Here is a 57671-nt window from a genome sequence, read left to right as displayed (position 1 = left end):
GCCAGTCTCATCGTTCTGTACTTTTTGTCGGATGACTTAGCAAAGTTTGTTGTCTGATTGGCAAATGATTTTCCCTCTGCATAAAGATTGGCTATCTCTTGTTTGGATAGTCTGTCTTCGTTCATAGAGCAAAGAAAACCTTCATTGCTTTTATCAGTTTTTGGATGCACACCATAAACTGTTTTGTTTTTATCAGCAGGTTCTATGAATTCATATTTACCATCCTTAATGATCATCGACTGAAAATCATCGGGTGCTAAACTGAATCTCAGATATTTGCCGGGATCATCTACCCCGACTCCTACATAAGATCCTAACTGATACTGATCTGCCAGTTCTTTTACGACCACAGGGAAGCTGTAAACTGCAAATTTTTCAATTTTCCCATCTAAAGTTGGCAAAGAAATCGTGACGGGTTTTGCATTTTTTCCCGTTTCCTGAGCTTTCGCCAATTGAGACTTTAGCAGAGAAATGTCCAAAGAGTAATAGTTCTTAATATCAGAACTAGCTCTGGCTTTTTCCCCTCGAAATGTCGTGGGACTCCATTGTGCACTGGTAATCGCAAACAAAAAGAGGAAAAAGAAAGAAGTAAAATTTTTCTTCATAACTTTCTCAATATATTAATTATACAAATCTAAACAAATTTAATTATTAAATTAAAAATATTTCTATTTTTTTTATACAGACTTTTCAACAATTCAATTCAAAGCATTGGGAATAAGTAAACAAATAAATAATATATGAGAAATTAAAAAACTTCAGTTATTATAGCTGCTGTAATAAATGTTTACAAATATAACCCCTGCAAAATATATATTTAAGTAAAAAAAACAAAAAATCCTCAGGTAAAAAACCTGAGGATTTCTATCATTGAAATTTAATTAAATTACTTCTTAATGAATTTAGAATTGAAAGATTCTTCTCCTTTTTCTTCAACAGTAATTACATAACCTCCTTTAATTAATTCAGAAACATTAATCTGCCCATTATTGATATTTCCTTGTTTTACCAATTGTCCAGTTGCTCCATAAATTTTATAAGTCGCTTTATCTGAAACCTTTGTAATATTTAAAATATCTGATGTAGGATTTGGATAAATCTGAATATTATTTTTAGGGTTTGCTACATCACTGGTTGATAAAACCTGCGACTTTAAAAATCTGCTTTGTGTAGAACTGAAGTGCGATCCTGAAAGCAAAGTTACCCCACCCTGAGTTTTGATATTATAATATCCTCCGTAAGGATAAAGTCCGTCCCCATAAGAATCGTTAATTGTAAATGTATAGCATTCATTTGGATTTAATGTCCAGTTTTCACTAATCAGCGCCGGAAGATTTGCACCGGAATCTGTATATCCAACTGCGGGACTGCTGTAAATAACCGTTCCCGAACTATTAGTCAGCGTCCATGAAGTTTCACTTCCGTAATTGTCCAGTTGAAGATTAAACACGACATTAGTATCCATTCTTGCAGGAGCTCCAAGATAGTTTACTGTTACATTACTGTTGGATGTTCTTTGGTCTACTGCTCCATTTACAGAGGTTACATTAATGTTTAGCTGTCCTCCCAAAGCTGTAGAACTCATAGGAAGTGTAATGATTGCATATTTATCCTGAGCTAAACTTCCGCTCCAGTTAAATGTCTGAACATTTCCGTTCAGGGTAAAGGTTATTACCGCAGAAGTCATTGTACTAGTTCCTCTGTTGTATAAGGAAATTTTTGGAGCCTGAGTAACACTGGAACAATCTACTGTATTACATTCCCTTTCAAGTTTTACTTCCGCATCATTTGCAAATAATGGAATAGCTATATCTTTGGTAGAGGTTTTCAACTCCACTCTCCTTGGAGAATTATTCATAACCGCAGTTATCCTGTCTTTCTGATTGACTGTAAATACGTTCATACAGGTATCTGTTGTATAATCCATATAATTCTGAATCATATCGTTTCCAGCCGCAGAAGGGCAAGAATCTACTGTTACACAATTGTAATTGGGAGCACTTGCAGCGGGTGTATCCGGACAATAGTCTTTATTGCTGTCTGTAGCATTCACAACACAAGAAGCATTATCTCCCCATATGTGTCTCAATCCCAAAAAGTGTCCCACTTCATGCGTCATTGTTCTTCCTTTATCATAAGGAGCTCCAAGCAGGAAAGAGTTATTCACATTATAATCACTGCTTCCAAATGTGGCATAATTAGCAACCACCCCATCGGTATAAGCCTCACCTCCAATAGTGCTTAAACCTCCTAAATTAGAGTTTGATGGAAACTGCGCATATCCTAATAATGTAGAACTTGTGAAACTTACACTCCACATATTCATATATTGGGTAGGATCCCAAATTGTTTCAGGTTTTACAAATGAATTGATTTCCGCCTGAGACCATGTAGCCTGACACAAATTTACACGATCAATCCCATTGGTAGGATTTCCATTGGGATCTACTTTGGCTAAAGCGAACTGAATCATGGTATCTGCTCCAACAGCATTGGTATTGAATCCCGGAGTTCCAGCCAATCTTCTGAAATCATTATTCATTACTGTTATCTGAGACATTACCTGTTCATCAACGATATTTGGCGCTACTCCTAAATTCTGGCCACTATGAATAACGTGTACCACAACAGGAATGGTTATAATATTTCCGTTTTGGGATTTATTTGCTTTAGCTTTCTCCACTAAGGGAGCCAACCAGGATTCAAACTGTTCTACAGTCATTCTTCCGGGAAATGTTTTTTGTAAAAACTCTTCATACTCTGTTGTTGAACACCTATCAAATCCGAAAGACTTTGCCAGTTCGGAAGATGATTTTTCAACATTGAAATCAGCTTTTCTTTTGGTAAAATTCTGAGCTGCTATATCTGCAGCAAAAAAAGAAGATAATAAAAGTACAGCTTTAAAAGTAGTAGATTTTCGCATATAAATTATTTAATACTCACAAATATAGCTATTTTGAATAAAAATAAATAAAAACAAAAGTTAAATTAATAACATTCAATAACAAATATTAAAAACCGTTACTAGATTACAAAAAAAAAGCTCTGAAATTATTTCAGAGCTTTTAAGCGATTATAATATCTGTTTATTTTTTTATAAACTTAATATTTTCAGATATACTACCGTCTTTTACAGTAATGATGTAGGTTCCTTTCACTAATTCAGAAACTCTCACCTGATTGTTATCAATATTTCCAGCTTTCACTAGTTGTCCAACTGCGTTGTAGATTTCAAATTTAGCTTTACCTGAAACTTTTGTAATATTCAGAACATCATTGGCTGGGTTTGGATAAACTGCAAATGAATCTTTATTCTTCACTTCGTTTGTTGCTAAAACCACTGTTGTAAAAGCTTTTGATGCATAATCAGCTATGTCTGTTTCTCCATGATAAATAGTCTGTCCTGTTGAAGTAGAAAGATCAACATAGCCTCCGTAATCTATTCCGTCACCATATGCATCTGATATTGTAAATACATAACAACCTGCAGGTAATGTCCAGTTTTGTGATATTAATGTAGGGAGTGGAGTGGTAGAAGTTGGATTCTGAACATCTGGATATGGTCCACCTGCCTTAACAATCTGACCTGCACTATTCTTGAGTGTCCACATTGTTTCAGATCCAAAATAATCTAGCTGTAATTTAAAATTAACATTTGTTGCACCTGGAATATATTGTGCAGCTATCGGCTGATTATAAGTACCAGTAACTGTATTGTTCGTACTTCTTTGATCTGACGTTCCATTAACAGAAACAATTGAAGCTGTTACCCCAGAACCTGTAGGAACTGAACTCAGTACAGGTATAGAAATAACACTATATTTATCCTGAGCTAAATTACCTGTCCAGTTATACGTTTGGGTAGCAGATCCATTAACTGAATAATTTATTGTTGCAGATGTAAGATTGGATGTACCTCTGTTATATAAGGAAAAACGAACAACTCCTCCTCCACAACTTTCCAAACTACAACCTCCATCAATCTTAAGTTCCGCATCATTAGGAAACAAAGCAATAGGCTGATCAGCAGTTGAAGATTTAAGCTGCATTCTTCTTGGTGAAACATCCATAACTGTACGAATTCTCGTTTTTTGATCATTTGTAAAGATGTTCATACAAGTATCCGTGGTATAATCCATATAATTTTCAATCATATCATTACCCGGTGAAGACGGGCAGGAGTCAACAGTTACACAATTATAATTTGGACCACTTGCTGCAGGTGTATCAGGACAATAGTCTTTATTACTGTCTGTTGCATTTACTGTACAAGAAGTATTATCTCCCCAAATATGTCTAAGTCCTAAAAAGTGACCAACTTCATGAGTCATTGTTCTACCTTTATCATAAGGAGCAGAAAGCAGGAAATTATTATTTGTATTATAGTCACTGCTACCGAAAGTTGCAAAGTTTGCAACTACTCCATCTGTTGTTGCTAATCCACCGTTTGCAGAAAGACCTCCAAGTCCGGAAGAGCTTGGAAACTGAGCGTAACCTAATAATGAAGCATCAGCAAAGTTAACGCTCCACATATTCATATATTTATTAGGATCCCAAATAGTCTGCGGCTTTACATATCCTTCTATAGCATCTCTTGTCCAGTTGTCCTGGCAAAGGTTTACCCTGTCTATTCCATTAGTTGGGTTTCCATTAGGATCAACCTTAGCTAAAGCGAACTGAATCTGTACATCTGCTCCTACGGCATTTGTGTTATAGCCCGGTGTATTGAATATTTTTCTGTAATCATTATTCATAACCGCGATTTGAGACATTACCTGCTCATCAACGATGTTCGGAAAAGTCCCAAGATTCTGTCCACTGTGAATTACATGGACAACAACAGGAATCGTAATTATATTTCCGTTTTGTGACTTGTTGGTTTTCGCTTTTTCTACTAAAGGAGCCAGCCATGCTTCAAATTGACTTTCCGTCATTCTTCCGGGATATTTTGCCTGAAGATAATTTTCATATTCCACTGTGGAACATCTATCAAAGCCATGTGATTTTGCAAGTTCTTCACTAGATTTTTTTGAAAACTTTGCCTGTTTGCTAATTATTTTACCACTATTTACTTGCTGAGCCTTCAAAGAACTCAACCCAATTAATGGGAGTAAAAGAAAAATTTTTAAAGAAGTAGATCTTTGCATTTAATAATTTTTATAATTTTACAAATATATTGAAATTATTCAAATTACTAGATTTAGTGCATAAAAAACAATTAAATCTTACATTAAAATAATCAAATGAAACTACAAATAATATTATTGGTATTGTTCAGTTTAATCAACTGCAAATGTATTTCTCAAAAAAAAGAGAATAACAAAAACAGAGTAACTTCAAAAAATATAACCAAAATCGAAAAGATAGAATTAAGAGAACAGACGAGAGGAACAAATAGATTAATTACCTTTACAAAAGATGTAGTAACCACATATCTTAACGGAAACACTTCAACATCACAAATTACCACAACGGATTGGGAAAATATTTCCAAACAAGTAAATCTTTTGGATCTTACGAAAATATCCACATATGAATCTTCAACAACCAGAAGGTTTTCAGACGGAGCTTTGGCTTCTTCCATTACTGTTACCGCAAATGGAAATACTTACAATTCAGCAGGATTTGATGCAGGAATCCCCCCAAAAGAATTGGAGGGACTTTATATTCTGTTAAAAGGAAAATCTAAATCTGTTATCAAAATGCCGAAAACCCGCTAAAACTTGTATGACAGATTCCAAGCGAAGCCCATTCCGAATTTAGAAGAGCTTCTTCCGAATCCCGGAACGATCATAGGCTGGATTTCATCTTGTTTTGTGGTGTATACCAAATATCTCGGCTGAAGATTGACATCAATGTAGAAATTAGTTTCAAAAAGCTGTACTCTTCCTCCCAATGTTCCTTCCAGCCAATAGGATGACTGTGTAGAAGAAGGAAAGGATATTGCAGAACTGCTTCCGCCGTAACCACGAACGGGAACCGCCATATATTCCTGTTTATAAAAGGAACCCGCTATTTTTCCACCCGCATAAAATCCATTGAATTCATTTTCAAGATCTTTTGCCAACATATAGAATGCCCCGATTTTTACGAAAGGGCCATTTGCTTTTCCGTCATAACCGTTTTTTTGGTAAATATTAGATTCAAAACCGGCTTCTGCTATGGCATGAAGATTATCTTTCAGCTTTGAAGATACAAATCCCTGATACAGCTTTCTGTCTGAAAAGAAAGAAACTCCCGTATTCAGAACATCAAAACCGATCATGAAATTGGGTTCATATTTCCATTTTTCCTTTGCAGTTTCCTTATCTTTCTTCTCCTGAGCAAAGCCCAAAAGACTGATTGCACTAAAAAAGAAGGAAAAGATTAGTCTTGTCTTCATTCTCTATAAAATTTTGTCCGGCCTGGATTTCCTTTACCGGAGTCGTTGTGTTTGGATCTAATACTGAATTTAAATTTTCGTAGGTAAGCTTTATTCCGCAACCCGGAGAAACATATGCAGATTTCGTAGTGTAGTTTACTCTTACTTTAGATTCCGCACCTTTATTAGTAATTCTGAAATAAATATCTGTATATGCAGAATTGTCTACTCTTAAAGGAATAACTCTTGATGTAATTTCAGCCTGTCCTCCCAGCTGTACTTTTCCGGAGCCATAATCTACAGCTACATACAGAGAATCCAGTGTTTTTTCCTTATCGGTTGCCTGTGTTTTGAAAGAAACTCTCATTCTCGGAGTTCCTTCCCCGCTTTCACAGATATCGTTATCGCCGCCACATGAAAAAAGCAGACTGATAAAAGAAATGGCGATTAAAAATTTAAAATATTTCATCTGAACATTTTGTTTTACTTTACCGGACAAATCCGGCATTTCATCTTAAGATTTGATTCCTTCAAAAGTAATTAAATTATTTCTTAATCAGCAAAGCAATATTTTCTACGTGATGTGTCTGCGGGAACATATCCACCGGTAAAATCTTTACCACATCATATTGTTCTTTCATTAAGGCTAAATCTCTTGCCTGTGTAGCAGAATTACAGCTTACGTAAACCACTTTTTCAGGAGACAGTTTTAAAATCTGCTCAACCACTTTTTGGTGCATTCCGTCTCTTGGAGGATCTGTGATCAGGACATCTGCTTTCGGATGATTCGCCAGAAAGTCGTCATTGAAAATATCTTTCATATCTCCGCAATAGAACGTTGTATTCGTAAGACCGTTCAGTTCTGCATGTTCAATGGCTGCATCTATGGCTTCCTGTACAGATTCTATTCCGATGACGTGCTTTGCATTTCTTGCGACATACTGAGCGATTGTTCCTGTACCTGTATAAAGATCATACACAACTTCATCTCCTTTTAAATCTGCGAATTCAAGCGTTTTTCTGTATAACTCCAAAGCCTGTTTATAGTTGGTCTGAAAGAATGATTTAGGACCGATTTTAAACTTTAAACCATCCATTTCTTCCATTAAATAGCCTTCCCCGAAATACACATTGATATCCAGATCGTAAATAGAATCGTTGGCTTTCGGATTGATTGCATACACTAAAGTTTTGATCTGAGGGAATTTTTCAAGCAGGAAGCTGAAAATTTTTTCTCTGCTCTCTTTTTCTTCTCTGAAAAGTTGGAAAAGAACCATCCATTCGCCTTTTGAGTTTTGTCTCATCATTAAAGTTCTTAAAAAGCCTTCGTGATTGCGAACATCAAAGAAGTCTAAACCTTCATTTACAGCATACTGTTTCACTGCCAATCGAATCGCGTTTGAAGGATCTTCCTGAAGGAAACATTCTTTAAGATCAAGAATTTTACTCCACATCCCCGGAATGTGAAACCCTAAAGCATCTCTGCTGCCGAAATTTTCTTCGGAACTGATCTCATATTGGGTTAGCCAACGGGAATTTGAGAAAGAAAACTCCATTTTATTTCGGTAAAAATACTGCTCTTCCGAACCTAAAATCGGAACGGTCTCAAAATTTTCAATTCCTCCGATTCGTTTAATATTATTGTACACTTCTTCCTGTTTGAAAGCGAGCTGCTTTTCATAGCTCATGTTCTGCCATTTGCAGCCTCCGCAAACTCCGAAGTGAACACATTTCGGTTCTACTCTGTAAGGCGATTTTTCCAGAACTTCCAAAGCTTCACCTTCGTAGTATTTGGACTTTGCTTTTTTCACTCTTACATTCACCACATCTCCCGGAATTGCTCCAGAAACCATTACGGTTTTCCCTTCTTCCGTTCTTCCTATTGCCACTCCTTTAGCTCCTGCATTTAAGAGTTTTATATTTTCAAGAATTAAATTTTTCTTATTCTTTCTGCTCATTGTACAATTTTCTATTTTCCTAATGAAACTTTTACGTTTCAGTCTGCAAAAATACAATAAAAAAAACCTTATCCGAAGATAAGGTTTATATCTGTACTCAATTTAAATTATTTCGTCTGAGCCGGCTGAGGATTTGCCTGTTGCTGAGGAGCCTGTTGTCCTGCTGCCTGCTGCTGAGCGGCTACCACTGCAGGATCCATTCCTAATCCCGGTTGTAACTGAACGTTAGGATTTACCTTTGGAGCGGAAAGACCTGTTTGCTTGTCTAAAACCGTCACCAATTCCGGATCTCCTAAGTTGAAGAACGGCTTGCTTGCAATTTTACCGTCTTTATCTACCACGATAAAGCAAGGTAATTTAAATCCGTAAACTCCGTATTTTTTAGCAATATCAGAATTTAATCCGTTTTCACCGTAAACATTAGTTCCGGTAATTCCTTTCAGTAAAGAGCTGCTTGTTTTCACAAACTGGTCTTTTGTATCATCTACATTTACAAAAACAAAATTCATTTTAGATTTGTAAAAATTCACTACTTCTTTCAATACAGGAATGGTAGCTTCTCCGATGTAAGGGTTCCAAGAAGCATAAAAAGATAACAAATATGGTTTTCCTTTATTTTCAGAAAGATTGTAAGATTTTCCGTCTGCTTTCACCAAAGAAGCTTCAGGAGCCTGTTCTCCAATTTTGAATCCGTTGATGGCAAACTGAATTTTCTTTAGATCTTCTTTAATGGTAGCATCTTTAATATCTTCGTCGATAATTTTTTTGATTTTCTCAACTGTTTTTTCAGGTGAACCCGGATGAATATCCGACTGCGCCATTACGAATGCCAATAAATAGTCTTTAGCCGTCTGTGAAAGATCTTTTTGATTTTTCTTTAAATATTCTGTGAATAATTCTGTAGTGGTAACATCCGTTTTCCCTGCAGTTTTTGCCTGAGCATATTTCTGAAAATCAGGGCTCATTTTGGTTAAAAGATATTCTCTGTATAAAGGATGTTCTTTTACCAATACATCTTTGTTCTCTTCCAGTTTATTAGTGAAATCTGTAAAAGCTTTCGTTACTTTAAATGAAGGATTGCCCATTTGCTTATGTCCCATTTCATACTGGTTAAGAATGGTAAGCAAAGTTGTTGAAAGATCATTTTTCTTCCAGGTAACCACTTCATTATCCGGACTAAACTTCTTAACATTTTCATCGATGTTTTTATTAACATCTGCCTGAACTTTTTCTATTCCTTTAAGGAAGGTTTTTTCATCTTTCGTCATCAGCTCATTCATATTAACTGTCTGAGCATACGTTGCAAGATATTTCTGGGTAGCCATGAAGAAATCGTTGTTGTTCTTCGCATCTCCCGTGATCACATATTCAGTCGGGAAAGTCATTGCATTACCTGAAATTTCAAGTTTCTGACCGCCTTTAAGGTAGATTAAATTTCTTTTTCCTCCGTAAGAAAGCAGATACATTCCGCTTTTCGGAGCATCGAAATTCCCTGTGAAAGTTCCGTCTTTATTTACCCCGATATTCATTAATGGTAAAGTTGCTACTCCCGAAGCTTCTATTAATTCGATTCTCTCCAATGGAGAACCTCCCGTGATTTTTCCTTTTACTTCTACTTTTTTAGAGCAAGACATCGCAAAAACCGCGATGATAAACAATAAAAGATATTTTTTCATTTTGAATTTTATAATTACGCAAAAATAGTTTTTTCATTAAACTAAAAGCAATTAAATATTACTTTTATGAAAGATTTAACTAAAAAAAATCGCCATCCGGTGAGGAGACGATTTTTTATGTTATCTCGATAGATTTTATCCTCTGTCAGCAAAAGCTGTGATAAATTCTCTGTTCATTCGGGCAATGTTTTCAAGAGAAATTCCTTTCGGACATTCTACTTCACAAGCTCCTGTGTTTGAACAGTTTCCGAATCCTTCTTCGTCCATGGCTTTTACCATGTTCAGTACTCTTCTCTTTGCTTCTACTCTACCTTGCGGTAAAAGTGCGTACTGAGAAACTTTAGCTCCTACGAAAAGCATTGCAGATCCGTTTTTACAGGTAGCCACACAAGCTCCGCATCCGATACAGGCAGCAGCATCCATTGCTTTGTCTGCATCTTCTTTAGGAACCAGAATTGCATTGGCGTCCAAAGTATTTCCTGAAGTGTTCACCGAAATGAAACCACCTGCAGCCATTACTCTGTCGAATGCGCTTCTGTCTACCATTAAGTCTTTAATAACAGGGAAAGCCGCACTTCTCCAAGGTTCGATAACGATGGTCTCACCATCTTTAAACATTCTCATGTGAAGCTGACAGGTTGTAATTCCTGTATCCGGACCGTGTGCTCTACCGTTGATGTAAAGGGAACACATTCCGCAGATTCCTTCACGACAGTCGTGATCGAAAGCTACCGGCTCTTTTCCTTCGTTAATTAAACTCTCGTTAAGGATGTCCAACATCTCCAGAAATGAAGAATCTGTAGAAACATCCGATATTTTATAAGTCTCAAACTGACCTTTAGATTTATTATTTTTTTGTCTCCAAATTTTCAGCGTAAGATGTAAGCCTTTTTTTGCACTCATAATTGTATATTTAAAAGATTGGAGATTATTTGTAACTTCTTGTTTTAACTTCGATGTTGTCGTAGATCAGTTCTTCTTTATGCAACACTTCCGCGTTGATATCGCTTCCCTGATATTCCCAAGCTCCTACATATTTGTAATTTTCGTCATCTCTTTCTGCCTCTCCGTCCGGAGTTGAGTGGTCTTCACGGAAATGTCCTCCACAAGATTCGTTTCTGTGTAATGCATCGATAGCCATTAACTGTCCAAGCTCTAAGAAATCGGCAACTCTGAACGCTTTTTCAAGTTCTGTATTCATTCCGTCGTTATCTCCCGGAACTTTTACATCTTTCCAGAAATTGTTTCTTACTTCTTCAATTTCTCTGATGGCTTCTCTTAATCCTTCAGGTGTTCTTCCCATTCCTACTTTATTCCACATAATGTTTCCTAACTGCTTGTGGAAATAATCTACCGAATGCGTTCCTTCATTATTTAAGAAGAAATCAATTTTTTCTTTAATTCCTTTTTCAGCCTCTGTAAAAGCAGAAGAATCTGTAGGAATAGCTCCTGTTCTGATATCTGCTGAAAGATAATCTGCAATGGTGTAAGGAAGTACGAAGTATCCGTCTGCAAGTCCCTGCATCAAAGCAGAAGCTCCCAATCTGTTGGCTCCGTGATCTGAGAAGTTTGCTTCCCCGATAACGAAACATCCCGGAATAGTAGACTGTAAGTTGTAATCTACCCAAACTCCACCCATGGTGTAGTGAACCGCAGGATAAATCTTCATCGGAGTTTTGTAAGGATCGTCTGCTGTAATTTTTTCGTACATTACGAAAAGGTTACCGTATTTCTCCTCAACCCACTTTTTACCCAAATCATAAATCTGCTGATCCGTAGGATTGCTGATGTGTTTCTCAATAGCGGCTTCTCTACCTTTTTTCATGATCTCTGTAGAGAAATCAAGATAAACACCTTCCTGAGTATCGTTATTTTCGATTCCGTATCCGGCATCACATCTTTCTTTAGCAGCTCTTGAAGCAACGTCTCTAGGAACCAGGTTACCGAATGCAGGATATCTTCTTTCCAAATAATAATCTCTGTCTTCTTCTTTAATGTTTTCAGGTCTTAATTTTCCTGCTCTGATCGCTTGTGCATCTTCAATCTTTTTAGGAACCCAGATTCTTCCGGAGTTTCTTAAAGATTCAGACATCAAAGTAAGTTTAGACTGCTGTGTTCCGTGAACCGGAATACACGTCGGGTGAATCTGTACATAACAAGGATTTGCGAAATACGCTCCTTTTTTGTGAATCTTCCATGCTGCAGAAACATTGGAACCCATTGCGTTTGTAGAAAGGAAATATACGTTTCCGTATCCTCCTGAAGCAATAACCACTGCGTGTGCAGAGTGTCTTTCGATTTCACCTGTCACAAGATTTCTTGCGATGATTCCTCTTGCTTTTCCGTCTACGATCACAAGATCCATCATTTCATGACGGTTGTACATTTTAATTCTGCCTTTACCGATCTGACGGCTCATTGCAGAATAAGCACCTAATAATAACTGTTGACCTGTCTGTCCTTTTGCGTAGAAGGTTCTTTTTACCTGAACCCCACCAAATGAACGGTTATCTAACTGACCTCCGTACTCACGTCCGAAAGGAACTCCCTGAGCAACGCACTGGTCGATAATATTTGCGGAAACTTCAGCTAATCTGTAAACGTTTGCCTCTCTTGCTCTGTAGTCTCCCCCTTTAATGGTATCATAGAACAATCTGTACGTAGAGTCACCGTCTCCCTGATAGTTTTTAGCTGCGTTGATACCTCCCTGAGCTGCAATAGAGTGCGCTCTTCTCGGAGAATCCTGATAACAGAATGCTTTTACGTTATATCCCTGCTCAGCTAAAGTAGCTGCCGCAGAACCACCTGCCAAACCTGTACCTACAACAATAATATCAATCTTGTCTCTGTTGTTTGGTGCAACAAGGTTCATATGGTCTTTATGATTTTTCCATTTATCCTTAAGAGGACCCGCTGGAATTTTTGAATCTAATTTACTCATATTAGTATATTGATATTATTGAGTTACAAAGTGAAAAATTGCGATAATGATAAAACCTGCAGGAATAAGGATAGAATACCATTTTCCGAAAGCCTTAATTACCGGCGTATATTTTGGATGTCTTGCCCCGATTGACTGGAATGAAGACTGGAAACCGTGAGCCAGGTGCAACCCTAACAAAACGAAAGAAATTACATACAAAGCCACTCTCCAGATATCTGCGAACTTCTCGTGAAGTTCCGGCCAGAAACGTTCAGAATCCGGAGTAATTTGCTCAACATACTTGTAGTTGATCTCATGCCACCAGAAATCATAGAAGTGAAGCGCCAGGAAAGCCAACACTACAGATCCGGAAATAATCATATTTCTGGACATCCATGAAGAATTTGCAGAAGCATTGTTTGCTGCATACTTCACAGGACGTGCTTTGTTATTCTTAATTTCAAGAACAAATCCCATGATGAAATGGAAAAAGACTGCAAAACCAAGAATAGGCTGCATTAAGAACTGCACAAAAGGATTATAGCCCATGAAATCTGATGCGGTATTGAATGCATCACGGTTTAGGACTGATAACAAATTGGTCGTCAAATGCAGTATAAGAAAAATCAGCAAAAACAGAGCTGATAATGCCATAGCATATTTTCTACCTATCGTAGAACTCGTTAAACCTGCCATATAAGTTTAAATTTGATTTTCCACAAAATTAAGAAATGTTAACAACATCAAAAAGTGAGAAATCTCAGAAAAACCCAGTTTGTAATCTTTCTAAATAAGAGTTAAAATATTATAAATAAAGGAAAAACAGAAAACATAATGATTAATTAAAACTATAAATTTTGCCATTATAAACTACTCTTGTTACATCTTTCGGGAAGGTTTTGATCTGATAATTACTTATCCTTCTTGAAGAACAATATGGATTAATTATAAACTGAATCATTTTTCTATGATCTGAATTTTCCTCAATCCAGAAACAGGCATTGTTTCCTTTTTTTACAGACAAAACTTGGGTTTTAGAAAAATCATGAAACAGAATTTCGTCACGCTGATTTTCATAGAAATTACAACCTGTTCTTAAAGCGTAAAAAATAAAAACTGTCATCATTACTATTGTAACATTTTTCAATTTCGGTTTCAGAATAAAAAATCTCAGAAAATAAATGATCAGAAATAATGCAAAAACCTCGATTAGATTCATGGGAATATTTTCGATGAATAAATGACTGAAATCTGCAAACCAATGAATGATTGTAAGTAAAATCTTAATAATAAAATCATACGCAACATTCATCAAATGAAAATCAAGATGAAAAGCAATTAAAGTGGTCATTAAAAATGAAAAAATAATAATTGCTTCAGAAAACGGAACAATAAAAAAGTTCGCAGCAATTGAAATAAACGAAAACTGATGAAAATAGTACAGAACCAAAGGTAGCGTTGCCAATTGGGCAGAAACAGAAATCGAAATTGTATTAAAGATCAGTTTTTTAAACCGGTTATCCTGTATCGGAAAATAATTTAAAACCGGTTGATTCAGCCAGTAAATTCCGAGAACCGCACAAAAGCTCAACTGAAAACCGATATCAAAAAGCTGTTGAGTATCAAATATTAAAATGATAAAAGCAGAAAGGGAAAGTGAATGCAGCAGATCGGTTTTCCTTTGCAGCAAATTGTAAATAAAATAAATACTCAGCATTAAACCTGAACGTACGACAGAACTTCCAAATCCGATAAAAATTATAAACAACCAGATAAAAATCAAGCTTGAAATAACCACATATTTTCTAAAACTTAAAGGTAAAATTTTAATCAGTAAAAAATAGAACAATCCGAAGATGACGACAATATGTGTTCCCGAAATCGCAAGAAAATGTACCAGTCCGGAACGGTTAAAATCCTGAACCGTCTGCGCATCCATTTCCGTTCGGTCAGCAAGAATAATTCCTTTTAAAAATTCTTTCGACTTTGAAGACATTCCGGCCTCGTCTATTCTTTGTAAAACTTCCAGTCTTTTCTGGGAAAACTTCTCTGTAAAGCTTAGATCTTTCCTTTCTGCTTCCTTAATTTCATTATTGATATAACACTGGTATTCAATATTTTTCCTTAAGAGATATTTCGAATAATCAAACTGAAAATCATATTGTGGCGGCTTCGGCTTTGAAATGTAAGCCTGAGCTTGATAATAATGTTTAAAATCAAGTTCCTTTTCGCTTTTCGGGATGTAAACAACAGCATTGAAAGTTTGGTTTCTGGCTTGTATCACACCTTCATACTTCCGATTTTTCTCACTGGAATTCAGTTTTTTAGCTATTTTAAAAATAATCGTTTCATTTTTAGAAACCGAAATATTTTCGGAGGCAAAAGAACTGAAAAAATGCAGGATAATTCCGACCCCGAAAAACATAAAGCCGAGTAAATAAGGTTTCGCTTTATGGAGATAGTAATTTTTAAGAAAAGTAATGGCTAAAATGAAAGCACAAATGATGATAATGATGTAAACAAAATTTTCATCCAGAGAAAAAAAATCCTGAACAAAAATCCCCAAAATAAATGAGATGGCAAGAATTAAAATCGGCTGTTTATTCAATTTCAAAATTTGTGCATCTCAAAAATATTTAATTGAATATCAATCGGCAAATCAAAATTTTAAAATCTTAAATTTTGACTTAAATTCATGATATAAAAGAAAAATCGCAGAAAAATTTTCTACGATTTTTTATAGTTTATTTGATTTTTTAAACCTTTAAAATGACATCCGCCGCATTTTCACTGGCTCCTTTTCCGCCTAGTTTTTCTCTCAACAATTCGTAATCTCTTAAAAGCTGAGATCTTTTTTCGCCTTCAAGAACTTTCTTTAATTCTTCAACAAGATTTTTGGTATTAAGATCGTTCTGGATCAGCTCTTTAACAACTTCACGATCCATAATCAAATTTACCAACGAAATATATTTTATGTTTTTAACGAGCCTTTTCGCAATCGCATAAGAAATTTTGCTTCCCCGGTAGCAAACTACTTCAGGAACATTCAGTAAAGCAGTTTCTAAGGTAGCTGTTCCCGATGTTACCAAAGCTGCTTTCGAACACCTCAGCAAATCATACGTTTTATTGGAAACAAAATGTACATTTTCGTCTACATAATTCTGATAAAATTCTTTCGGCAAACTCGGCGCTCCTGCAATAACGAACTGATATTCTTTAAAGTAAGGTCTTACAGAAAGCATCATTTCCAGCATTTTTTCCACTTCCTGTTTTCTGGAACCCGGCAAAAGCGCAATAATTTCTTTCTCGTTTAAGTTATTTTCCTTTTTAAATTCTTCAACGTCAATATTTTGCAGCGTTGAAATCGCATCCAACAACGGATGACCTACAAAATGCGAATGTACCCCATGTTTTGTGTAGAAATCTTCCTCAAACGGAAGGATCACCATCATTTCATCCACATATTTTTTAATGATCTCTACTCTACCCTCTTTCCATGCCCAAAGCTGCGGAGAAATATAGTAAACGACTTTAATGCCTAATTCTTTGGCAAATTTTGCAATCCTTAAATTGAATCCGGGATAATCTACCAGAATTAAAACATCCGGTCTGTTGTTTTTAATATCTTCTTTGCAGAATTTAATATTATTCAGAATGGTCCGCAGATTCATGGCTACTTCCAGAAATCCCATGAAAGCAAGATCGCGGTAATGTTTCACCAAAGTTCCGCCCTGTTGCGCCATTAAATCGCCACCCCAAAATCTGAATTCGGCAGTGGAATCTTTCTGCTTCAAAGCTTTCATTAAATTGCTTCCGTGCAAATCTCCGGAAGCCTCTCCTGCGATAATGTAATATTTCATTTCTATAATCAGAATAGAGAACAAATAAGACGTTGTACGATCTTAATTTGTAAATTTGTTCAAAGATAATGATAAAAAATGTCAGAAGAATTTGAAATACGGAATAAACTTGCGGAAAGCGGTTTAATCAATTTTGATCTTACGGATCTTGTTCCGAAGGGAGCCAGAAAGGGAATTGATCTTAAAGATTTTCTTTTCATGGAAATGGTCTTAAAGGAAAAAGATTTCCGCGAAAAAGTGGCAGCCATTGATGTTGAAGAATATCGTGATGCTTATGTGTACGTTTACAATTCTGCGGATGCGATTGTTCCGCTTTGGGCATATTTCCTGATTACGGCAAGACTTACCGGAGTAACTAAAAAAATAGTTTTCGGAAACCGTGAGGATCTGGAAGTTATTTTAATGCACAACGCCATTCAAAGCCATGATTTTGATGAAATGCGCGGAAAAAGAGTCTTGGTAAAAGGCTGCTCAGACAAAGAGATTCCTGAAAACGCGTACATCGAACTGGTTGAACAGCTTCAGCCGATCGTGAAATCGCTGATGTTTGGTGAAGCATGTTCCAATGTTCCGATCTTAAAAAATTAATTATTGATAATCAATAACTTATAGGTAATTTCAAAAATAAATCTCAAATTTTGATTAAAAAAAATCTTTGGGGAATATTTTTTGATAACTTTGGTTGACTTAACAATAAAATAAACACAAACTATGAGTTTAATCGACCTACTTACAGGGAACACCGGCAACCAGGTTGCTGAACAGGCTGAAAACAAATTCGGGATCAGCAAAACGCAGGTAATTGCTTTACTGGCAGTTGCGGCACCGCTTATCATTTCTTACCTTAGAAACAAATCTCAGGACGCGAATGAAGCTGAAGCTTTAAATAACGCTTTGGATAAAGATCACGACGGAAGTATTCTGGACGACGTTTCTCAGGCAGATGCGAGACAGGCTGAAGGAGGTTCTATATTAAGCCATATTTTTGGTGGAGATAAATCGAATGTAGAAAATCAGCTTTCACAAAATACAGGAATTTCCATTGATAAAGTGGGACCTATTTTAGCGATGCTGGCTCCGGTAATTATGGGCTACATCGGAAAAGAAAAGCAACAGAACAATGTAGGAGCAGGAGGTTTAGGCGATCTTTTGGGAGGAATTCTTGGGAATGCATCCAATCAGGCTCAGCAACAGCAGTCTAATCCGTTGAATGATATTTTAGGAAGCGTTTTGGGCGGCGGAAATTCTCAGTCCGGAAATCCTTTGAATGACATTCTGGGGAGCGTTCTTGGAGGAGGCAATCAGCAGAAGCAGCAAGGCGGAGGCGGATTGGGAGATATCCTTGGCGGATTTTTCGGAAAATAATTTAATTTTGTTATCATAAAAAAGACCGGAGAAAAAATAATCTCCGGTCTTTTTATTTTAATTTTTAGTTTTTTCTTCTGAAGCAGCAACTGTTTTCGAAGCTTTTCTTGGTCTTCTTTTTCCATAGCTTCCATTGTTGATCTTACCTCTTCTAGATTTTTTGTCTCCTTTTCCCATAGAAATAAATTTTAGTTGATTGACTACGAAATTAAAAAATACCCTGTAAAAATCAAAGATTGGAGCTGTTAAAATTTTTATAATTCTGTAGCGGGAGGTTGAAAGACAGAGGCTGGAAGTTTATTACTGAAGCGTAAATCGACCTTTGTTAAAAAAAACTAGCATCCATACTTTTTATACCTTTACCATTTTCCATTTTCCTTTTTTAAACAGTATAAAAGCAACGATGGTGATTAAAGTTTCGGTTACGGGAATAGATATAAAGACACCTTTCGGTCCCATTCCGAAATACTTGGACAAAAAATACGCTAAAGGAATCTGGAACAGCCAGAATCCGCACAAATTCACCCAAGTCGGAGTCCAGGTATCTCCAGCTCCGTTAAAAGCATTAATCATCACCATTCCTATTCCGTAGAAAATAAATCCTACCGCCATAATATGCAAAGCATTGGTAGCAATAGTTTTAATTTCAGGTTCGTTGGTGAAAAATCCGACTAAAAAATCTCCCATAAAAAAGAAAATAATACTTACGGTTACCATAAAAATCACATTATACTTTACAGTTTTCATAACGGACTGTTCTGCTCTCAACATTTCGTTGGCTCCCATATTTTGTCCGACTAACGTTGATGCGGCGTTGCTTAATCCCCAAGCCGGAAGCAAAAAGAACATCATTAAACGCAGAGCCGTCTGATATCCTGCAGAAGCATTTTCACCGCCGGTTGTTGCGACCAGTTGAGCCAGAAAAATCCAACTGCAGGAAGCAATTACAAACTGAAAAATTCCGGGAGTTGCAATTTTTATCACGGATTTAATGATTTCAAAGTCGGGTTTAAAATATTTTGACTGAATTTTGATCTGCGTATCTGCAATCAAAAGATGATACAATTGATAGATCACTCCAATACTTCTTCCGATGGTAGTAGCCAAAGCCGCTCCCGTTAATCCCATTGCCGGAACCGGACCAAAACCTTTGATTAAAAGCGGACATAAAATTATATTGGCAATATTAGCGATCCAGAGAGATTTCATTGCAATAGCAGCATTTCCCGCTCCCCGAAAAATTCCGTTGATTAAGAATAAAAGCATAATGATGACACTGCTTCCCATCATAATTCTCGTGAATTCTTTTCCGTACGCTGCTGCTTCGGGCTTTGAACCCATCAGAATTAAAATTTCCTCAGCGTAAATTACTCCCAACAGACTCAATAGAAAAGTGATGACAAAGGAAACCAATACAACCTGCGCTGCGCTTCTGGAAGCCTGTTCGGGATTTTTCTCCCCCACTCTTCTTGCTACCACTGCTGTTGCCGCCATACTCATCCCGATTGCGATGGAATACATCACTGAGAGTACAGATTCTGTTAATCCCACTGTCTGTATTGCAAATCCGCTTTCTTTAAGATGTCCTACGAAATAGAGATCCACCAATGCAAATACAGATTCCATTGCCATTTCCAGCATCATAGGAATAGCGAGAAGAAGAACCGCAGTTCTTATCGTTGCTTTGGTATAGTCGACGTCTTCACCGCTTAGCGCTTTTTTAAGAAAATTGAAATATTCTGACATGGATTCGGTTTTATATTCCGCAAAAATATAGATTCGAAAATGATTATAACTTGGCTTATGAAAAGTTTTCTGAAAAAGATTCTGAACAGATCAGTCGAAGCGCATTTATCAACTCAGAAAAATAAAAAATAAAAATTTCAATAATTTTTTATCGTAAAACAATAAATAATTATATATTTGCAATAATAAAATACTATGAAAAATTATTCATCCACGATTTTGAGCATTCTCACTACTCTTTTATGGCTTTATTTAATCATCTCCTATATAACCATATTTCTTCTTGCTATTTTACTGATTACAAAAATAGTCGGTATTGATGTTGGTGTTTTAAGCAAAATAAAAATAGATAGTAAAAGATTACACATCCAGGATATTCAGTCTTTAAAAAAAGAAGTTTCCATAGTGATCCTTTTTATGACAATCATATTAGGAATATTACAAACTATACTTTTTTCAAATGTTTTAAAACTGGCGAATAAAATTCAGATGAAGAGTCCGTTTTCATTAGAAATTTACAAGATTATTTCAAAAATTGCTAATTACACCTTAGCTTTAGGATGTTTTTCTGTTATAAGTGATACAATTACAGAAGCTTTGCTAAATAAAGTTACTTTTAATTTTAGCATTGACAATCAAAATTTTCAGCTATTTTTGGTATCCGCAATTATATACATCGTTTCTCAGGTTTATAAGCAAGCTGTTTATCTTAAAACTGAAAATGATTTAACAATTTAATTTATGCCAATAATCATCAACGTAGACGTCATGTTGGCGAAAAGAAAAATGCAGTCTCAGGAACTTGCCGAAAAAATTGGCATTACTCAGGCTAATCTTTCCATTCTTAAGACCGGAAAAGCCAAAGCGGTAAAGCTTTCAACACTGGAAGCGATCTGCAAAGCACTCGATTGCCAACCCGGAGACATCCTTGAATATGTAAAAGATTAATATTCTTTAAGATTTTAAAACTAAAAAATTCGTTAAAAATATTCCCAAACCTCACAAACTTCCTTAAAACCAATATTCACAAACAATAATATCAGATCTGTCTTTTTAGATTTGACAAAAAAAATTTAATCACTATGAAAAAATATTTCATCGTCCCATTTCTTCTATGGGGAATGACTTCTTTTGCCCAGCAAAAAATTGAAAATCTCGATTTTGAAACCTCGGAAAACAATTCTCCTGCCTTATGGAAATTAATGGGAAATAATTCTGCAAAAGTATTTTCAGATTTTAATGAAAAACAGCAGGGAAAGGCATCTGCCGTGATAGAATCTGAAGGAACAGAAGGCTTCAGAGCAATCATGTATACACTTCCCAATAATTATGCAGGAAGAAAAATTACGCTTTCCGGATATCTCAAAACAGAAAATGTAACGGATGGATTTGCAGGATTATGGATGAGAATTGATCCTGAAGTTGCTTTTAACAATATGCAAAACGTTGGTCTGAAAGGTACAAACGACTGGAAAAAATATGAGGTTACCCTCAATATGTCTCCGGAAAACACACAACAGATCGTTATCGGAGCATTGCTTTCAGGAAAAGGAAAAATCTGGGTAGACGACTTAAAAGTTTCCATTGACGGAAAGGACATTGAAAATGCTAAAATTTTCGAGAAAAAATTAACTAAGGTTGAGCTTGATAAAGAATTTGATAAAGGTTCTACAATTTCCAATATCAACCTCGGTCAGAATAATATTGAAAACCTTAAAAAACTGGGATTAATCTGGGGTTATCTGAAATATTATCATCCAAATGTTGCCGAAGGAAACTACAACTGGGATTACGAACTTTTCAGAATTTATAAAAAAACTGAAAATGCTTCTGCTGAACAGAGAGATCAGATTTTAACAGACTGGATCAAAGGTTTAGGGAAATTTCAGACAGCAAAAAATTCTGAGCCTAAAAATGTGAAGATCAAGCCGGATCTCGACTGGATCACCAGTTCCGGCTTCTCGAAAGAACTTACAGAGCTGCTTTTACAACTGAAAGATGCTAAAAGGCCAAAAGTCAATTATTACGTCGATTTCTTTCCGAATGTAGAAAATCCTGATTTCAGGCATGAAAATCCTTACAGAGAGATGAAGTATCCTGATGAAGGTTTCAGACTGCTTTCTCTTTACAGATACTGGAACATGATTCAGTATTATTTTCCTTACAAAAACCTCATCGAAGAAGACTGGAAAGGCGTGCTCAAAGAATTTATCCCAAAATTCATCAACGCAAAAGACGAAACGGAATACAATCTCGCTTCTTTAGAACTGATCGGAAGAATTCACGACACTCATGCCAACATTTGGGGAAACAGCAAATCGCTTGAAAAATATTTTGGCGAAAAGTATTCTCCGGTAAAATTAACTTTTGCAGAAAACAAACCTGTGGTTGAAGGCTTTTATGACGAAAATTTAGGAACACAGACCGGATTGAAAAAAGGAGATGTTATCACGGAAATTAATGGTGAAAATATGGACAACATCATTAAAAATATGCTGAAATATCTTCCTGCTTCCAATTACCCTACTCAACTTCGGGACATTTCGAGAAAATTGTTGCGAAGCAATGCAGAAACCATCAATCTTACCATTTTAAGAGACGGAAAAACGGAAGAAAAAACTATAAAAACCTATGCTTATTCAGATATTAAAATAAAAAAAGAGCCAAAAGAGTTTTTTAAAATGCTCGATGGCAACATTGCTTATGTTTATATGGGAAGTGTAAATGCCGATCTTCTTCCTGAAGTTTTTGAAAAAATTAAAAACACGAAAGGTTTGGTTATCGATTTCAGAAGCTATCCTTCAGATTTTGTGGTTTTTAAAATGGGAAAACTGCTAAAACCTGAATCCTCGGATTTCGTAAAATTCACGAATACAAGCAACAGTCAGCCGGGACTTTTCACTTTTACACCAAGCTTAAAAACTCAGGGAACGGGAAAAAAATCTTATCAGGGTAAAATTGCCATTTTAATTAATGAAACCACGCAAAGCAGTGCGGAATATCACACCATGGCTTTCAGAACCGCACCGAATGCAAAAGTTTTCGGTTCTACAACGGCGGGAGCTGATGGAAATGTTTCTGATATAAAACTCCCGGGAAATATTTCGACCATGATCAGCGGAATCGGCATCTATTATCCCGACGGAAAAGAAACCCAGAGAATAGGAATTGTTCCCGATGTTGAAGTAAAACCTACAATAGACGGAATTAAAAACAATAAGGACGAAGTTTTGGAAAAAGCAACAAAATGGATTAATAATTAGCAACATTGATCGAAAAATTTTATTTAGCTTTGTATATTCTTTAGATAAATCAAGTTTTATGAAAAAAATAATTACAGCAACTTTGCTATTCGGACTTTCTGTTTTTGCCAACGGATTATTTGCACAGGAGTTATCAGCAGAACAATTGAATACGTTCCGTACCGATAATCTGGAAAGTTTTCAGAAAGCTTTCGGTCAGGAAGATTTTTCAAAATGTTATACAGTAAATGGTACAAAAACAGATTTACTTTCTTTGAGTGTAAAAGAAAACAAAAAAAATGTGTTCAATTATCTGGTGAGTAAAACTGACGTAAATAAATCATGCAGCGATGTTACTCCATTGATGAACGCAGCAGCTTCCGGAAATATGGATGCAGCAAAAATGCTGATGAAATTCGGGGCTAAAAAAGAGGCAAAAGACAGCAAAGGCAAAACAGCAAAAGACTACGCTGTTAAAAATAAACAGTCTGCAATGGCAATGGTTCTTTAATTTTTTTAGAGATAAATAATTTAAAACTTCCTTCGGGAAGTTTTTTTGTTTTTAAAACCTGCAAAAATCTTATCTTTGCCAACGGAAAATTCAAGGTTCGGATCTGAGCCTTATACATTGAACTTTAAACAAATAATTATGTTTCGATCGCACACAAACGGAGAATTATCTCTTAAAAATCTTAATGAAGAAGTTACACTTTCAGGATGGGTACAGACTATCCGTGATAAAGGATTTATGATTTGGATAGATCTTCGGGATCGTTACGGAATTACGCAGCTTGTTTTCGATCAGGACCGTTCTACAGCAGAACTGATGGAAAATGCTAAAAAACTGGGACGTGAATTTGTGATTCAGGTTACCGGAAAAGTTATCGAAAGAGTAAGCAAAAACCCCAATATTCCGACAGGAGAAATTGAAATTTTAGTAGAAAAACTAACGGTTCTTAATGAATCTCAGCTTCCGCCTTTCACCATTGAAGACGAAACGGACGGTGGTGAAGAATTGAGAATGAAATACCGTTACCTTGATATCAGAAGAAATCCTGTAAAAGATAAATTGATTTTCCGTCATAAAATGGCGCAGAAAGTGAGAAACTATCTTTCAGACAACGGATTTATCGAAGTTGAAACTCCGGTTTTAATTAAATCCACTCCGGAAGGAGCGAGAGATTTCGTGGTTCCGAGCAGAATGAATCCGGGACAATTTTATGCTTTGCCACAGTCTCCGCAGACTTTCAAACAATTATTGATGGTTGGCGGAATGGATAAGTATTTCCAGATCGTAAAATGTTTCCGTGATGAGGATTTAAGAGCCGACAGACAGCCTGAATTTACGCAGATCGACTGCGAAATGGCTTTCGTAGAGCAGGAAGATGTGATGAATGTTTTCGAAGGAATGACGAAAACTTTATTGAAAGATATTACCGGTCAGGAATTCGGAGATTTCCCAAGAATGACTTTCGCCGATGCGATGCAGAAATACGGAAACGACAAACCGGACATCCGTTTCGGAATGGAATTCGTGGAACTGAATGAATTAGTAAAAGGAAAAGATTTCAAAATATTTGACGACGCAGAATTGGTTGTCGGAATCAATGTTGAAGGTTGTGCAGATTATACAAGAAAACAGATCGACGAACTTGTGGATTGGGTAAAAAGACCACAAATCGGAGCTTCGGGAATGGTTTGGGTGAAATTCCAGAATGACGGGGTAAAAACGTCTTCGGTAAATAAATTTTACAGCGAGGAAGATTTAGCAAAAATTATTGAGAAATTCGGAGCTAAAGAAGGCGATTTAATGTTGATTCTTTCCGGAAACGAAAATAAAGTAAGAACGCAGCTTTCAGCTTTAAGAATGGAACTTGGAAACCGTTTAGGATTAAGAAAAGGAAACGAATTCGCGCCACTTTGGGTAGTTGATTTCCCTCTTTTGGAATTTGATGAAGAAAGCGGACGTTATCACGCGATGCACCACCCTTTCACGTCTCCAAAACCGGAAGATATTCATTTGCTGGAAACAGATCCGGGAAAAGCCAGAGCAAACGCTTACGATATGGTGTTGAACGGAAATGAAATCGGCGGAGGTTCCATCAGAATTTTTGACAGAGATTTGCAGTCTAAAATGTTCGATCTTTTAGGATTCTCCAAAGAAGAAGCGGAAGCGCAGTTTGGCTTCTTAATGAACGCTTTCAAATACGGAGCGCCGCCTCACGGTGGATTAGCTTTCGGTTTTGACCGTCTGGTAGCAATTCTGGACGGAAACGAAGTGATCAGAGATTATATCGCTTTCCCTAAAAATAACTCAGGACGTGATGTGATGATCGATGCGCCTTCTTCGATTGCTGAGGAACAGCTCGATGAACTGGAACTGAAATTAAATTTAAAAGCATAAATTAGAAGCGGGGATTTTTTCTCCGCTTTTTTTATGAAAACACTAATTTCTCTAATAGCCACTTTAGGATATATTTCTGCAATAGCCTGTGCAGTTTTTTTCATACTCATATTTATAAAGAAAATACTTTATTACCCTCCGAACGTAAAAGAAAAAGTTTATGAAGAAATAATGAAGCTCTCTTACATTTCAGGATTATTGCTTGTATTTAGCTCAACCTGCTTCTATGTAGCTAAAGAAATTGTAGAATATGATTTTAAAAGTACGTTGAGAAAACACACTATTGTTTCAGCAGAAATTGAAAACATATTTTTCAGTAAAGAGGATATGAGAGGTATTTTTGATCATTTCGAAAATGATGAAGGACGTTACAGGTGCGAAAGCTTTAGCGGAATTATTAATCTGGATAACAACGAATCGATTTCTGTTGAAATTATAAAGCATTGCTATGAAAAGAACAGATTTATTATTGTTTCTAAACAATACAGCGTAGAATCTACCATTGGAGACATCAACACGGATAAGTTTGATTATTTAAAAAGCGACAGCATAAATACTGAATAATTCATAAAAATCTATATTTACAGAAAAAATAAAAACTATATCAGAAACATGAACGAAGAAATTTTCACTTACAACACACCTTCCTCCGAAAAAATTTTAAGACAGATTAATGAATATGAATTTAATAGGCAATGGAAAAATAATCTTAAAAAAAATAATAAAAATCTTTTTTGGGGAATATTATTTACCATACTCGGAGTTATTACCATAATTTTCGAAAACTACACTTTTGCAGGATTCTTTTTAGGCTTTTCAGTCGCTGTAATTTCAACATATTTCAATTATATGACCCAATATAAAAAGTATAAAAAGGCTTTTTATGAAAAATTAGATCGTGAAATCTCAAATCTTGAAGGAAACTCCAAAGATATCTTCTTGGAATTTAGCCCATATCACTTTAGTTTTAAAAATTATAAATCTGAATATAAATTTATCTGGAGTGAGATTACCTATTGTATTTTAGACGATCGATATCTTTACATTACAGCTAACTCGTTTATGAATTTTATTTTGGATAAAGCCAATGTTGATAAAGAAAATCTTGATAAAACACTATTATATCTCGAGATGAAAGCAAAGTTTAAAAAAATTTAAAATACCACATCTCCCGTAAATTCATCTTACAGCACAACCCTTATACAACTTACAGACAACAAAAATCAATATAAAAAGGAACAATTTAAATCCTTCAACATTACTGCTGATCAATAAAAATAAAAAGGTCTGAATTTCTTCTGACCTCTATTTGTTTTTCCTCAGTTCATTTATGAGGGATGATTATTATGTTGATGTAATGGGTGTATTTTTATCAGCGATAAGAAAGCTTTTGCAAAAACTGAAAATCTTTTTATAGAGAATAAAAAGATTTGTCAGTCTTTGTGAAGAAATGAATTTTTAATTGATAAAAGAAAATTTATTTACAAACATATTACCGATAAGCGGTAATGGAGTTTCTTTTTCATTTGCTGCATTTATTATTCCCAAAATCATTAAAATAAAGAATAAATAGCCAATGTATCCTAAAAAGTGCAATGACGGAACAATAGCAGCGACTATCGTCAGCGCAATATTAAATAACGTGGAAACAATTGCCAATCCCAAACTCTGGCTGAGATGAAAATTAACCAGCTTGTCTTTTTGCGATTTGTCTCTTAAAAAAAATGCGATAAGCCATCCGATAAGCGTGATATACGAAATAATTGCTAAAACTTTGTTGTTCATGTTTTGAGTTTTTAAATTTCTGAATAAAATTATTTTCAACACGGCAAAGATATTATCGGCAAATCAGCAACAGCAATTTTGAGTGTCTATAAAGTGTCTATGAGGAAATTAAAAACGTCTACAAAGCGTCTACAATAAAATTAACACGCTTATTTTAAACCAATTACAACTAAGAAAGCTGCTGTATAAACTGATCCAGATCTTCGTCTTTCCCCAGATTAAGTTTCTGCTTTATTCTGTAACGCGCCATTCTTATACTTTTGGGCTCAACATTCATCTGGGATGCAATTTCTTTAGTGGAAAGTTTCATCAAAATAAAAGCACAATATTTTAAATCCAGTTGAGTAAGATTCTGGTTGGCTTTATCCAATAATTTATTGAAAAATTCAGGATAAATGGTATTGAAATTAGATCTGAACTTTTCAAAATCATCATCTACCAAAATCCCTTCGTCTATCGCTTTAAAAATCTGATGATCTATGACAGAAGGCGCGGCAGACTTTTTTTCCATCAGTTTTTCTTTAAGATTATTCAAAATTTCATTTTTCTTTTCAAGATGAAGCACACTGCCGATCAATTCTTTACGAACCTGATTTCTCTCAATCTCTAATTGCTTATTTTTCTCCGAAATAAGATGCATTTTCAGCTTATTATTCTTCTGATACTGAAACCAGATGATCAGCATTAATATAATCACAACAATCATGATCAGGATGTAGATTCTCTGGTTGAAATTTTTAGAAGTCAGAGTTTCTATTTTTTCTTCCTTCTCTTTCATTTCATATTTTATAATGCTGTTTTGTATCGCTTTGTGTATATTTTCATCGTTTGCTTTCTTACTTGCAGCCTGAAAAAGCTGGTCGATCCTGTAGAATTCTTCCCAATCTTTTTGCGTCGCTGCGATTTTCTTCAGATCATCATAAAATAAAAGCTCCGTAACAACATCCGGATAAGGCATTTCCTGTGCTTCCTTCAATCCCCTATAAAAAAAAGCTTTAGCCTCATCTATTCTATTCTCTTCCAGAAGAATATCTCCTTTTGCGCCGTAATAATTCCTGTATATGGACAGATAGTTATACTTTTTAGCAAGCTTTAACGCTTTATTGAGATAAACATCGCCTTCCGGATTTTTATTATAAAAAAGCAAATTATATCCGTAATTAAAATATAATGATGCTAAAGCAAATTTCTGAGTGGTTTCATTTTCATTCTGTATCAGATCTGCCGTTTCCTTTAGATATTTTAAAAGCTGATCCGAGTTGTATTTTGAAGCCCGGTTAATATTAAAATCATTCTTCATATAATTGGCAAATCCGCATCTGGCATTAATAATTGCTCCCACATCTTTGCTTCGATCCGCCAGTTCAAGAGATTCATTCAAAATTTTCACATCCTTATAATTGGAAATATAGAAAACAGAGACTCCTGCATCACTTGCCATTGCAAAATTTTCATTCAGCTTAAAAAGTCTGAAACTCTTTAAAAAATAATTTATTGACTTGTCATTAATCTCCAGGATCATGTACAGCTTACCTGTTGCAAAATTGTAATAGGCTTCTCCTGAAGAACTCCCATTTGTATTAGAAAATTTTTCAGCTTCGGTAATATACTTTTTCGCAGATTCGTAATCTTTTCTGGTAATATAGGTTAATGCCAGTAAAGAATTCAGAAGCAGTTGGTTCTCATTAGATTTCGCAGATTTTTTTTAATACAGATAACTCTTTTACTGCTTTGTTTAAATCTTCGTCTCTGTTGTTAAAAATATCAATAGCTTTTTCGTTCTGTGCTAAAAGCAACGTCTGAAATAAGAATAAAAAAAATACTGTGATAATTTTAAATTTCATAGAATTTTACCGATATATCTTGCTGTAATTAAATAAATGTTACGGTAAAGGTAATATTATACTTCCGGATTCTTACGGAGTATTTCTTACATAACCTGTTCCTAAAAAAACATAAATAACTCAATTGTAATTATTTAAAATATCACACGACAGTTACACGGCACAATCATTGTACTTTTTACCGAAAATAAAGTACAATGAAAGCAATCTGGAACGGCGCCATTGGCTTTGGATTAGTCAATATCCCTGTCAAAATCTACTCTGCCACCGAAACCACCAAACTGGATTTGGATATGCTTGATAAGTCTGATTTTTCGAATATCAGATTTAAAAGAGTGAACGAAAATACAGGCAAGGAAGTGAAATGGGAAAATATTGTAAAAGGATATCTTATGGACGACAAATACATTATTCTGGATGAAGAAGATTATGAAGCTGCAAGTCCTGAAAAATCCAAAATCCTTTCCATCGATCAGTTTGTAAAAGAAAGTGAAGTAGATTCTGTTTATTTTGAAAATCCGTACTATCTCGAACCTCAGAAAAATGGGGAAAATGCTTATCGCCTTTTGCTGAAAGCTCTGGCAAAAACAGAAATGGTTGGAGTAGGAACATTTGTTCTGCGCGAAAGTGAAGCCATAGGAATGATTCGCCCTTATAACAATGAAGTCTTGGTTTTAAATCGATTGAGATTCGCACAGGAAATCAGAGATTACGGAGATCTTAAAATTCCGGCGGCGAAAGCTCCGAAACCTGCTGAATTAAAAATGGCAGTAAACCTCATCGAACAGCTTTCACAGGAATTTGATCCTGAAATGTACAAAGACACCTATTCTGAAGCTTTAATGAAGATCATCAAACAGAAAGCGAAAGGTAAGAACACCAAAACGAAAAAAGCCGAACCTGCAAAAGAAGGAAAAGTAATTGATCTGATGGCGCAGCTAAAAGCCAGTTTACAGAATACCAAATCCAAAAACGCATCATAATGGCTCTAAAAGATTACAACGAAAAGCGGAAATTCGACGAAACCAGCGAACCGAAAGGAAAAACAAAAAAGAGCAAAGATCAGCTTATTTTTGTGATTCAGCGACACGCTGCATCACGACTGCATTATGATTTCCGTCTTGAAATGGATGGCGTTCTGAAAAGCTGGGCAGTTCCGAAAGGTCCTTCAATGGATCCCAAAGACAAACGTCTTGCCATGATGGTGGAAGATCATCCTTACGATTATAAAGATTTTGAAGGAAATATTCCGGAAGGAAATTACGGAGCCGGACAGGTGGAAATCTGGGACAGCGGAACGTATGAACCTCTTGATAACAATTCCAAACTTTCTGACGAAAAAGAGTTATTGAACGAATTGAAAGCAGGATCATTAAAATTTATCCTTCACGGAAAAAAGCTGAAAGGTGAATTTGCTTTGGTTAAAATGAAAAATACGGAAGAAAATTCATGGCTCTTAATCAAACATAAAGATGACTTCGCCGAAAGTGATTATGATGCAGAAGAAAACACCGCAAAAAATTCTCAGGTCACAAAATTTTTAGAGGAAAAAAAAAGCCTCAAAAGCAGCAAAAAAAAGTCATAACCTCAGAAATAAAGCCCAAATTCAAACGGTACAATTCTTTAGTTGACGAAAAAAAGCTTGAAAACTTTATCAAACCCATGCTGGCAAAACCTCACGATGAGGCTTTTGATAATGAAGACTGGCTATTTGAAATCAAATGGGACGGTTATCGTGCCATTGCCGATTTAAGCACAGATAAACCACAATTCTACTCCCGAAATGGGATCTCTTTCTTTTCAAAATTTGAAAAAATATCGCGGGATTTTGAAAATCAGATTCATCATATGATTCTTGACGGTGAAATTGTTGCTTACGATGAAAACGGAAAACCTAATTTCCAATGGCTTCAGCAGATCGGGGACAATCCGGATCTGGCTCTAACCTATCAGGTTTTTGATATTTTATGGCTGAATGGTCACTCTACCGAAGAACTTCCGTTGATTCAGCGGAAAGAACTGTTAAAAGAGGCTCTCATCGAAACCGACGTCATCAAATACTGTGATCACGTTCTGGAAAAAGGAACCGCATTTTTCAGTCAGATGAAAAAGATGAAACTTGAGGGGATGATTGCTAAAAAAGCCAACAGCATTTATGTAGAAAATCACCGGAGTTCCGACTGGCTGAAAATTAAGTTCACCAATACTGAAGAAGCCATTATTTGCGGTTTTACAGAACCTCGCGGTTCAAGAGAAGGTTTCGGAGCTTTGATTTTAGGAAAATATATTGACGGAAAGCTTACCTACAGCGGACATACAGGAACAGGATTTAACCGTGAACTGATTCAGGAAATTCTTCAGAAATTAGAAAAAATTACGGTCTCAAAATCACCTTTCGAGATCAAACCCAAAACCAATATGCCGGTAACATGGACAAAACCTGAACTGGTGTGCGAAATAAAATATTCCGAAATTACCAAAGACGGAATTTTCAGACATCCTGTTTTTATCGCGCTCAGAGAAGACAAAAACCCTGAAGACGTTGAAAATACTTCCGAAGAAACAGAAACTATTTCCCAACCCAAAATGACTAAAATGACAACTTTAAAAAAGATAAAATCTTCTGAAAACGAGCAAGAAATTACCCTGAACCGACACAAAGTAAAACTAACCAATCAGCACAAAATATATTTTCCGAAAGATGAAATTACAAAAAGCGATGTCATCGAATATTATCAGTCGGTTGCAGACTATATTTTACCTCATCTTAAAAACCGTCCGCTTTCGCTAAACCGCTTTCCGAACGGAATTGAAGAGCAGAATTTTTATCAGAAAGACGCAGGTGACAGTATTCCGGACTGGGTTAAAACAACGAAGGTTTACTCGGAATCGAATGATAAAGACATCGATTATATTTATTGTAACGACAAAGCTACTTTGGCTTATTTAAACAATTTGGGCTGTATTGATATGAATCCGTGGAATTCTTCACTTCCCGATCTTGATCATCCTGACTTTTTGGTTTTAGACCTCGATCCTTCGAAAAAGAATACGTTTGATGAGGTTATTGAAACAGCTTTGCAGGTGAATGAAGTTTTAGAATCTGTAAAAATCGACGGTTACTGCAAAACTTCCGGAAGCACGGGAATTCACATCTATATTCCGATGGGCGGAAAATACGAATTTGATCAGGTGAAAGATTTTGCGCACCTTTTAATGAAACAAGTCAATGAAAAATTGCCAAAACTCACGACACTGGAAAGAAGCTTACAAAAGCGTGACAACAAGAAAATCTACCTCGATTATCTTCAAAACAGAACCGGGCAGACTTTAGCAAGTGCTTACAGTTTGCGTCCAAAAGAAGGAGCTTCCGTTTCGATGCCTCTGGAATGGAAAGAGCTAAAAAAAGGGTTAAAACCTACAGATTTTAATATTCATAATGCGTTGGAAAGAATTAAAGAAAAGGGAGATTTGTTTAAACCTGTTCTGGGAAAGGGAATTGATATGATGAAGGCGCTGGAATTGTTGGGAGATGCTGAATGAAATTAATGCTTTAAATTTTCAATCATTTTTAAGCAAAAATCGATGCTGTTTTCATCTCTTAAATGATTGATGAGTAGGTATAAATTGTTAATAATATCATCAACAGATAAAATTAAATCATCATTAAAAAATTTTCTCTGCAATAAATATACTTCCAAATTAATATAAATATATCTCAGATATTCAACATTATTAATTTTTGAAAAACACTCGCAGAAAACGTAGGATGAATCATATTTTCCTTTTAATATAAATTGTGTAAAATCTAAAAAATCTGCAAAAAAATATAATTGATGATCTTCCCATTTAAAAACTTCTTCTATAAAATCATCCTGCTGTTTTGCTGTAAAATGATCTAAAATATTTTTAAGGTACGGAAAATGATCATATTCAAAATTTTCCGAACTGTCATAAGAGCTTATATTGTCAATATAAGTTTTAATTTCTAAAAACTGATCATTCATAGTATGAGTTAAGGAAGTTTCGCCACCAGACTTTCAGGCAGCATTTTCAAAATCAGATAAATGATTTTCCATTTGAAATTCGGAACAATAGTGAAAGAATTTTCTGCGTTTACGATATGTTTTGCTACATAATCAGGTTCCATCATTAAAGATTCATTCAACTGTAAGCCTTCATTGATTTTTGTACGAATGTAGCCAATCACCAAAGCATTGACTTTTATATTTCTTGAAGCCAGTTCCTGCCTTAAACCAGCCAAATACGTGGTAAAAGCAGCTTTTGTACTACCGTAAACAAAATTGCTTTTTCTCCCGCGAACTCCCGAAAGCGAAGATAACCCGATAATTCTTTCCAGATTTTTATTGTTCTTATCCGTTGCAATAATATTCAGAATAGAAACAGCTCCCATATAATTGACCAGCATCATTTGCTGAGCTCCTTTAAAATCGGTTAAAGCGGTTTCATTATCCACTAAAAAACCTGCGGCGTACACCACAATATGAGGTTTTACAGGAAGCTCATCATAAAATTTCTGATGAGAATCAAAATCAACAGCATCGAAAGGTAAAATCTTCACTTTGGAATTCAGATTATGTTCTGAAACAAATTGTTCTAAGGAATTTGTATTTCGGGAAGCGGCAATTACGGAAAATCCTTTTTCGATGTATTGTTTCGCTGCCTGTTTTGCAACATCGGAATTCGCGCCTAAAATGAGAACGGTTTTGTTTGTGTTTTGATTCATGGAGCAAAGATAACTTAAACCATAAATAATACAAAGATTTTCACTAATGGCACAGAGATTTACTGCCATTTTGTCATTTCGACAGAAGAGAAATCTATTTTTAACCGTTAAGATGTAGTTGAGAAGTTAAGATTATTAAGGCAGGAACTTTGCTTTTGATTTTCAGATTTTTTTTAAACACGAATTGCACGAATGTTTTTCACGAATAAACACAATTGCTAAATGCTCTTCTGTCATTTCGACGAAGGAGAAATCTTTTTTAAACCGTTAAGATTGAGTTTAGGAGTTAAGATTATTAAGGTGGATTCTTCTCTCCGTTTCGCTGCGGTCAGAATGACCATCCTACGTTAAAAATAATTGCAGCTTAGATTCATACGAATGATAACCTTTCCGGATATTAAAATTGAAAAATATTCATATAAAAAAGTTTCGGCGGGGTGAGCAAAGCTCACCCCGCCGAAACGAAATATTTTAAAAACTGAAAAATTACTTTTTCTCAGTTTCGATTTCTTTTTTGTCTTCCGCTTTATCAGAAGTCTTGGATTTATCTCCGAAACGCGCTTCCGTGAATTCTCTTGAAACCGCAGCTTTTTCGAATTTCAGCTTTCCTGATAATGTTTCAATAACGAAACCATCGTCCTGAACCTGAGCAATTCTTCCGTGAAGTCCGGAAGTAAGAACCACTCTTGTTCCCACTTTCAGAGTTTCCTGAAAGTTTTTCTCCTGCTTCTGCTTTCTCATCTGAGGTCTGATCATCAGGAAGTAGAAACCTATCACCATCACTCCCATCATGATCATCATCATTCCTCCGCCGCCTTGTGGCTGTGCCTGTAAAAATATGGATAACATGTTCATGATCTTATGGTTGAATATTAGCTGTGAAATTGATTCTGATCGGAGCTTTTTCTACGTTTGCGAAAACATCAGCAAATTTGTTAACATTTCCGTCGAAGTTTGTGGAATCGAAGTGCAGTGTAATTTTTCCTTTTTTACCCGGCATAATCGGTTCTTTTGTAAAATCAGGAGCTGTACATCCGCATCCGGGCTTTACTTCAGAGATGATCAAAGGATTTGTTCCGGTATTGGTAATTTCGTAAACGTGCTCTACTTTATCACCTTTTTTAATTTTTCCGAAATCGAAATTGCTTTCAGAAAGGGCAACTGTAGTGAGTGGCTGATTGGCAGCCGGAGCAGCAGTTGTTTCTCCCGAAACCGGAGCTACAGCAGCAGAGTCTCCTGTTGTTGAAGGCATTGAAGCTGCAGTAGAATCTGTTGCAGCAGTTTCTGTTCCTGTAACCTCTTTATTCTCTTTTTTGCAGGAAACGAATCCAAAGCCTATGACAGACAAAGCAATGATGGATAATGTCTTTTTCATATGAAGATAATTTATATTCTGTTTAAATCTTTACAATATTTATCTAAAATTCCGTTAATGAAAATGTTTGAACGGTCTGTTGCGAAAACTTTTGCGATCTCGATATATTCATTAATGATAACTCTTGAAGGGGTAAAAGGAAAATTGTCCAGCTCCGCCATTGCCGTCGATAAAATGACTTTATCCATGAGAGAAACTCTTTCAAGATCCCAGTTTTCAAGTCTTTCTTCCAGTTTCTTTTCGTTGTTTTCCCAACTGTCCAAAGTATTTCTAAGAAGTTTCATTGCGAAAGTTTTATCGTCTTCATCTTTAATCATTTTAATTAAAGTACGGCTTTCTTCATCTTCTTTCAGGAAACCGATGGTCTTCTGCACCATTGAATTCGCGATGTGGATATCATCATACCATGAAAGTTCTTTATCACCAAGATAATCATGAAAATCATCATTTTCGGCAATGTATCTTAAGAATAATTTCCCGATAAACTTCTGATCTTCTTCAAAAGAATATCCTTCTTCTTTCATAAAATCCTGATAACGCTTTCCGGCAGACATTCTCTGGAAAGTTTTTACCAAAAGATCATCATGCAGATCCCATTTTAATTGCTTGTGCTGTCCTGTGAAAAATAATCTCTCAGGGTTTTCTTCCAATTTAATTAAAACTTGATTGTTGATGAATTTTTGGTTAGGATTAATGTCAGCATCGGTTTTGATGTATTTGTTTTTACCGATCTCAATCTGATTTTCTGCCAGTTCTTTCAGGGCAACCAAGAAATTTAACTGATAGATGTAGAGATAATAGATTTTCTCTATTCCGGCAAACATATTTTTCTCTAATACATCAAACTTTACAGGATTCTGGTAATAAGAATACACAGTCTGTACTACTTTTTCACGGATTTGTCGTCTTCCTAACATTCAAAGAGCTTTTTTATGGGTGCAAAGATACAAAATTTAAAATTTATGAAATTCGTAGTCTGAGGTGATTTTTGTAATTTTGTGAAACTTTATGAAAGCGCTAAAAACATTAAATCCCTATTTCTGGAAGCACAAAATATTGTTGTTCTGGGGAGTATTATTCATCATTGCAAGTAATTTTTTCAATATATATAAGGTTCAGTTTGTAGGAAAATCTGTGGACGAGCTTACAAAAAACGGAAATTTAGGTTTCAACAGACAGGTTTTAATCTATGTTGCTATTATTGTCGGCTGTTCTTTACTCACCGGATTTTTTACCTTCATGATGCGGCAGACGATTATTGTGGCTTCAAGAAGAATAGAATATGAGCTTAAAAATAAAATCTACAGACATTATCAGGATTTATCTTTAACGGATTATAAACAAACCACGATCGGAGATTTAATGAACCGTTTGAGTGAAGATGTGGTTGCAGTAAGGATGTATCTCGGTCCGGGCGTGATGTATGTTGCCAATCTGATCGTTCTTGTGGTGATTACCGCAATTTATATGCTTACCACGGATGTCTCGATGACGCTCTGGACTTTGCTTCCCCTTCCGATTTTATCCTTTGCGATTTACAAGGTAAGCTCAATAATCAATCAGAAATCGAAGATCATGCAGAAAAGCCAGTCGGCGATTTCTACTTTTGTACAGGACAGTTTTTCAGGAATCCGCGTGGTGAAATTTTTTGCAAGGGAAAATTATATCAAAAAAAATTATGGTACGAAGGTAACCGACTATCAGAACAAAGCCTTGGATCTGGCAAAAACGGAAGCTTATTTCTTTACGATCATTTTATTTGTTATCGGTTTGCTGAATGTTGCCATTATCTGGATCGGCGGACAGAAATACATTGCCGGAGAATTAAGCATTGGTAAAATTGCTGACTTTTTCATGTATATCAATACGCTTATTTTTCCTTTCTCAATGGTTGGTTGGGTTACATCTGTGAATCAGAGAGCAGAAGCTTCCATGCAGAGAATTAACGAATTCATGGATAAAAAATCTGAAATCGTTAATAAAAACTTCGACAAATATGAAATTAAAGGCGACATTGAGTTCCGAAATGTTTCTTATGTCTATCCGAATACGGGAATCAGAGCTCTGGATAATCTAAGTTTTACTCTGAAAGCCGGAGAATCTTTAGCGATCATGGGAAAAACCGGAAGCGGAAAATCTACGATTGCATTGCTTCTCTGCCGTTTGATTGATCCTACTGAAGGTGAAATTTTAATTGACGGTAAAAATTTAAAAGAACATAATTTAGAAAACTACAGAAATTTCATCGGATATATTCCTCAGGAAAGTTATCTGTTCTCAGATTCCATTGAAAACAACATCGGTTTTGCCATCGACAGACCTTCTCATGAAAAAGTGGTGGAATATGCCAAAATTGCTGATGTTGATAAAAATATCGTTGAGTTCAAGGAACAGTACAAAACTATGGTTGGAGAGCGTGGCGTCATGCTTTCCGGAGGTCAGAAACAGCGAATCTGTATTGCCAGAGCTCTGATTAAAGATCCGAACATCATTATTTTTGATGATTCCCTCTCTGCTTTGGATACTGAAACAGAACAGAACATTCTTGAAAATATAGACCGAAAAATCCGTAATGCGACCTCTATAATCATCACACACAGAGAGTCTAGCGCACAGCGTGCAGATAAGATCCTTAACTTAAACGAAATTAACAATTCCGTAACCGCATAGCAGAATCGTTCACAAATGTTAAATAAATCATAAAAAAAATTTTGTGATTAAAAGAAAACTTTTATATTTGTTCTTAACAAGATTAAAAAATATCTAACAATGAGTGAATACAAGGAACGCCATGAAAATGAAATTTTCACGAAGGTGTTAAAAGCAGGGAGAAGAACTTATTTCTTTGATGTGCGCGAGACGAAAGCAGGAGATTATTATCTTACGATTACAGAAAGTAAGAAGAATTTCGGAGAGAATGGAGAAGCTACATTCGAGAAGCATAAAATTTACCTTTACAAGGAAGATTTTAAGAGTTTTCAGGAGATGTTTAATGAGTCCACAGATTTCATCATTAACGAGAAGGGTGAGGATGTAATATCAGAAAAACACGACAAAGACTTCAAAAGCAGATCTTACACCATCGATTCTGACGACGAAGTTTAAAAAAGAATAATTCTAAAAACACAAGCATCTGAAAAAGGGTGCTTTTTTTGTGCCTGTATATTATCTGCGCAGAGCATATTTTTCTTTTTCCTGAGGAAAATAAATTATCCCAAAATCTAAATCCGCCACACAAATAATTGTGAGACGGATTCTTATATTACAGGCACGAATTATCAATTTGTGCTATCGGTTTTTTTGATTATTAGAGGTTATATTTATGGCTAATAATACTATCTTTTTTATGGATGCTAAAAACCAACTCGCCTTTCTTCTTCACAATAGTATCACCAACTTCTATTTCATTTTTATATGAACTCCACCATCTATTATAGTGATTACACTCGCAGGGTTTCTTAGTTATCGGGTTGTAGCCTTTAGTTTTAAACATTTCAGAGGTATATGATGAAGGTGGTGTTTCTACTACTAAAATACATTGTTCTTCTGCAAGTCTCTTTGCATTACTCTGATGATCTGTACGATTTGTTAAAAGAAAAAAAATCAGTACAATTATTAAACAGATAATTAAGCCTATTTTCGTTTCATAATTTAATTAAAGAGATTCTGAAGCCAGTTACCAATCGATGATGGAGTATTATTAAACTGTTTTGTTAAATCAATAGTATAGGTTCTTGAAAATCTACATCATATCTGGTATCTAAATTAAAACCTGTAGTTAGAGTTCTAGGGACTTACATAACACTTTTTTCATCGGATGTCGCGGTTCTATGACAGGCACGGATTACAAATCCGCGCTATCGGGTACTCTAATTTATTCTAATATCTCATTTTGATAAGAACACTTTCAATATTAGGAGACAATATATTGTAAAATTTTTCGCAAAATTCTTCGTCAGAATAATCCATATCATTATTTATATAAAAAAGTTCCACCTGATTGATTTTTTGAATTCTTTTAAAAAACTCATCCTTTAAAAAAGCAATTTCTTCGGAATTTAAAGAATTTAAAAAAAAACGAACTTGGAAAAAAGTAATCATTTTTTTTATTGTACATAAAATATAACGGCTACTAAAATTACAATTTTCTTGATTTTTAAATGAAACAAAAAAATTATACATTTCCTCCTGGTTATTAAAAAATAAATCAAGACTGTCTTCATTAAAATCAGTATCATTTCCATCAAAAAAACCCTCTCGTTATTTCAGCACCTAGTTTATCTAGTATTACTTGAAAAGATAACTTAGAAAGATTTTTGAAACATAAAACTACTTCTTTATAAGTTGCCATATATTATTCTTATTATTTAGGTTCCTTAAAATATTTTAACATTATCTTCTCCCAATTTATCTTGGGCTTTCTTAATTAACTATTCTGGCGTATTATCGAAATCGCTAACTATTTCGCTCATCTTGTATTTATCGGATGTCGCGGTTCTATTACATGCACGGATTACAAATCCGCGCTATCGGGTTTTTCAGGTGCTGATTTATATTTTTCAAGAAATGTTAAGGAGTCTTCTTTAATTATAGAATTTGTATGATTTTTCATTTTATTACACATCAAATAGAGTCCATTGACATCCTTATTATCTAAATATATACCATATAGCGCATGATAAGCTCTAATTTTATTATTAACAGATATATCATTTTCAAGTATATCATATAATTTATCCATTATTTTATTTACATATTTAACATCATTTATTCTCGTTTCATTCAAAATATCGCATCCATAAAATCTCATATAATCTATATCCGAATTTAACAGTATTAAAATATCTTTTCGATCACCTCTAAATTCATTATATAAATTATCCATAAGCATTCCTATCTCGCCCCTATTAGGATGATTTTTTATTTTCAAAAACTCTTCAATAATCATAACATACTTTTATTTATTGGATATAGCGGATTTGTAATCCGTGGCTATATCACATAAAGCCTACTTCAATATACTATTTAAATCTGCACAATTTCTTGCAACGATAAAATAATAATTCTCTGCCTCTTTCACTACTTTTCTCTCTACTTTATGAATCTTATATTATCGTAAAAATAATCTTTCTAAAAACAAAAACCTTGCAATCTGCAAAGTTTTTGTTGTTTTATAAGCACAGATTACAAATCTGCGCTATCGGGTATCACCATAAGTTTTTCTATGAGTTACAAATCCGTGCTATCGGGCAATTTTCATTTTGAATAAACTTTCCAAGTAGCATTAAGTATTATATATTTAATAACTTTAGTACCTTCAGGAATATTTCCCACTTGTGGAGGAATTCCTGAAGAATCTCTAAGTAATCTCCCTACTTTATATCTTTTTATAACTAAATTACCTTTAACTATAACTTTTTTATTATGAACACCAAGTGGCCATCCCCCTAAATTATCAATATCATACATTTGATCATCAGCAAGGAGTTTAGCTCCTTCTTTAAAATCAAGAGCAGTTCCTACCAAAACAACTTCTTTTTTAACATTATTAGAAGGTTGTTGAGAGCAGTATTTACATGAAAACAAGGATAAAATTATTACAAAATATTTCATTTTTAAGTTATTTTTTTTTAGGATCAATTGCATATGCAGGAACAAAAATTATTCTATTAAAATCTTCTAATGGTCTAGTAAAATATTTGAATGAACTTTCATAAACTGTCATCTCTCCTATATCTGCTCTACACTTATGACAGTGGTCTGCATGAAACCAAGATTTTCTACCACTAAAATCATATAATCCAAAATCAAAATTAACATAATTACTATCTTCTTTATCAAAAATTCCGTTTTTATTTTTATCAAAAAAACCAGGTCTTGTAAGAGGTTCACTCCAATTAAATTTTGACATATCTACTTTCCCGTCTTTATCTGTTAAAAAGGTATTGTCTTTAGCATAAAATCTCATTGCATAAATAACTACTTTAGTTCCTTCTGCATAACTCCCTGGATTATCTTTAAGTACTTTATTCATTTTTTTTGCCATATCAAGAGCTTTATATATTCCCTTTTCCCCTCCATATGCTGGAGACACTGGTTGTGGAAGTCCTCCTCCATAACCCAAATTTAATAATGTAATTCCAACACATCCTTTGTTCAATATACTTATCTGTTGCTTCGACATTTTCATTCCATGATTATTTTCCCAATATTTAATATAATCTTCTCTTGAAGCCCATTGATGATCCTTTCCATTTAATAGAGATGGAAAATTTTGTTTTCCATTGGGATCAACATACATTATAGGACTATTATAAGTATAAATATACGGATTCAAATTCCCAGAGTTTTTAACTCCTCCATTGTGTTCTCCATCAATATAATGCTCGCTATTATAGAAAGGATTGTAGTCCGCCAATGGATCGACATTCAACCAGAGAGAAACTCTTGGATTGTAATATCTTGCTCCATAATAGTAATACCCAGTTTCGCCATCCTGTTCTTTGCCATTAAACTTATATTGACTGTTCAAGCCATCATTCATATGGTTTTCTACGAAGATTTCTCCACTTGGGAAATACTCCATATTCTGGGTTACTTCGCCATCTAATCCGGTAATGAAAGAACTGCTGCCCAAATGATCGGGATGGAACCAATAGATTTCCTTCTCCTCAACATTACTTGCATACGAAGATACGCAATTTCCGGTATACCCTCCATTCTGCCCATAATTGATCGGCGGGGTAAGGTTATTGGTCTGCATAATCACCAGATTGCTTTGGGTAGCCGTTTGCAAGATCTGGTTAGAAACATTTATAGGATTAATCGGCGGTGTTGTACCTCCAAACGGGATGATGAGCCATGCACAGTCAAATGCTCCTACATTTCCGCTGTTTCCGTTTTTAGACTGTATTCTCTGGCTTCCTGCATAATAATGCTTGGTGTAGCTTGGCTCCTGTAACATTCCGTTCTGAAGATCATAGGTAAGCTTAAGTGTAATCAATCCGCTTGGATAGATTGATGCTTCATGAATGGTTTCACCGCTCACTTCTATATGGTTGCTATTGTATTTTCCTATTTTTCCTTTAAACAAAACATCTTTTATAATACGTTCTCCTCCTGCATCATAGGTATAAATTGCCGCACCATCTGCTTCCGGTGTTGTAGGATTGGTATCTACAAAACGTAAACGGTTTTCTTCATCCCACAGATACACTGCTTTTTCTTCCTGATTGGTACAAGTCTGCTGTAAGATCTTCGTAGGATTTCCTTTAGGATCATATTGATAATCCTGAAATTTCACTCCCGGATCGTCCGGATTACAGCATGTAGCGTTCGGTACAAGATTCGGTTCGTCTATAATTCTGGATGGCGCATGCGGATGCGAAGGATCCTGATATTTATAGTTCAGACGGTAAGAAGTCGGTTCAAGAGCAGCCCAGTTATTAGAAGTAGAACCGGTTACCCACTCATGTTTCTGGGTTTTGCTCATGATGTTGTGCATATTATCATACGTCATCCCTACGGTGAAACGGTGTCTTTCTTCTTCTCCTGCGCTGTTTATTCCTCTCCAGTTTCCTGATGAAGACGTAAGGCGGTACAGATCGTCATATCCATACGCATAGTTGGTTCCACCTCCTAATAATCCCTGTACCACAGGCGCGTTATTGTGTACCTGCATTACATTCGATACCACATCATACTGGTAGGTATTCTGCATAAAGTATCTGTTGCTGTTTTTAGCATACATCTTAAGCAATCTTCTGCGGTTGGTTTCGTATTCATAGGTTGTTTCCGTACCATTTCCATACTGAAGATAAACTCTCTGCTCAAATTTATCATATCCCAGATTCTTTATAATGTCTCTGCTGAAACCATCTTTTACAGAGTTCATCTTGAAAAGATTACCCGCCTTATTGTAGGTATATTTTACTTCTTCTCCATCCGGATAGGCGATTTTTTTCACACGGTTCCATGTGTCATATTCCCAAGATGTTCCAAACCAATATACTCCGGCATCCGGAACGGCAACAGAACGGCGTTGGTAGGTAAGTTCGCCCAATCTTCCGTATTTCAGATACTGCGTTCCTGTAGCATCTGTCTGATACCAAAGTCTTCCCACCGCATTATTATCCATTGCCGATGCATCCATTGCAGCTCCATAATAATATTTAACATTATTTTCAGGATACACAGGATAGTTTACTTCTTTCAGCCTTGTATAATCATACTTATAATTAACAATTTCATTGGCAGCATTGGTTTTTGAATTCATATTTCCTGCCGGATCATACTTATAAGTGGTAATGCCACTATCAGGATGCTTGTATGAAATTCTTCTTCCTAAATCGTCATATTGTGATGTCGTGATATTTCCTGCCACATCTTCCACCTGAAGGATCTGTCCGATCGCATCATGTGTGAATTTTGTTTTAATATCTCCGGTGTTCGAAACTTCCCAGACAGAAGTTGTTCTTCCTTTGATATCTGTATAAGACTTTTTAATGCTTCCCAGTTCATCCTTAAAGGTGGTTGCAAACATCTGTCTTCCCTGTACATCAGCAGCAAAGCCATATTCTATGGTTGAGAACAGGTTTTCTCCTGGTAGTTTTGTATACACTACTCTATCCAATACATCATACTGATTAATTGTTGGCTCAGTAGTATCCACAGAAGCATTGTACAAGGTGTTTCCACTTCCTACGTTTTCTGTTGTAGGATAGTATGTTTTTAACGCTCTTCCGAAAGCATCTGATTCTACTTTTCCGGCAACAATATATTTAACCCCGTCATTATAGATATCACCTGTTTTCTTCACCTGAATGGCTTCACCAAAACCATCTGCAATGGTAATGGTATTGATGGTGCTTGTTCCTTGATATTCTGGATCATAATGTTTTGTTATGGCGTAAGACTGTGCATTGGTTGCATTAAGCGGTGCATCGGTAATAGGGTTGTATTCAAACTTTATTGTCCAAGGGATATTATTGAACATTTCATACGGTCCTGTAATTTCAGTAGTTCTTGCTTTTGCATCATACGCAAACTTCATTGACTGCAAATTCATGTCTTCCGTAAGCGTTGGTACACCGAAACGGAAATCATACTGCGTTTTGCTACTGTACCCAAATGCGTCCTGAACTTTTACAGGATAAGTCTTCACATTATCATCATACGTATACTGATGGAAGAATCTCTGGTTTGCACTGTTTGCAGGACCAGTAGATTTTGTAATGTTTCCGTACACATCATATTCAAAATCATATACAGAATAATCTGCACCTTGATTTTTAATCACCATTTTCTTCAGATCACCAGTTGATGGATCATATTCTGCTCTTTTTTCTCTGACAATACCTGTTGCAGTATTTTTGACTGTTTTAGGAGCAATGATATATTTCCCAGGAGCAACTTCTTCGTAAGTAACTTCAGAAGATACTATTTCTGTATTTCCAATCTGCGTATCACCAAAGTCTGTTACTTTAACGGCGTTCCCCCATTCATCATATTCTGTAATACTGCTTGAGGTAGATTTAGTTGCCGTTGTTAGTCCTTCATAAAACTTAGAGTCTGTATTTTTAAGCGCAACAAAGCAAGCATAATCCGTATGATTCTTTTCAGATTCTTTTTCCAGATTTAATAGGGTGTTTAATGTATTTGGACTATGAATTTTTCTAAGCTCATAAGTATTATTTTTCTCAGTCCAGATCTTGTCACCAGCATCTAAAAGTTTTTCATTCAGTAAGTTTCCTTTTAGATAATAATTCGAGTTATTAAAAGTCTGGATGGTTTTTCTGTAAATTACATTTGAGGAAATTCCTCCTTGTTTTGTGTCAATCTGATTAACCGTAACTTTTTCAAAACCGTAGAAAGTACGTTCTCTTCTGCTGTGATAAGGATTTGCATACTGAATGGTAACTTTTGAAACATCAGGGCTGAATGCATTATCTCCGGTAAAACCATCATTGGTAGTTACCGTTTTTAATACATATTTGCTTTGTGGCATATCGTATGTATTACCAACTCTCTCATATTCTACTTCCCAGCTTCCTCCGGATGGAGTGGTTACTTTCCGAAGGAGGTTGGTGGTGCCGATACTAGAATATTTCACAATAGCTGCATCATTGTTGAAGTTACCATTGTTATCTATTTGTGACTTTAGTAAATCTGGAAACCCGTCGCCATTAATGTCTGCTATTTGATGTTGTACATTACTATCTCCTTCACCGAAACTAGTACTTGGATTAATAGAAATTTTAAGAGAGTTTCCCGTTGTACCAATAGGGATCAAAACAGATGCGGTAAATCCAATATTAAAATTAAATCCTCGTGAAATATCTTTTGAAATGGCAGAAGAGGCATTCCATGGTATAGAAATAAATTTATTCCCTGTATTAAGTAAAACACTTATATTTCCTCCTGAACTACTTACAAGATCAGCTAATCCATCATTGTTTATATCCAACAATGATGTTTTTTGGTTATTTATAGTTTCTGATTTTCCAGCTCCAAAAGATATACTTGCATTAAACAGGCTTATGCCTTTAGGTAAATTACTGGTTATAGTACCACCAATAGATGCTCCTACTCCTATATTGGAAGAGTTGGTATCACCATTTCTAAAATCATTAAAAGAGACGTTTTCAGGCGCGGCAAAAGAATACCCTAAATTAAGCTGAACTTGACCTCCTTTATTCACCTTATCTAATAAGCCATCTCCATTTACATCAATATAGCTGTATGTTGAAGTATCATTGCCTGAAGATTGTCCCGCAGAAAAATTTATTCCAGCTTCTGCTGCTTTCTCCGCTTTTTTATTATTTGATTCATTTGATTTTCCTGATAACGGATAGTTTTGTCCCATTCCAAATCCATTATTTTCATGATCTGTTCTATGGGGATTATCATTAGATCCTTGTAAAGATGTTGCAGACAGCATACCAATCATATTGGTAAACTGTACAGAATTCCCATTTAATACATCTGGATAACCATCTCCATTCATATCAAAATAATCCAATATATTAATAGTTTTACCACTAGATGTTGTTGTATTTAATACCAATGGACCCACTCCTGCACCTACTCCCCCATTAGAATTTGTAGTTTTTGATTGTTTAATAGGTGCATTGAAAACTCCTGAGGTATTAATTGGAGATCCTTGTGTAAGAATACTCATATCATTCATTCCAAGTCTTGAAGTAGAGATATCTAAACCTTTAACATATGTAGTTTTACTCAATCCGATATGCTTTTGGATATAGTCTTGATTTGCCTGATCGTTTACATCTTTTCCATTATAAGCATTCATCATTATGAATACCCTTTCGTTCAAAGGAGTAGAATCATTGGGATTAATTGGTGGGATTAATTTCATAGGATCAATTGACAGACTTCCATAATCGATCAATTGATTTTGTAACTGACTACAAGAAGTTGGCAAATTGCCATAACCTCCATGATAAATAAATTGTCCCCAGTTTCTATACATAGCTCCAAACCTTCCATCATCTTTTGAAAGATTGGTTGAAGAACCTGTTTGATAAATATTATCCTTATCTTTTCCATATACATTAATCCCGTAAGTTGCAAATACTGTAGGAGCAGAAGTATTAAAATATACTGGCTCTCGCAATTCGACTTCTATATTGGGTGCACTACTATCTAATCCCTCATCTGAGGTTACATCTGAATAGCATTCTACATAATATTCATTACCTTGTGTAATCGATTGGTGAATTGCAAGGGCTTGAATTGAACTCATAGTACCCGTCCAATTTATTGTTGTAATCTGTGGCGAGCTAAAATTGCCTGTTCCTGTAGTTCTTGATCTTACTATAAAAGTATACTTTCCTGACGGCTTGTTATATAATTTTGCATAAAGTCCGTAATTTGTGCTATTTGTTGGGGGAGCAAAATGAGGTTTAAAAGTGGTAGGATTATTTGTCTTTAAATTATAGAACTGATAATCTGGAATGATTGGAAATTCGATGTTATCTCCATTATAATTTATCGTAAGTTTTAGATTATTAAAAATTAAATTTTCCCATTGTTCATTAACATTCGATTTTACCTGAAAATATATAATATCTCCTTCTGTTAGCGCTCCTGTATTAAAAAGAATAGAATTATTTCCACTATTATTATAAGGATATTGCAAGTTTCCAATTACGTTCACGGTTCCATTGGTTTGTTTTCTCAGGATGTCAATATTAATATCTCTTACGGTTATTGGTTTAACAAAAGTTCCTGTAATTGAGCCTGTATTTACATTGAAAGGAATCCCAATTCCATTTTTATTACTTACAAGGCTTGTATTATTAAACTGACGCAATGGCGTTTCGGAAGAATCATTGTATAAATAATATATATTAGCCAAAGGTGCATATATATACTCTATATTTACTGGCAATTCAACTATATCATTGTTTCCATTATCTATTGAATTTACTCTAAAATAAAAATAATCTCCTTGCTTAACTTCTATTGACGGTTGATTAATTGTGTAAACACTATTCGCTGAATTTAGTACTGTCATCGGAACAATAAAAGAAGAATTATTAGCTTGAAGCTTGTAATGCTGCAGACTTATTTTAACACCATCAGTACTTGATAAATTCTTTAATTTAAAAGATCCAATAATTTTAATGTATCCATCATATGGAGCTTTCCACACTTTCACAACATCATGAAGGGGGGAATTTTTATAATCTTCCAGAATATCATTACAATCGACACTTGGAGCGCTTATAGCAGCTCCCTTATTAATAGGATTTGGTGTAAGTGAAACATCTGTTGTATATTTTAAAACTCCATTGTCTATTCTACCAAAATAGACCTGACCACTACTAACTATATCCTGAATACCATCATTATTAGTATCTGTAAAATAATTATATGTAAAATCTTTAGTTTTAGAGGTTCCAGATGATGCTGATGCGAAAACCATATCACTTGCTGTTGCCTGAATCCCAAAACTATTAGTAAAGTTTTTTGAATAAGAAAATGATTTGGAATTTTCTGGTGTAAAAAGAGTACCACCAAAAGAGCTCATATCTGGGCCCTTCTTTCTATATTTAAATACAGTATCTGGATAATTCCAATCCGTTTTTAAAATCTTATCAGGAAGTCCGTCACCATCAATATCTGTCATAGAAAGTCTTCCTCCTCCTTCTCCCTCACTATATTGGTAATCTCCACCCACAGTTGCATTTTTGATTAGTGGATTATATCCTGTTTTATCTCCAGCTAATGCAATTCCAAATGTAAGAGCACCTCCAATCGTTGTATTTTTAGAGTCACCATGCCCTAGTAGAGATGAACTATTTATTCCTGCATCATTAGTAACCGCATCAATAACCGTTTCACCATAATACTGAGAATTTTCAATATTGTTAAAATACTCCAATCTATTAGCATAAAAAACCTGATCATTTGCATCCTTTTCAGTAATGGTTTCTAACAGAGATTTTTTAAAAGCTCCTTCTTTGTAATCAAAATCATAACTTCTTATCTTATCTGTACCATAAAGAATTGCAATATTTTTTAGTTTTTTAGACGTAACCTGCACAAATCCTAGACGGGCATTCACCTGTACATCATATCTCTGGGAATCGTATTCAAAATTTATGAAATAGCTTTTAAGGGAAGGGTTAGAGTCATTTTTAGTGTATTCTATATTTTTTATATAGTGCTCCACTCCTCCTTTACCCATTACATTTTCTGTAGAAGTATAAGGAAATTTATCATACGTGTACACAACATAATTTCCATTGGTATCAATCGTTTTATACAATGCCCAATGTCCTATATTTTCTTGTGAATCTTTTAAATAATACTGTTGCGGGTTATTGGCAGTTCCATCATTTCCAAAAATACTTCTCGTTCCATCTTTGGAAATTACCTCCCACCAATATTCTTTGGGAGAATTTCCGTGACGTATGATTTTACTGTATCCACCCTCTATTCTAGGATAAAATCTTTTGGTATTATCCGGCTCCAAGTTTGCAGACCTGCTTTTCTCAAAACCCTCATTTCTGTTGGGCAAAACATAACTATCTCCTACTTTAAAGGTTAATTGCTCTCCGCCCAAAGTATAAATCTCAGTTTCAAAGTTTTGGTCATAAGTCGGAACCCCCCATCGTGTATCAATGGAAATCGATGGAATAGAAAGATCCCAACCTAATCCTAACCAGCCATTACCGCCTTCGCTGCTGTAATTCACTGAAAGTGAAGGCTGCATTCCGCCTCTTCCTGCTGGTAACTTAATTGGAAAACTTGTATTAACAGTTCCCATATTGTTCGCAGTAGGTGGTGCAATAGAAACGATTCCTTCTGTTGGATTCGCCGCTTTAATATCTTTTATGGAATTAGGAGCATAGCTTCCTGTTTCAGGAGATTCGGGAACTTTGATGATCCCGTTTACCATATCCGTAAAATGGATTGTTTTAGAAATAATAATATTGCGGCCTTTTTGAAGAGAATCTCTTTCGGCCTTCTCTAAAGCAATCCATTTTTTCTGAGTAAGATCAAAATAAAAGGTTTTAATATCCTGTTCGGTATATCCTGCCGGTATTTTAGATTTATCATATCCGATGGATACTTTCGCCGGTGCCGAAAAATTCTCTCCATGGGGTAAGAATCTGTATCCGAAATGATCTGCTGTTACGTTTACCATTTCAGGCGTAAGAGCAGGCATATCAATGTCTCTGAGTGCTGTAATAGAATAAACTGCAGTATTTTTTACAGAATTTCCTTCTATTTTTAAGGTTGCTGAATTTAAACTTAATTCTTCTGTCTGATTTTGAGAATTTATATATTTATAATTGGTTTGACCAACATATGAATTTGCAAATTCTGAAGGAGCACTCTTTTTATCCGAGGCAACTATACGAAGATTTCTGATTTTGTAGCTGTAATCTGAAGAATTAGGAATTGTAAATATGATAATATTCTTACCTTCCTTAACAGCGGTTGCCTTTACAGGCTCTGTTTGATGAATCCAAACTGTTGTTTTTTCGACGTTTTGACCCCCTACAGCCAGTTCATCATTGATAACTTTGCTTACCTGCTTATAATCTTTTAATCCATAAAGATCATATTCCAAGCTATATTGCTTATCAGATCTGATTTTTTCGTTGACTGTTACATTAAATATATTATCGTATATCTGGTCTATCGGATGTTCGGAGTCTTTTCCTATAATTCCTTCTTTTATATCAGAAATATAAAATCCCGATACCGGTTGATTAATAATAGTTTTTTGACTTTTAATCAACGTTTTATTTCCATTTCCTGATGGACTGTAGATATTTTCAGAATCAATATTCTTCTCATTTGAATACGAAATATTATTCCGTAAAGCAGTATCGATTGCCGAAGGTTTCTCATTATTCTTCAGAAAGCTGCTGTTATTTTGAACAACAGTTGAATAATGAAAATCTGCACCCGGTAAAGTTTCTTTGGGCTTGTTTAAGTACGCTGTATTTGCGTAGGCATGAAGCTGTGTCCATGAAGTAAGAAAAACCAGAACTTTTACAATTTTAGGATTTTCTCTTAATCTACTTAATATCGAATTTCTCATTTGCGTATATGCTTTTCTACTACAAAATGATTACCTGTAAACTGCTTGAAAGAATTTCAGGTAATCCGTTTCTGTTTAATTCCTTTTTATCTATAATAGATTGTTAATTAGTGACTAGTTGGTGACGATAAGTTTAAACACTTTTAATTCAGAAGTCGTTTTCACAACGATTACATAAGCTCCCTCTACTAAAAGCGAATCTTTAATTTCATAGTAGTCTTTTCCATTATCCTGAATGGTCTTTACAAGCCTTCCCGAAGCATCATATATCTTGATATCTACATTTTCTTTTATATCCGATATAATTCTTATGGTAAATAGCTGACCTTTAGGTACCGGATTAGGATATAAAACAATTCCGTTTTCTCTTTTACGGGTCACTTTCACAGTATCTTTTTTCGTACAGCCATCCGCTGTGTTAACTGTTACCGTATACATTCCAGGTTCATAAACGGTAATATTAGCCGAAGAGCTGGTGAATCCGTTATCCGAAGTCCATTGGTAGGTTGCATTAGGATCTGAAATCTGTGTACCCGCATCAAAATGGGCAGATCCTCCCGCACTTATTGTCACATCAGGTCCAAGATCTAAATTGATGGAGTTAAAGTCATTAACTGTAAAATCTTCATTAATGACATTTCCGTCTGCATCTGTTATCACGAGATGATAAGTTCCTATTCCCAGATCAGGAAAAGATAACTGCGCTGTGGATACATTAAAATTCTGATTGACACCGTTACCTGTTAACTGGATATGATAAGGAGCTTTACCTCCTTTAATATTTATATTCAACGTTCCTTTCTTCTGTGTACAGGTAGGCTGCAAAAGCTCATTAATTGATAGTATTTTATTTCCTAAACCAAAAGTAAAAACATCTGTTCCTGATAAGTCCTGATCAAAAGTGATATTATTAAAATGAACATTTTGGTCTGCATCTACGTAATCCATAGGAAATACTTCTACGTTTGAAGAATTGAAATTTCCCTGTCCTGTTTTATCTATAAATAGCCATAACTTTTTATCTGCAGGTATAGTAAGTATATTTTTAACAGAAAAAACAACTTCAGCAGGTATCGTTTGAGAAGTTTCCGTGGAAAATCTTGCTTTCCATTTCCTTTTAAATAGTTGATATCCGGAAGTTGGAGCATCTAGTAATAGCTGCTCTTTATTATCTCCCCACATAAGAAAACTTTGATCGGGAAAATCGGCATCATTACTATTATTGTCTACCGCTAATTTTTTAGCCGCAATTATTAGTCGTTTATTTTCCGAAGAACTTGTTGCCTGTTTCTGGTATAAGTTTGAATATTTATCTCTTGCAATTCCAGCAATATTTGCAGGATAATCAGTAAAATCATCCTGCTTCCATATTTTTTTACTTTTAGAACTGAAATATTCAGTATATGGCATTGTAACTGCATATTTTACAGCCAGATAGGAATTCACCCGGTTTCTTTCATTCTGAGTGAGAATTTTACGGTATATAAAAAACTCAGGAAGTTTTCCTTTAAAATTTTGCCAGGCTGTACTTCTGATATCTTTTCCTACATACATAGAAGATATTCCCGTTCTCCCTATAACTGAATGTATATTTTCAGAAGGAATTCCAAATCTTGTGTACATACTGAATGAAGGAAGATCATCTATCACACTGGTATTTATATAGTTGATCTGTTCATTATTATATCTGAAAATATTTTTTGTGCTGAAATACATTTCCTTTTCATACGATTGTTCTGAAGAAAACATCGCCGTTTCCATAGACGTATTTTGATTCTGATACGCTGTAAACAAGGTAGTTTTATCCATCGTTTCCATGAGATAGGGAAATTTTAGATAATCATCTACTCCATCAAAATCCAGACTTTCATTATAATTAAATAATGTATAATTAGGTCGGTTTTGTAAAGATATTGCTTGAATTTCATTCTGATTTCCACTATAATCCTGATAAATTAATGCCGGAGTTTGTGCAGAATTAGTTTTAAACCAAACACTCACCCCCGAAACACCACCAGGAGACTGGGCAAAACACATATCCAGTAAAAGGATATGAAAAAAGAAAAAGATTTTTTTCATTATAAGTGTTTATTTCAATATTTTGAAAATTTTGTAATCGCTGAGAATCGTCTGAATAATTTTTTCCGTATGTATTGGCGAAATATTAAATTCTCAGAGAGTTTATTTTTTAATCAATTTTTTAGTTTCTTTAAAGTCATTACACTCTAAACTAACCAGATAAACTCCAGAAGCATAATCACTCACATCAATTGTTTTTAAATATTCGCCTTTTGGAAAGGCTTCGCTACTCTGGTTCACAAAAATAATTTTCCCCGAAGCGTCATATACTGAAATTTTTACAGATGATGCATTTTCTAATCTGAACTTGATGTGGGCTTCATCCTTTGTAGGATTCGGAAAGATTGTAAAATTACTTTCGCTTTTTATAGTTTCCGGAAGAACATCCTGATCCGAAACTCTTTTCTGCGCAATATATCTGAATGCTGAAATAATATCGAAACACGGAGTAATAAGAGCATGAAATCCGGAAGTATTTTCTGCATGGAAGCCTGGTTTTAATGTGATATCTTTTGAAGCGATGTATTCTACATTTTGTACAGGAGCAATAATTTTATTGCTTGCTACAATCTGCTTTGCCCAAATAGTTTGCGGAGTACTGATGTCATCAACCGGACTTGTCAATATTTTAAGATCTTCTTTATAACAGAAATCTACATTAGATACCACAATAGAAAAATTCTGAATACCGTTTGGAAGTAATGGACTTGTGCTGGTTTTAGGTGATACAATAATTTTGTAGGTATCTTTTGTTGGATTTTTAATATCTACTCTTTCTATAGTATCAACATTATTGGGAGAGTTATTCGTTGCAGCAGACGTAAGATTATTCATGCCACCTAATTTCCATGGATAATAAACAGTTTCACTACCGTTTGAATTTACTTTAACAATTTTAAGATCAAGATCGTTAACTAAATTAGGTGTTGAAAGGTCTACAGTATTATTCACAAGATTTCCCTGAGGATCTGTCCATGATATCGTAGCAGATAAAGGCTGGCTAATATCCAAAGGAACAACATACAATGTATATTTATTCCCCTGATTAAGAGAAATTTCCTTTATTAATGTAGATTTCTTATAGTCGCCTATAATACCTTCAATATTATCATGAATAGCTGCAGAAGCTCTTTTCGCATCTGCCATTCCCCATCCGTAAATATAGTCAGGTCCCTCAGTTCCTTTATCATTGGCTGTATGAGCAAGCAATGCACGAACTGTAGAAGACTGCATATAGCTTTGAGAAGGACTTACCGATTTATAATACTGTTGTAGTAAAGTAATAATCCCTGAAACGACTGCTGTTGCTGATGAAGTTCCTTTATAGGTTCCGTATGCCGAATCATAAGTTTCAATAGATGAGTAAATAGTTTCTCCAGGGGCACATAAATCTGGCTTTATCCTGCCGTCGTCAGTCGGACCATAACTGCTGAATGAAGAAATATCAAAATCTTCATCAGAATTCATATTAAGATTCTTTTTAGCAGAAGCCACAACCAAAACATTTTTAGCAATTCCTGCTCCTTCAAGTAAATCATATCCTCCCTTCGCAGTTACCTGAGGAACAAGAGCGGGATCTATTTCTCTGGAATTTCCCGCAGCTTTAACAATTTGTAAATATGGTCTTAAATACATCAGGTTATCCCAATTCTGTGCTGTGGAATTATATTTTCCAAACTGATAAGTCTGCAGATATAAAGGATCGAAGCCATAGCTGTTATTGGCAACTAAAATACCAGTTGTATTATTGGGAGAATATGCTTCATTAAGCATTTCCGATACATCATTTATCCAATCATATGCGTGAAGTTTAGCATTAAATGCAATTCCTCTTGCATTTGCGTCTCCATTACTTCCCACCATGGTTCCTGCAATGTTTGTACTGTGCCTTGTTACAGTTTGATTTTGAGAAGAATCATAAGTAATCTTTCCGGAAAGCAATTCATGTGTAACTCTTGGCTTTGAATAATCCCATTGCCCTATAATCATATTTTGACCAGAGATATTCAATCCTGCACTTCCTCCGGCGTACAATATATTGGCTTTAGTCATCTGTGCAGCTCCTGAATTCAATGTAGTATAGTACATTGGTCTTCCGCTTTCATCGGATCCAATTAATTGTTTATCATTTCCATCTTTGCTGATAAACTCAGGAATACCCAAAGATTTTAACCGTTCTACTTCCTGCTTTTGTTTGCTTTCTTTTTTAGTAATTTCTGATTGAAATTTTTTCTGATCTTCCAGTAATTTCCTACCAATATCATTATTATCCTGAGAAAAGACAGATATGAAAAACAATACAGAAACTCCAAAAACTGACTTTTGGTAAATTTTATACATCGGATAATGTTTTTAAGGGTTACTTCTGTTTTGTCTTTTCTATTTTCTCTAATCTTTCATTTAAAGACTTAAGAATATCTGTCTGACTTTTGATTAAAGCCTCTTGCTCTTTATTTTTTTTATTAAGATCAATAGAATACAAAGTAAGTTCTTCTATTTTTTGAAGCAGTTTAATCTGGAACTCTCCTACATTTACTCCTTCTTTCTCCATTTCTTTTGCAGAAGCTATTTCTGGTAAATGCTTGTTTTCTTTTACAAATTTTTCAACTTCTTCAAGTTTTGGTAAACCATATTCCTTTTCAAAAACAAAATCTGCTGTTGGTGTAAGCGTTACTTTTATTTCTTTTGCTTCTAATTTTCCATCTACTTTTACATTTCCAAATGCATTTTTGTATGCCAGTGTTTTAGTATTACTTCCTGTGATGGGCTCATCAGCAATTGTCCATCCTTGATAATATGATGGATCACCTCCTCCGATAGCTTTAACTCCAAAATTGATACAATATGTCTTGTCATCCAAAAAGATTACAACCTTTCCGTTTTCATTTGCCAATTTTACAATTGGTGTATAACCTCCATAAGAACTCACATTTGATGCCAAATAAAACTCATTCTGCCATACATACCAATTAATATTTATTCCTATTGTTTTGCTCTCGCCATAAGCAAACCCTTCAATATTAACAGTAGGCATTTCTCCTCCTGAGCCACTTGCTGGGAAAGGAATGTTGGTTTTTATTTTTACACCGTTGTTAATCACTGCACATCCAGAATGATAATAGAGAATATTATTATAGATGTTATTACTTTGTAAACTATTTGTAATAGATCCTCTCTTCACAAATCCTTGCGCATCAACTACCAAAGCTTGATCCGTTGATGATGTAGAAGTAGGAATATTTGCTATTCTTACGTCTCCACTTACATCCAGCTTAGCTTGAGGAGTGATATTTCCTATTCCTACGTTACCGTTTATTAAATTAAATTGAGGATTTGGATTTCCATTTGTAAACATTCTTATCCCATTATTTCCTGAAATCCATAAATCCGCACTACCAGTTGTATTCGGAGCTGCAATACCATATTGAGGCATAGAAAATGTATTTAAAGAAGTTGATAAATTTGGTACATTTGCGTTTGTTACAGTAAATCTCGCATCATCCTGAAATGTCAGAGAAGAAGCGGCCACTCCATAGATATCTCCATTTACAGTTAACTTTCTTGAAGGATTGTTAATTCCTATTCCTACATTCCCAATAGTATTTAATGTCATTACATCATTGCCATAGCCTGCCATTAATCTTAAGTCATGATTTGATTCTGTCCCTATCCTACCAACAGCTCCTCCCCACGTTTCGTGAGAAAATATCCCTGTTTTTACATTTAAGCTTCGTACTAATAATTTAGAATGTGCTGAAGCATAAATATCCAATACCTTATCCCAATTCTGTACATTATCTGGCGTAGTAGTTCCTACTCCTACGTTACCCGATCCTGCCTTAACCACAAAAGCACTACTAGCAGAGTGGGGCTCTAATACTACATCTCCATTTCCTCCCTGTATAATTGTTTTACTATGATACTGTCCTCCAGGATTACCAAAAAATAATGTATTCCCAGAACTTTCTAAATAGCTAATAATAGGGATATTGTATCCGTTAGAATTTAATTTAATATAGTAAGAACCATCATTACCATTATTGTACCTTTCGCTAGCAATAACAGAACCATTGACATCTAATTTTTGAGTTGGTGTATTAGTCCCTACTCCTACACTTCCATTAAGCGTTATTCTTACCTTTTCAGAATTGTTTGTTCTAAATATTAAAGGTTGAGCATCTATTGTACCTAAGAAATCTGTAGATGAATTTGTTCCGCTGTTTCCTGCGGTATTCCAGGTTTGTGCTGAAGAGAATACAGCGATCAGAGAACTTATCGTAAGTAATATTTTTTTCATTCCTGTATTTTTTCGCAAATATATATAAATTTTTTACTCCAAAAAATTTGCATCAATCAACATGAAATGACAATAAAATTAATTAGAATTACATATTTAAATACTTAAATTAAAGTTTAAATCATAACTCAAATTTATTTTATTTTTATTATTAGTAATTAATTATAATTAATTAGATTTTTTTAAAAATATTATTAATTAGATAAATACTAGTAATTATTTCATTTAAGAATTACATAAAATAAGGATGTTAGAATCAAATTAATACTAAATCTTAATTAACAAACTGCTTTTCTGAATAAGCAATATTATAATTTTATCACAATAAACTATTTTCCATATTTAAAGGTTGTGATAAGTTTGCCTACAATATTTAAAGAATACTAAAAGTTAAAAATATTCATTTAAAATAATACATTAGAAAAA

At 34.9% G+C, this 57671-nt stretch carries 44 protein-coding genes (1 of these 44 running past the window's edge); 15 read left to right on the top strand and 29 right to left on the bottom strand.

All coding sequences use genetic code 11. From position 1 onward, the window contains the following. The 3 genes from B0E34_RS11600 to B0E34_RS11590 all read right to left on the bottom strand — a co-directional run. Nucleotides 1-605, bottom strand: partial view of a GEVED domain-containing protein gene (locus B0E34_RS11600; RefSeq protein ID WP_087709616.1) — the 5' end (the start) only. It extends 5839 nt beyond the left edge of the window; the window shows 605 of its 6444 coding nt (coding positions 1-605); it begins with the start codon at nucleotides 603-605; its stop codon lies beyond the left edge, outside the window. 281 nt (nucleotides 606-886) lie between these two features. After that, nucleotides 887-2923, bottom strand: coding sequence for a M43 family zinc metalloprotease (locus B0E34_RS11595; protein ID WP_087709615.1), 2037 nt, complete (start codon nucleotides 2921-2923; stop codon nucleotides 887-889). A 163-nt stretch (nucleotides 2924-3086) separates the two neighbouring features. Beyond that, nucleotides 3087-5087, bottom strand: a complete 2001-nt coding sequence (locus B0E34_RS11590) for a M43 family zinc metalloprotease (RefSeq protein WP_165762977.1) — start codon at nucleotides 5085-5087, stop codon at nucleotides 3087-3089. A 156-nt stretch (nucleotides 5088-5243) separates the two neighbouring features. Between B0E34_RS11590 and B0E34_RS11585 the strand changes: the two genes are divergently transcribed. Beyond that, a complete protein-coding gene (locus tag B0E34_RS11585) occupies nucleotides 5244-5720 on the top strand; it encodes a hypothetical protein (RefSeq protein ID WP_123956612.1) in 477 nt (158 codons plus the stop codon). On the opposite strand, the gene B0E34_RS11580 is transcribed toward B0E34_RS11585, so the two are convergent. The 9 genes from B0E34_RS11580 to lpxB all read right to left on the bottom strand — a co-directional run bounded on the left by B0E34_RS11580 (nucleotide 5717) and on the right by lpxB (nucleotide 16778). Next, the gene (locus tag B0E34_RS11580) at nucleotides 5717-6382 is read right to left on the bottom strand and encodes a DUF6048 family protein (protein WP_087709609.1); all 666 of its coding nucleotides are present in this window, start codon (nucleotides 6380-6382) and stop codon (nucleotides 5717-5719) included. The genes B0E34_RS11585 and B0E34_RS11580 overlap by 4 nt on opposite strands. Continuing rightward, nucleotides 6348-6869, bottom strand: coding sequence for a DUF6452 family protein (locus B0E34_RS11575; protein WP_228423067.1), 522 nt, complete (start codon nucleotides 6867-6869; stop codon nucleotides 6348-6350). Before B0E34_RS11575 ends, B0E34_RS11580 begins: the two co-directional genes overlap by 35 nt. A gap of 37 nt (nucleotides 6870-6906) precedes the next feature. Then, complete coding sequence (gene rlmD / locus B0E34_RS11570; RefSeq protein WP_087709607.1) at nucleotides 6907-8319, bottom strand: 23S rRNA (uracil(1939)-C(5))-methyltransferase RlmD; 1413 nt, start codon at nucleotides 8317-8319, stop codon at nucleotides 6907-6909. A gap of 107 nt (nucleotides 8320-8426) precedes the next feature. Then, nucleotides 8427-9995, bottom strand: a complete 1569-nt coding sequence (locus tag B0E34_RS11565) for a TlpA family protein disulfide reductase (protein WP_087709605.1) — start codon at nucleotides 9993-9995, stop codon at nucleotides 8427-8429. 135 nt (nucleotides 9996-10130) lie between these two features. Then, entirely contained in the window at nucleotides 10131-10898 is a 768-nt protein-coding gene (locus B0E34_RS11560; protein ID WP_087709603.1) for a succinate dehydrogenase/fumarate reductase iron-sulfur subunit, read from the bottom strand. A gap of 25 nt (nucleotides 10899-10923) precedes the next feature. After that, nucleotides 10924-12936 (bottom strand): fumarate reductase/succinate dehydrogenase flavoprotein subunit, encoded by a 2013-nt coding sequence (locus B0E34_RS11555; protein WP_087709601.1) that lies wholly within the window; start codon nucleotides 12934-12936, stop codon nucleotides 10924-10926. A gap of 15 nt (nucleotides 12937-12951) precedes the next feature. Next, nucleotides 12952-13614 (bottom strand): succinate dehydrogenase cytochrome b subunit, encoded by a 663-nt coding sequence (locus tag B0E34_RS11550; RefSeq protein ID WP_087709600.1) that lies wholly within the window; start codon nucleotides 13612-13614, stop codon nucleotides 12952-12954. 142 nt (nucleotides 13615-13756) lie between these two features. Next, the gene (locus B0E34_RS11545) at nucleotides 13757-15532 is read right to left on the bottom strand and encodes a ComEC/Rec2 family competence protein (RefSeq protein ID WP_228423066.1); all 1776 of its coding nucleotides are present in this window, start codon (nucleotides 15530-15532) and stop codon (nucleotides 13757-13759) included. 142 nt (nucleotides 15533-15674) lie between these two features. Further along, nucleotides 15675-16778, bottom strand: coding sequence for a lipid-A-disaccharide synthase (gene lpxB / locus B0E34_RS11540; RefSeq protein ID WP_087709598.1), 1104 nt, complete (start codon nucleotides 16776-16778; stop codon nucleotides 15675-15677). A gap of 78 nt (nucleotides 16779-16856) precedes the next feature. Here lpxB and B0E34_RS11535 point away from each other — a divergent pair, with 78 nt between their 5' ends. Continuing rightward, the gene (locus B0E34_RS11535; protein WP_087709597.1) at nucleotides 16857-17366 is read left to right on the top strand and encodes a DUF2480 family protein; all 510 of its coding nucleotides are present in this window, start codon (nucleotides 16857-16859) and stop codon (nucleotides 17364-17366) included. 123 nt (nucleotides 17367-17489) lie between these two features. Beyond that, nucleotides 17490-18143, top strand: a complete 654-nt coding sequence (locus B0E34_RS11530) for a DUF937 domain-containing protein (RefSeq protein WP_076390670.1) — start codon at nucleotides 17490-17492, stop codon at nucleotides 18141-18143. 57 nt (nucleotides 18144-18200) lie between these two features. Here the strand turns inward: B0E34_RS11530 and B0E34_RS11525 are convergent, their stop codons facing one another. Together B0E34_RS11525 and B0E34_RS11520 are read right to left on the bottom strand one after the other, a co-directional pair. Then, nucleotides 18201-18320: a 30S ribosomal protein THX gene (locus B0E34_RS11525; RefSeq protein ID WP_076390669.1), complete on the bottom strand. Its 120-nt coding sequence runs from the start codon at nucleotides 18318-18320 to the stop codon at nucleotides 18201-18203. Nucleotides 18321-18494: 174 nt separating this feature from the next. Next, a complete protein-coding gene (locus B0E34_RS11520; protein WP_087709596.1) occupies nucleotides 18495-19889 on the bottom strand; it encodes an MATE family efflux transporter in 1395 nt (464 codons plus the stop codon). Nucleotides 19890-20084: 195 nt separating this feature from the next. Here B0E34_RS11520 and B0E34_RS11515 point away from each other — a divergent pair, with 195 nt between their 5' ends. The 7 genes from B0E34_RS11515 (at nucleotide 20085) to B0E34_RS11485 (ending at nucleotide 26693) form a co-directional block, all read left to right on the top strand. Beyond that, a complete protein-coding gene (locus B0E34_RS11515; RefSeq protein ID WP_087709595.1) occupies nucleotides 20085-20627 on the top strand; it encodes a DUF2975 domain-containing protein in 543 nt (180 codons plus the stop codon). A 3-nt stretch (nucleotides 20628-20630) separates the two neighbouring features. Further along, nucleotides 20631-20837, top strand: coding sequence for a helix-turn-helix domain-containing protein (locus B0E34_RS11510; RefSeq protein WP_039365153.1), 207 nt, complete (start codon nucleotides 20631-20633; stop codon nucleotides 20835-20837). Between the two features lie 134 nt (nucleotides 20838-20971). Beyond that, complete coding sequence (locus B0E34_RS11505) at nucleotides 20972-23152, top strand: S41 family peptidase (RefSeq protein WP_087709594.1); 2181 nt, start codon at nucleotides 20972-20974, stop codon at nucleotides 23150-23152. A 58-nt stretch (nucleotides 23153-23210) separates the two neighbouring features. Continuing rightward, a complete protein-coding gene (locus B0E34_RS11500; RefSeq protein ID WP_087709593.1) occupies nucleotides 23211-23642 on the top strand; it encodes an ankyrin repeat domain-containing protein in 432 nt (143 codons plus the stop codon). A 138-nt stretch (nucleotides 23643-23780) separates the two neighbouring features. Next, nucleotides 23781-25535 carry an aspartate--tRNA ligase gene (gene aspS / locus B0E34_RS11495; RefSeq protein ID WP_087709592.1) on the top strand — a complete coding sequence of 585 codons (1755 nt, stop codon included), beginning with the start codon at nucleotides 23781-23783 and terminating at the stop codon, nucleotides 25533-25535. Between the two features lie 33 nt (nucleotides 25536-25568). Further along, nucleotides 25569-26099: a hypothetical protein gene (locus B0E34_RS11490; protein WP_087709591.1), complete on the top strand. Its 531-nt coding sequence runs from the start codon at nucleotides 25569-25571 to the stop codon at nucleotides 26097-26099. Between the two features lie 48 nt (nucleotides 26100-26147). Continuing rightward, nucleotides 26148-26693: a hypothetical protein gene (locus B0E34_RS11485; RefSeq protein WP_087709590.1), complete on the top strand. Its 546-nt coding sequence runs from the start codon at nucleotides 26148-26150 to the stop codon at nucleotides 26691-26693. Between the two features lie 300 nt (nucleotides 26694-26993). On the opposite strand, the gene B0E34_RS11480 is transcribed toward B0E34_RS11485, so the two are convergent. From B0E34_RS11480 to B0E34_RS21330, 3 genes are all read right to left on the bottom strand, one after another. Then, the gene (locus B0E34_RS11480; RefSeq protein ID WP_087709688.1) at nucleotides 26994-27320 is read right to left on the bottom strand and encodes a magnetosome magnetite crystal formation protein family; all 327 of its coding nucleotides are present in this window, start codon (nucleotides 27318-27320) and stop codon (nucleotides 26994-26996) included. 169 nt (nucleotides 27321-27489) lie between these two features. After that, the gene (locus B0E34_RS11475) at nucleotides 27490-28761 is read right to left on the bottom strand and encodes a helix-turn-helix transcriptional regulator (RefSeq protein ID WP_123956610.1); all 1272 of its coding nucleotides are present in this window, start codon (nucleotides 28759-28761) and stop codon (nucleotides 27490-27492) included. Nucleotides 28762-29005: 244 nt separating this feature from the next. Next, a complete protein-coding gene (locus tag B0E34_RS21330; RefSeq protein ID WP_165762976.1) occupies nucleotides 29006-29164 on the bottom strand; it encodes a hypothetical protein in 159 nt (52 codons plus the stop codon). A gap of 197 nt (nucleotides 29165-29361) precedes the next feature. On the opposite strand from B0E34_RS21330, the gene ku reads away from it, so the two are divergent. From ku to ligD, 3 genes are all read left to right on the top strand, one after another. Then, complete coding sequence (gene ku, locus B0E34_RS11470; RefSeq protein WP_076390658.1) at nucleotides 29362-30147, top strand: non-homologous end joining protein Ku; 786 nt, start codon at nucleotides 29362-29364, stop codon at nucleotides 30145-30147. Continuing rightward, the gene (locus B0E34_RS11465) at nucleotides 30147-30749 is read left to right on the top strand and encodes a DNA polymerase ligase N-terminal domain-containing protein (protein WP_087709588.1); all 603 of its coding nucleotides are present in this window, start codon (nucleotides 30147-30149) and stop codon (nucleotides 30747-30749) included. Before ku ends, B0E34_RS11465 begins: the two co-directional genes overlap by 1 nt. A 77-nt stretch (nucleotides 30750-30826) precedes the next feature. After that, on the top strand, nucleotides 30827-32707 hold the full coding sequence (gene ligD, locus B0E34_RS11460; RefSeq protein ID WP_087709586.1) for a DNA ligase D: 1881 nt from the start codon (nucleotides 30827-30829) through the stop codon (nucleotides 32705-32707). A 2-nt stretch (nucleotides 32708-32709) separates the two neighbouring features. Here the strand turns inward: ligD and B0E34_RS11455 are convergent, their stop codons facing one another. The 5 genes from B0E34_RS11455 to B0E34_RS11435 all read right to left on the bottom strand — a co-directional run bounded on the left by B0E34_RS11455 (nucleotide 32710) and on the right by B0E34_RS11435 (nucleotide 36203). Next, nucleotides 32710-33171 carry a hypothetical protein gene (locus tag B0E34_RS11455; protein ID WP_087709584.1) on the bottom strand — a complete coding sequence of 154 codons (462 nt, stop codon included), beginning with the start codon at nucleotides 33169-33171 and terminating at the stop codon, nucleotides 32710-32712. Nucleotides 33172-33179: 8 nt separating this feature from the next. Then, nucleotides 33180-33980, bottom strand: a complete 801-nt coding sequence (locus B0E34_RS11450; RefSeq protein ID WP_228423065.1) for an SDR family NAD(P)-dependent oxidoreductase — start codon at nucleotides 33978-33980, stop codon at nucleotides 33180-33182. 417 nt (nucleotides 33981-34397) lie between these two features. Further along, the gene (yajC, locus tag B0E34_RS11445) at nucleotides 34398-34760 is read right to left on the bottom strand and encodes a preprotein translocase subunit YajC (RefSeq protein ID WP_087709686.1); all 363 of its coding nucleotides are present in this window, start codon (nucleotides 34758-34760) and stop codon (nucleotides 34398-34400) included. Between the two features lie 10 nt (nucleotides 34761-34770). Continuing rightward, the gene (locus B0E34_RS11440) at nucleotides 34771-35286 is read right to left on the bottom strand and encodes a DUF1573 domain-containing protein (protein WP_087709580.1); all 516 of its coding nucleotides are present in this window, start codon (nucleotides 35284-35286) and stop codon (nucleotides 34771-34773) included. Nucleotides 35287-35297: 11 nt separating this feature from the next. Beyond that, nucleotides 35298-36203: a transcription antitermination protein NusB gene (locus B0E34_RS11435; RefSeq protein WP_087709578.1), complete on the bottom strand. Its 906-nt coding sequence runs from the start codon at nucleotides 36201-36203 to the stop codon at nucleotides 35298-35300. Between the two features lie 91 nt (nucleotides 36204-36294). On the opposite strand from B0E34_RS11435, the gene B0E34_RS11430 reads away from it, so the two are divergent. Together B0E34_RS11430 and B0E34_RS11425 are read left to right on the top strand one after the other, a co-directional pair. Next, nucleotides 36295-37956: an ABC transporter ATP-binding protein gene (locus B0E34_RS11430; RefSeq protein WP_087709576.1), complete on the top strand. Its 1662-nt coding sequence runs from the start codon at nucleotides 36295-36297 to the stop codon at nucleotides 37954-37956. Nucleotides 37957-38055: 99 nt separating this feature from the next. Beyond that, nucleotides 38056-38391, top strand: a complete 336-nt coding sequence (locus tag B0E34_RS11425; RefSeq protein ID WP_002976288.1) for a DUF3276 family protein — start codon at nucleotides 38056-38058, stop codon at nucleotides 38389-38391. A 774-nt stretch (nucleotides 38392-39165) separates the two neighbouring features. Here B0E34_RS11425 and B0E34_RS11420 read toward each other — a convergent pair. The 7 genes from B0E34_RS11420 to B0E34_RS21595 all read right to left on the bottom strand — a co-directional run bounded on the left by B0E34_RS11420 (nucleotide 39166) and on the right by B0E34_RS21595 (nucleotide 57245). Further along, nucleotides 39166-39387: a hypothetical protein gene (locus B0E34_RS11420; protein ID WP_087709574.1), complete on the bottom strand. Its 222-nt coding sequence runs from the start codon at nucleotides 39385-39387 to the stop codon at nucleotides 39166-39168. 412 nt (nucleotides 39388-39799) lie between these two features. After that, on the bottom strand, nucleotides 39800-40234 hold the full coding sequence (locus B0E34_RS11415) for a hypothetical protein (RefSeq protein WP_087709572.1): 435 nt from the start codon (nucleotides 40232-40234) through the stop codon (nucleotides 39800-39802). Nucleotides 40235-40542: 308 nt separating this feature from the next. After that, a complete protein-coding gene (locus B0E34_RS11410) occupies nucleotides 40543-40899 on the bottom strand; it encodes a hypothetical protein (RefSeq protein WP_123956608.1) in 357 nt (118 codons plus the stop codon). Between the two features lie 7 nt (nucleotides 40900-40906). Then, complete coding sequence (locus B0E34_RS11405) at nucleotides 40907-50869, bottom strand: SpvB/TcaC N-terminal domain-containing protein (protein WP_087709568.1); 9963 nt, start codon at nucleotides 50867-50869, stop codon at nucleotides 40907-40909. Between the two features lie 114 nt (nucleotides 50870-50983). Then, nucleotides 50984-52948 carry a DUF8202 domain-containing protein gene (locus tag B0E34_RS11400; RefSeq protein ID WP_087709566.1) on the bottom strand — a complete coding sequence of 655 codons (1965 nt, stop codon included), beginning with the start codon at nucleotides 52946-52948 and terminating at the stop codon, nucleotides 50984-50986. A gap of 102 nt (nucleotides 52949-53050) precedes the next feature. Beyond that, nucleotides 53051-55288, bottom strand: coding sequence for a S8 family serine peptidase (locus B0E34_RS11395; RefSeq protein WP_087709564.1), 2238 nt, complete (start codon nucleotides 55286-55288; stop codon nucleotides 53051-53053). A gap of 19 nt (nucleotides 55289-55307) precedes the next feature. Beyond that, a complete protein-coding gene (locus B0E34_RS21595; RefSeq protein ID WP_228423064.1) occupies nucleotides 55308-57245 on the bottom strand; it encodes an autotransporter outer membrane beta-barrel domain-containing protein in 1938 nt (645 codons plus the stop codon). Between the last annotated feature and the right edge of the window lie 426 nt (nucleotides 57246-57671).

The organism is Chryseobacterium mucoviscidosis (assembly GCF_002177115.1).
Lineage (GTDB): Bacteria > Bacteroidota > Bacteroidia > Flavobacteriales > Weeksellaceae > Chryseobacterium > Chryseobacterium mucoviscidosis.
This window is presented reverse-complemented; position numbering and strand designations above follow the sequence as displayed.

What these genes read in the sequence shown, in the direction of transcription:
- B0E34_RS11595 (WP_087709615.1), bottom strand. Translation starts at nt 2,923, where the DNA reads ATGCGAAAATCTACTACTTTTAAAGCTGTACTTTTATTATCTTCTTTT.
- B0E34_RS11585 (WP_123956612.1), top strand. Translation starts at nt 5,244, where the DNA reads ATGAAACTACAAATAATATTATTGGTATTGTTCAGTTTAATCAACTGC.
- B0E34_RS11580 (WP_087709609.1), bottom strand. Translation starts at nt 6,382, where the DNA reads ATGAAGACAAGACTAATCTTTTCCTTCTTTTTTAGTGCAATCAGTCTT.
- B0E34_RS11575 (WP_228423067.1), bottom strand. Translation starts at nt 6,869, where the DNA reads ATGCCGGATTTGTCCGGTAAAGTAAAACAAAATGTTCAGATGAAATAT.
- rlmD (WP_087709607.1), bottom strand. Translation starts at nt 8,319, where the DNA reads ATGAGCAGAAAGAATAAGAAAAATTTAATTCTTGAAAATATAAAACTC.
- B0E34_RS11565 (WP_087709605.1), bottom strand. Translation starts at nt 9,995, where the DNA reads ATGAAAAAATATCTTTTATTGTTTATCATCGCGGTTTTTGCGATGTCT.
- B0E34_RS11560 (WP_087709603.1), bottom strand. Translation starts at nt 10,898, where the DNA reads ATGAGTGCAAAAAAAGGCTTACATCTTACGCTGAAAATTTGGAGACAA.
- B0E34_RS11555 (WP_087709601.1), bottom strand. Translation starts at nt 12,936, where the DNA reads ATGAGTAAATTAGATTCAAAAATTCCAGCGGGTCCTCTTAAGGATAAA.
- B0E34_RS11550 (WP_087709600.1), bottom strand. Translation starts at nt 13,614, where the DNA reads ATGGCAGGTTTAACGAGTTCTACGATAGGTAGAAAATATGCTATGGCA.
- lpxB (WP_087709598.1), bottom strand. Translation starts at nt 16,778, where the DNA reads ATGAAATATTACATTATCGCAGGAGAGGCTTCCGGAGATTTGCACGGA.
- B0E34_RS11535 (WP_087709597.1), top strand. Translation starts at nt 16,857, where the DNA reads ATGTCAGAAGAATTTGAAATACGGAATAAACTTGCGGAAAGCGGTTTA.
- B0E34_RS11530 (WP_076390670.1), top strand. Translation starts at nt 17,490, where the DNA reads ATGAGTTTAATCGACCTACTTACAGGGAACACCGGCAACCAGGTTGCT.
- B0E34_RS11525 (WP_076390669.1), bottom strand. Translation starts at nt 18,320, where the DNA reads ATGGGAAAAGGAGACAAAAAATCTAGAAGAGGTAAGATCAACAATGGA.
- B0E34_RS11520 (WP_087709596.1), bottom strand. Translation starts at nt 19,889, where the DNA reads ATGTCAGAATATTTCAATTTTCTTAAAAAAGCGCTAAGCGGTGAAGAC.
- B0E34_RS11515 (WP_087709595.1), top strand. Translation starts at nt 20,085, where the DNA reads ATGAAAAATTATTCATCCACGATTTTGAGCATTCTCACTACTCTTTTA.
- B0E34_RS11510 (WP_039365153.1), top strand. Translation starts at nt 20,631, where the DNA reads ATGCCAATAATCATCAACGTAGACGTCATGTTGGCGAAAAGAAAAATG.
- B0E34_RS11505 (WP_087709594.1), top strand. Translation starts at nt 20,972, where the DNA reads ATGAAAAAATATTTCATCGTCCCATTTCTTCTATGGGGAATGACTTCT.
- B0E34_RS11500 (WP_087709593.1), top strand. Translation starts at nt 23,211, where the DNA reads ATGAAAAAAATAATTACAGCAACTTTGCTATTCGGACTTTCTGTTTTT.
- aspS (WP_087709592.1), top strand. Translation starts at nt 23,781, where the DNA reads ATGTTTCGATCGCACACAAACGGAGAATTATCTCTTAAAAATCTTAAT.
- B0E34_RS11490 (WP_087709591.1), top strand. Translation starts at nt 25,569, where the DNA reads ATGAAAACACTAATTTCTCTAATAGCCACTTTAGGATATATTTCTGCA.
- B0E34_RS11485 (WP_087709590.1), top strand. Translation starts at nt 26,148, where the DNA reads ATGAACGAAGAAATTTTCACTTACAACACACCTTCCTCCGAAAAAATT.
- B0E34_RS11480 (WP_087709688.1), bottom strand. Translation starts at nt 27,320, where the DNA reads ATGAACAACAAAGTTTTAGCAATTATTTCGTATATCACGCTTATCGGA.
- B0E34_RS11475 (WP_123956610.1), bottom strand. Translation starts at nt 28,761, where the DNA reads ATGGCAAGTGATGCAGGAGTCTCTGTTTTCTATATTTCCAATTATAAG.
- B0E34_RS21330 (WP_165762976.1), bottom strand. Translation starts at nt 29,164, where the DNA reads ATGAAATTTAAAATTATCACAGTATTTTTTTTATTCTTATTTCAGACG.
- ku (WP_076390658.1), top strand. Translation starts at nt 29,362, where the DNA reads ATGAAAGCAATCTGGAACGGCGCCATTGGCTTTGGATTAGTCAATATC.
- B0E34_RS11465 (WP_087709588.1), top strand. Translation starts at nt 30,147, where the DNA reads ATGGCTCTAAAAGATTACAACGAAAAGCGGAAATTCGACGAAACCAGC.
- ligD (WP_087709586.1), top strand. Translation starts at nt 30,827, where the DNA reads ATGCTGGCAAAACCTCACGATGAGGCTTTTGATAATGAAGACTGGCTA.
- B0E34_RS11455 (WP_087709584.1), bottom strand. Translation starts at nt 33,171, where the DNA reads ATGAATGATCAGTTTTTAGAAATTAAAACTTATATTGACAATATAAGC.
- B0E34_RS11450 (WP_228423065.1), bottom strand. Translation starts at nt 33,980, where the DNA reads ATGGCAGTAAATCTCTGTGCCATTAGTGAAAATCTTTGTATTATTTAT.
- yajC (WP_087709686.1), bottom strand. Translation starts at nt 34,760, where the DNA reads ATGTTATCCATATTTTTACAGGCACAGCCACAAGGCGGCGGAGGAATG.
- B0E34_RS11440 (WP_087709580.1), bottom strand. Translation starts at nt 35,286, where the DNA reads ATGAAAAAGACATTATCCATCATTGCTTTGTCTGTCATAGGCTTTGGA.
- B0E34_RS11435 (WP_087709578.1), bottom strand. Translation starts at nt 36,203, where the DNA reads ATGTTAGGAAGACGACAAATCCGTGAAAAAGTAGTACAGACTGTGTAT.
- B0E34_RS11430 (WP_087709576.1), top strand. Translation starts at nt 36,295, where the DNA reads ATGAAAGCGCTAAAAACATTAAATCCCTATTTCTGGAAGCACAAAATA.
- B0E34_RS11425 (WP_002976288.1), top strand. Translation starts at nt 38,056, where the DNA reads ATGAGTGAATACAAGGAACGCCATGAAAATGAAATTTTCACGAAGGTG.
- B0E34_RS11420 (WP_087709574.1), bottom strand. Translation starts at nt 39,387, where the DNA reads ATGATTACTTTTTTCCAAGTTCGTTTTTTTTTAAATTCTTTAAATTCC.
- B0E34_RS11415 (WP_087709572.1), bottom strand. Translation starts at nt 40,234, where the DNA reads ATGATTATTGAAGAGTTTTTGAAAATAAAAAATCATCCTAATAGGGGC.
- B0E34_RS11410 (WP_123956608.1), bottom strand. Translation starts at nt 40,899, where the DNA reads ATGAAATATTTTGTAATAATTTTATCCTTGTTTTCATGTAAATACTGC.
- B0E34_RS11405 (WP_087709568.1), bottom strand. Translation starts at nt 50,869, where the DNA reads ATGAGAAATTCGATATTAAGTAGATTAAGAGAAAATCCTAAAATTGTA.
- B0E34_RS11400 (WP_087709566.1), bottom strand. Translation starts at nt 52,948, where the DNA reads ATGAAAAAAATCTTTTTCTTTTTTCATATCCTTTTACTGGATATGTGT.
- B0E34_RS11395 (WP_087709564.1), bottom strand. Translation starts at nt 55,288, where the DNA reads ATGTATAAAATTTACCAAAAGTCAGTTTTTGGAGTTTCTGTATTGTTT.
- B0E34_RS21595 (WP_228423064.1), bottom strand. Translation starts at nt 57,245, where the DNA reads ATGAAAAAAATATTACTTACGATAAGTTCTCTGATCGCTGTATTCTCT.